Source organism: Streptomyces sp. NPDC093064, assembly GCF_044754605.1.
Lineage (GTDB): Bacteria > Actinomycetota > Actinomycetes > Streptomycetales > Streptomycetaceae > Streptomyces.
This window is the reverse complement of record NZ_JBIVPK010000024.1, coordinates 1-40,754: the sequence shown is the minus strand read 5'-3', so window position 1 is coordinate 40,754 and position 40,754 is coordinate 1. Positions and strand designations below refer to the sequence as shown.

The 40,754-nt window shown below is 68.0% G+C and carries 31 protein-coding genes and 8 pseudogenes; 12 read left to right on the top strand and 27 right to left on the bottom strand.

The window, feature by feature from the left end; genetic code table 11:
• Positions 1–382 precede the first annotated feature (382 nt).
• Entirely contained in the window at positions 383–1,396 is a 1,014-nt protein-coding gene (locus ACIQFZ_RS25930) for a BtrH N-terminal domain-containing protein (protein ID WP_402692254.1), read from the bottom strand.
• Positions 1,397–1,533: 137 nt separating this feature from the next.
• Between ACIQFZ_RS25930 and ACIQFZ_RS25925 the strand changes: the two are divergent.
• Positions 1,534–1,733 (top strand): annotated as a pseudogene (locus tag ACIQFZ_RS25925) (amino acid ABC transporter substrate-binding protein); the annotation flags it as partial.
• 473 nt (positions 1,734–2,206) lie between these two features.
• On the opposite strand, the gene ACIQFZ_RS25920 reads toward ACIQFZ_RS25925, so the two are convergent.
• Positions 2,207–2,794, bottom strand: a complete 588-nt coding sequence (locus ACIQFZ_RS25920; RefSeq protein WP_402692253.1) for a hypothetical protein — start codon at positions 2,792–2,794, stop codon at positions 2,207–2,209.
• Positions 2,795–3,652: 858 nt separating this feature from the next.
• Positions 3,653–4,969 (bottom strand): acyltransferase, encoded by a 1,317-nt coding sequence (locus ACIQFZ_RS25915; RefSeq protein WP_402692252.1) that lies wholly within the window; start codon positions 4,967–4,969, stop codon positions 3,653–3,655.
• Positions 4,970–5,347: 378 nt separating this feature from the next.
• On the opposite strand from ACIQFZ_RS25915, the gene ACIQFZ_RS25910 reads away from it, so the two are divergent.
• Positions 5,348–5,542, top strand: coding sequence for a hypothetical protein (locus ACIQFZ_RS25910; protein ID WP_365428539.1), 195 nt, complete (start codon positions 5,348–5,350; stop codon positions 5,540–5,542).
• A 140-nt stretch (positions 5,543–5,682) separates the two neighbouring features.
• Here ACIQFZ_RS25910 and ACIQFZ_RS25905 read toward each other — a convergent pair whose 3' ends face one another.
• Positions 5,683–6,231, bottom strand: a complete 549-nt coding sequence (locus ACIQFZ_RS25905) for a GNAT family N-acetyltransferase (RefSeq protein WP_402692251.1) — start codon at positions 6,229–6,231, stop codon at positions 5,683–5,685.
• On the opposite strand from ACIQFZ_RS25905, the pseudogene ACIQFZ_RS25900 reads away from it, so the two are divergent.
• Positions 6,134–6,442: pseudogene (locus tag ACIQFZ_RS25900) on the top strand (DUF6228 family protein); the annotation flags it as partial. The gene ACIQFZ_RS25905 and the pseudogene ACIQFZ_RS25900 overlap by 98 nt on opposite strands.
• Positions 6,443–6,493: 51 nt before the next feature.
• Here the strand turns inward: ACIQFZ_RS25900 and ACIQFZ_RS25895 are convergent.
• From ACIQFZ_RS25895 to ACIQFZ_RS25885, 3 genes and pseudogenes are all read right to left on the bottom strand, one after another.
• The gene (locus ACIQFZ_RS25895; RefSeq protein ID WP_365775333.1) at positions 6,494–7,189 is read right to left on the bottom strand and encodes a hypothetical protein; all 696 of its coding nucleotides are present in this window, start codon (positions 7,187–7,189) and stop codon (positions 6,494–6,496) included.
• A gap of 2 nt (positions 7,190–7,191) precedes the next feature.
• Positions 7,192–7,713: a sigma-70 family RNA polymerase sigma factor gene (locus ACIQFZ_RS25890; RefSeq protein WP_365428536.1), complete on the bottom strand. Its 522-nt coding sequence runs from the start codon at positions 7,711–7,713 to the stop codon at positions 7,192–7,194.
• A 300-nt stretch (positions 7,714–8,013) separates the two neighbouring features.
• Positions 8,014–8,250, bottom strand: a pseudogene (locus ACIQFZ_RS25885) (flavoprotein); the annotation flags it as partial.
• Between the two features lie 21 nt (positions 8,251–8,271).
• Here ACIQFZ_RS25885 and ACIQFZ_RS25880 point away from each other — a divergent pair.
• Positions 8,272–9,291 carry a zinc-dependent alcohol dehydrogenase family protein gene (locus ACIQFZ_RS25880; protein WP_365775332.1) on the top strand — a complete coding sequence of 340 codons (1,020 nt, stop codon included), beginning with the start codon at positions 8,272–8,274 and terminating at the stop codon, positions 9,289–9,291.
• Positions 9,292–9,472: 181 nt separating this feature from the next.
• On the opposite strand, the gene ACIQFZ_RS25875 is transcribed toward ACIQFZ_RS25880, so the two are convergent.
• Positions 9,473–10,204, bottom strand: coding sequence for a TioE family transcriptional regulator (locus ACIQFZ_RS25875; protein ID WP_383059277.1), 732 nt, complete (start codon positions 10,202–10,204; stop codon positions 9,473–9,475).
• Between the two features lie 58 nt (positions 10,205–10,262).
• Between ACIQFZ_RS25875 and ACIQFZ_RS25870 the strand changes: the two genes are divergently transcribed.
• Entirely contained in the window at positions 10,263–11,459 is a 1,197-nt protein-coding gene (locus tag ACIQFZ_RS25870; protein ID WP_402692250.1) for an erythromycin esterase family protein, read from the top strand.
• A gap of 350 nt (positions 11,460–11,809) precedes the next feature.
• Here the strand turns inward: ACIQFZ_RS25870 and ACIQFZ_RS25865 are convergent, their stop codons facing one another.
• Genes ACIQFZ_RS25865 through ACIQFZ_RS25855 form a run of 3 tightly spaced genes read right to left on the bottom strand, consistent with a single transcriptional unit; the run spans position 11,810 to position 14,291 of the window.
• Complete coding sequence (locus ACIQFZ_RS25865) at positions 11,810–12,604, bottom strand: amino acid ABC transporter ATP-binding protein (RefSeq protein WP_365428518.1); 795 nt, start codon at positions 12,602–12,604, stop codon at positions 11,810–11,812.
• Entirely contained in the window at positions 12,601–13,446 is an 846-nt protein-coding gene (locus ACIQFZ_RS25860) for an amino acid ABC transporter permease (RefSeq protein ID WP_402692249.1), read from the bottom strand. Before ACIQFZ_RS25860 ends, ACIQFZ_RS25865 begins: the two co-directional genes overlap by 4 nt.
• Positions 13,443–14,291, bottom strand: a complete 849-nt coding sequence (locus ACIQFZ_RS25855; protein ID WP_402692248.1) for a transporter substrate-binding domain-containing protein — start codon at positions 14,289–14,291, stop codon at positions 13,443–13,445. The genes ACIQFZ_RS25860 and ACIQFZ_RS25855 overlap by 4 nt, the downstream gene beginning before the upstream one ends.
• Positions 14,292–15,131: 840 nt before the next feature.
• On the opposite strand from ACIQFZ_RS25855, the gene ACIQFZ_RS25850 reads away from it, so the two are divergent.
• The gene (locus tag ACIQFZ_RS25850; RefSeq protein ID WP_402692247.1) at positions 15,132–16,118 is read left to right on the top strand and encodes an NAD(P)-dependent alcohol dehydrogenase; all 987 of its coding nucleotides are present in this window, start codon (positions 15,132–15,134) and stop codon (positions 16,116–16,118) included.
• Between the two features lie 531 nt (positions 16,119–16,649).
• Here ACIQFZ_RS25850 and ACIQFZ_RS25845 read toward each other — a convergent pair.
• The 4 genes from ACIQFZ_RS25845 to ACIQFZ_RS25830 all read right to left on the bottom strand — a co-directional run bounded on the left by ACIQFZ_RS25845 (position 16,650) and on the right by ACIQFZ_RS25830 (position 19,215).
• A complete protein-coding gene (locus tag ACIQFZ_RS25845; RefSeq protein WP_402692246.1) occupies positions 16,650–17,321 on the bottom strand; it encodes a nuclear transport factor 2 family protein in 672 nt (223 codons plus the stop codon).
• A complete protein-coding gene (locus ACIQFZ_RS25840; protein ID WP_402692245.1) occupies positions 17,318–18,013 on the bottom strand; it encodes an NAD-dependent epimerase/dehydratase family protein in 696 nt (231 codons plus the stop codon). Before ACIQFZ_RS25840 ends, ACIQFZ_RS25845 begins: the two co-directional genes overlap by 4 nt.
• Positions 18,010–18,156 carry a hypothetical protein gene (locus ACIQFZ_RS25835; protein WP_365424589.1) on the bottom strand — a complete coding sequence of 49 codons (147 nt, stop codon included), beginning with the start codon at positions 18,154–18,156 and terminating at the stop codon, positions 18,010–18,012. The genes ACIQFZ_RS25840 and ACIQFZ_RS25835 overlap by 4 nt, the downstream gene beginning before the upstream one ends.
• 75 nt (positions 18,157–18,231) lie before the next feature.
• Positions 18,232–19,215, bottom strand: coding sequence for an aldo/keto reductase (locus tag ACIQFZ_RS25830; RefSeq protein WP_402692244.1), 984 nt, complete (start codon positions 19,213–19,215; stop codon positions 18,232–18,234).
• 98 nt (positions 19,216–19,313) lie between these two features.
• Here ACIQFZ_RS25830 and ACIQFZ_RS25825 point away from each other — a divergent pair, with 98 nt between their 5' ends.
• Positions 19,314–19,901: a TetR family transcriptional regulator gene (locus ACIQFZ_RS25825; protein ID WP_365424585.1), complete on the top strand. Its 588-nt coding sequence runs from the start codon at positions 19,314–19,316 to the stop codon at positions 19,899–19,901.
• 50 nt (positions 19,902–19,951) lie between these two features.
• Here ACIQFZ_RS25825 and ACIQFZ_RS25820 read toward each other — a convergent pair whose 3' ends face one another.
• From ACIQFZ_RS25820 to ACIQFZ_RS25810, 3 genes and pseudogenes are all read right to left on the bottom strand, one after another.
• A complete protein-coding gene (locus tag ACIQFZ_RS25820) occupies positions 19,952–20,893 on the bottom strand; it encodes a hypothetical protein (protein ID WP_383059287.1) in 942 nt (313 codons plus the stop codon).
• A 1-nt stretch (position 20,894) separates the two neighbouring features.
• Entirely contained in the window at positions 20,895–21,035 is a 141-nt protein-coding gene (locus ACIQFZ_RS25815) for a hypothetical protein (protein WP_365775334.1), read from the bottom strand.
• Positions 21,036–21,223: 188 nt separating this feature from the next.
• Positions 21,224–21,340 (bottom strand): annotated as a pseudogene (locus ACIQFZ_RS25810) (TetR family transcriptional regulator); the annotation flags it as partial.
• A gap of 360 nt (positions 21,341–21,700) precedes the next feature.
• Between ACIQFZ_RS25810 and ACIQFZ_RS25805 the strand changes: the two are divergent.
• A complete protein-coding gene (locus ACIQFZ_RS25805) occupies positions 21,701–23,188 on the top strand; it encodes a penicillin-binding protein 2 (RefSeq protein WP_365424579.1) in 1,488 nt (495 codons plus the stop codon).
• Between the two features lie 536 nt (positions 23,189–23,724).
• Here the strand turns inward: ACIQFZ_RS25805 and ligA are convergent.
• The 8 genes and pseudogenes from ligA to ACIQFZ_RS25765 form a co-directional block, all read right to left on the bottom strand.
• Positions 23,725–25,797 carry an NAD-dependent DNA ligase LigA gene (gene ligA, locus ACIQFZ_RS25800; protein WP_402692243.1) on the bottom strand — a complete coding sequence of 691 codons (2,073 nt, stop codon included), beginning with the start codon at positions 25,795–25,797 and terminating at the stop codon, positions 23,725–23,727.
• A gap of 739 nt (positions 25,798–26,536) precedes the next feature.
• Positions 26,537–26,830 (bottom strand): annotated as a pseudogene (locus tag ACIQFZ_RS25795) (tyrosine-type recombinase/integrase); the annotation flags it as partial.
• A 190-nt stretch (positions 26,831–27,020) separates the two neighbouring features.
• On the bottom strand, positions 27,021–29,222 hold the full coding sequence (locus ACIQFZ_RS25790) for a LamG domain-containing protein (RefSeq protein ID WP_402692242.1): 2,202 nt from the start codon (positions 29,220–29,222) through the stop codon (positions 27,021–27,023).
• A 184-nt stretch (positions 29,223–29,406) separates the two neighbouring features.
• Positions 29,407–30,663, bottom strand: coding sequence for an iron uptake transporter deferrochelatase/peroxidase subunit (gene efeB, locus ACIQFZ_RS25785; protein ID WP_365424573.1), 1,257 nt, complete (start codon positions 30,661–30,663; stop codon positions 29,407–29,409).
• Positions 30,660–31,922 carry an imelysin family protein gene (locus ACIQFZ_RS25780; protein ID WP_383059292.1) on the bottom strand — a complete coding sequence of 421 codons (1,263 nt, stop codon included), beginning with the start codon at positions 31,920–31,922 and terminating at the stop codon, positions 30,660–30,662. The genes efeB and ACIQFZ_RS25780 overlap by 4 nt, the downstream gene beginning before the upstream one ends.
• Before the next feature lie 107 nt (positions 31,923–32,029).
• The gene (locus ACIQFZ_RS25775; protein ID WP_402692241.1) at positions 32,030–34,150 is read right to left on the bottom strand and encodes an alkaline phosphatase family protein; all 2,121 of its coding nucleotides are present in this window, start codon (positions 34,148–34,150) and stop codon (positions 32,030–32,032) included.
• A 533-nt stretch (positions 34,151–34,683) separates the two neighbouring features.
• The gene (locus ACIQFZ_RS25770) at positions 34,684–34,917 is read right to left on the bottom strand and encodes a hypothetical protein (RefSeq protein WP_402692240.1); all 234 of its coding nucleotides are present in this window, start codon (positions 34,915–34,917) and stop codon (positions 34,684–34,686) included.
• 535 nt (positions 34,918–35,452) lie between these two features.
• Positions 35,453–35,806, bottom strand: a pseudogene (locus tag ACIQFZ_RS25765) (transposase); the annotation flags it as partial.
• Positions 35,807–36,149: 343 nt separating this feature from the next.
• On the opposite strand from ACIQFZ_RS25765, the gene ACIQFZ_RS25760 reads away from it, so the two are divergent.
• Positions 36,150–36,920 carry an MBL fold metallo-hydrolase gene (locus ACIQFZ_RS25760; RefSeq protein WP_365434429.1) on the top strand — a complete coding sequence of 257 codons (771 nt, stop codon included), beginning with the start codon at positions 36,150–36,152 and terminating at the stop codon, positions 36,918–36,920.
• On the opposite strand, the pseudogene ACIQFZ_RS25755 reads toward ACIQFZ_RS25760, so the two are convergent.
• Positions 36,829–38,163: pseudogene (locus tag ACIQFZ_RS25755) on the bottom strand (IS256 family transposase). The gene ACIQFZ_RS25760 and the pseudogene ACIQFZ_RS25755 overlap by 92 nt on opposite strands.
• A gap of 1,021 nt (positions 38,164–39,184) precedes the next feature.
• On the opposite strand from ACIQFZ_RS25755, the gene ACIQFZ_RS25750 reads away from it, so the two are divergent.
• The 3 genes and pseudogenes from ACIQFZ_RS25750 (at position 39,185) to ACIQFZ_RS25740 (ending at position 40,520) form a co-directional block, all read left to right on the top strand.
• A complete protein-coding gene (locus tag ACIQFZ_RS25750; protein WP_402692239.1) occupies positions 39,185–39,391 on the top strand; it encodes a transposase in 207 nt (68 codons plus the stop codon).
• Positions 39,392–39,561: 170 nt separating this feature from the next.
• Positions 39,562–39,936 (top strand): annotated as a pseudogene (locus ACIQFZ_RS25745) (transposase); the annotation flags it as partial.
• 245 nt (positions 39,937–40,181) lie between these two features.
• A complete protein-coding gene (locus ACIQFZ_RS25740; protein WP_365434424.1) occupies positions 40,182–40,520 on the top strand; it encodes a hypothetical protein in 339 nt (112 codons plus the stop codon).
• Positions 40,521–40,754 lie beyond the last annotated feature (234 nt).

Genomic DNA, 40,754 nt, shown 5'->3' with positions numbered 1-40,754 from the left:
CGCCCAGCCACAGCGGCAGCGACTATCTCGACCAGATGTGTGTGGCGCTGGCGCGGGACATAAGTGTCAGCCAAGACGAGGTTGAGCCTGAACCCGCTGATAGGCCGCCCCCGTGTCGTCGCTCATCGCACCACCTTGACCGGCCTTCAGCAGGGCACGAACAGCGGTAAGGCCAAATGAGTTGACGGCCTGCCGGAACGAGGTCTGTTAGCGACGGTGAGGCGTCTGCCGACCCTGCCGCCAGGCTCGAGGCAGACGTGGCACGCCCTCAGTTCCGGACGTAGTGCGTTCTTGTTGGACTTTTCGAAGGCGGTCACGGCCTGGGACCATGGCAGAAACGGTGGTCCGGAGTTGTTGACTGACCCAGGTTCTTTGAAGCCTGTCAGGGGTGGATCAGGTTTGGGCTTTTGCTCCCCAGGCAGCTCAGCGCCTGCATGGCCTCGTGCTCTATGCGTGAAAGATCGTGGAGGATGGTGCCTGCCTGGACGAGGCACTGGGCATTGCCTGATTCACCGGCTTCTGTGATCAGCGCTGCGACTTCCGTCCAGAGGGTGGCTGCCTCGGTGTACAGCCCCTGGCCCGTGAGCAGGTGGCTGCTGTCGAAGTGTTGGGTGCATTCGGCGAGGAAGTCGCGGTAGAGGTTGCGGAACAGGGCGCCGCCGGTGCCGGCCTTCTCCATCAAGCGGGCAGCCTGCGGTAGGTCCCGTTGAGGGTTGTCGGACCGCTGGAGCCATGTGCGTACCAGCTTGCCGGCCTTTTCGATGCCTCGGTGGCCGAGATTGGCGATGGGCGGGTTGAGGAAGGCGTCGGCGCAGGCGGTGATGGCGGGAATGATCTGGCCCTGTGGGGAGGGCAGGTTCCGTGGGGCGGTGAGGGTGAAAGACCGGTGCTTGGCGGTCATCGGACCGCGTGCGGCCCTGGCCTGGGCGAGGCTGGTCAGGCTGGTGGATACCGTTCCGCCTTGCTGGTCGGTGTCCACCAGGTAGGCGTCGCGGTCGTCGTAGCCGTACATGGCGACAACATGACCGCCGAAGTGCACCTTCGAGGTGAAGTAGTCCAGGTGGTAGCTGTCGAGTTGCAGTCCGACGGGGTGGCCGGCGTCGATGGGGGCCACGACGTTCTCCCAAGCCCTGCGAGGGGAGGTGGTCTCCTGGACCAGGAGTTCCAGCCCGAGTCTGGTGGCCAGGTTTCTGGTGAGGTCGAAAGGCTTGACCCGTCCCCCGAGGAAGGGGAAGCCCATGTTCTTGCTGTCCCAGTAGATGAAGGACAGACCGGAACCGAGGCCGAAGAGCATGGGCTCCGTCAGATCGAGTCCCTGGTGCCGCAGTAGCACCCCCAGAGCTGTCGTCTCGCAGTGCTGCGTACCGCGGGCGTCAATGTCTATCACCGTGGTCATGCCATGCTTTCCTGGATGGAGATGATCAGCCGGGCCATCAGTTCTTCTTGCGGTGCCTCTGCCGGCCCGACGAGATAGGCCTCACGTGCGGGCAGTTCGTCTTGCACACCATGATGGTGGACTCTCCCCACGGTGGGAGCGTCTACTGGGCATCTGGGACCCGCATTCCGCGGGACTACCTCGCTCCACGCGGCGGCACCGTCATCGAACTCGACCTGCGCGCGCTCGCCCCCGCGGCCATGTGCGACGAACTCGCTGGCGATCGCGCGACAGCCCACTTCTGCGCGGCCAGCCGGAGCCGGCAGTGTCGATCGTCAAGTCTGTCCGCCTGGATCGGCATCCTCGCCCCCATCGGGGCCCCAAGGGCCACTCGGAACAGGTCCTGCATGCGGACACCCGAACCAAAACAGCCTGATCAGGGACGTGCGTGCCTTCGGGGAACGGGCTGCCGCCGAGCCCAAGCAGCGTCTGCGAATCCTGCAGGTGGAAAAGATCAACGCTGTTTCGTCACCCGTTTGGGCTCACCCGGTCGCCGTGGGGGAGAACAGTGGCCGTCACTGGGGAACACCGCCAACTGGGGGTGTTTCAGAGGGAATCTGCTTGGGGGTGAACCGGTGGAGGAGGAGGACGTCGGCGCGTGCAGCTGGGCGGCGCCTTCTGGCCGGGTTTAGTGTGGCGTGCGAGGCGCGTGGACCGTGAAGCACTGGTCAGGTGTGGGCGCCACGTGCCGACGCTCGGGGGCTGAGACCAGAATCCCGGCCCGATTGCGGCGGGCCGGGGTTCTAGCTGGTTCGAATGTTGCGTCTGGGCTTAGAAGTCGTCGAAACCGAAGTCGTCGAAGTCGAAGTCGAAGTCGCCCTTGTGGTGACCGACCACCCGGAAGCTGGCCACTACTCCGTCCTTGACGAACACGCCTCCGTGCACCCTCCCGGGCTTGATGCCGTTGGCTTCGCTGCGGGGGCCGACCGTGGCGATGGGGGCGCCGTTGTCGCAGGTCGCGCCACGGAAGACCTCGACGCCCCTGCGGCTGTCGTTGCGGATGTTGAGGCTCCTGGAGCCGAGGCCGCTCACGATCGTGATGCAGCCGTCCGGGGTGGCGGAGTACGTCCGCTCGTTGATGTGGATCCTGCCGATCTCGTGGTGCCGGCGCTTGCCGTGCCCGCCGCCTTCGCCGCGCTCGCCGCCTTCGCCGCCGCGGCCGCCGCCCTCGTTGCCCTTGCCCTGTCCGCCCTCGCCGCCCATCGGGGCGTAGTCCGGAGCGGGCGCCTGCTCGGCGACGGCCGGGACCGTCTCGGGCTGCGATGCGGGAGTGGCGGCGGCGTAGGTGATGCCGGTCGCGGCGAGTGCGGAAGCGGCGGCGATGGCCGCGGTGACGGCGGTGGAACGGGTCATGATCATGATGCCTTGCTCCTCTCTCTGAGGGGCCGGCTGTGACAGCCGACGTGTGATTGAACGTAATGACCACCCCCAGAGCTGTCATTTCGGGCGTATCGGAAGTGCTGGTGTGGGGGAGCCGAACGGGGTACCCAGAGCGCCTGCAGCCCTGGCTTGCGGATGCTGACGAAACGTCAATCTTCTAAATGAATCTGGCAGATTGATGAGGCATTAGGCCTTCAAGGTGATCTCTGACGCCTGCTCACCCGTGCGGCAGCGGGTCGCCTGGAAAGGCCGCCGCGAAGGGCTCAGAGATACCGGGACGGGAGGGCCACGGACCGGACCACGGCAACCCCGCCCCACCAGGGGTTCTGTGCCCAAGCCTGCTGCCACTCGGCGTGGCCCGCGTCACCGTCCCGTGGCCACGCGGATGAGGCTTGAGGCCAGGCCCCATGACGCCCCCTCACCTCGCCGTGCCCACGTCAGCCCCTCACCTCAAGCCCCGTGCCCGCGTACGGCTTGTCACGCCGGGCGAACGGGATTCGCAGCGCACCGTCTGCACGGTCGCATGTTCATGCCGCCGTGCCGGGCTCTTGCCGCGGCTGCCCGTTTCCGGCTGGAACGGCTGTAGAGCGTGCTGATCTGACCTCACCGCACACTCGCTCTGCTCGTCGTACTGCTCCTGACGAGTGCCAGACGGCCCGTCTGGCCGTGGACCCGCTCACCGAACACGGCTTGGACCAGGGTCGGACGGGCGCGAGCACACCCTGACGAGGACGCGCTGCCAGACGACCGAACGCACGCGCCACGCTCGCCGTCGTCGGCAAAGCTCGGGGCAACCACCGGCTGAACCCCCGGATACAGGGGTCCCTGCGGCCCGGCTCAGGCAGCCTCCTCCAGGGCGTCCTCGTGCTGCGCGGGATGATCCGGTGCTGTCCGGCCTGACAGCAGCAACAGACCCATGCCCAGGGCCAGGCCCAGCGAGGGCAGGAACGGGAACCGCCCGTCGTACGCGAAGCCCCGCACGGCGAAGCGGGACAGGGCAGCGACGCTCGTGGCGAGGCCGAGCCACAGCATCCAGGAGCGGCGCCGGTCGGCGTCCGGACGGATCCTTTCGTGCAGTGCGGCCAGTTTCCGCTCCAGCGGTCGCAGCGCCGCCACGAAGCCGGCGAGAACGAGCCCGAGCACCAGCAGCCACGGCACCCGCAGCGCCCACCACCCAGCGGACCCGAAGGCGGGCTCAGGTGCGAGGGCGGTCAGGTAGAACGCGGCGGCCACGACCAGCACCGGCAGCATGTGCCACAGGTACAGCGTCATGCTCGCACCGCCGACCGACTGCACCAGACGCCACACCCACTCGCGGTCCAGAAGCCTCCGCACAGTTGGTGCGACGAGAAGACACAAGCCGACCTGGGCCACTACCCACGCCAGCATCGCCACCGACGGCGGGTTGGTGTTGCTGGGCGCCTGCCCAGTCACAAAGATCAGGCTGACCGGGAACGGCCCGAGAGCGACCAGCGCCGCGAAAGCCGCGCCACCGCCGACCGCCATCGCGGCCGACAGCAGCCGACGACGGGTCAGCAGACCGTCCCGCCAGCAGAAGCCCAACTGATAGGCCACACCCCACACGAGCACGTAGTCAGCCAGACCGACATACGGAACGTGTACCGTCACCACCAGCGCATCAACGGCCGCGGCTCCCGCACCCATGACGACGGCAACGCGTAGACCCCACATTCGGTGCGCCGCGTGCAGCGGCGGCGTCAGGGCGCTGAGCAACAGGTACACCGGAAGGAACCAGAACTGCATGGCCATCGCCCAGCCCACGAGTGCAAGCGTGCCCGGTTCCACACCGACCGCCGTACACATGCCGACGGCGAGCAGTACAAGACCGCTGTAGGCGCTCGCCGGAAGCAACAGCCGCAAGGCGCGCCGCCCCACCCAGCCAGTCGCGGAACCACCTGCCGCGCGGGCTCGCGACCAGGAGCCCCCCGCCGCGTGGCCGCCGGCCAGGAAAAACAGCGGCATGATCTGAAAGCCCAGAGTCAGCCACTGGGTCCAGGGAACTGTCGCCAACAGTTCAGGCGCGGTGATCCGTCCGTCGCTCTCCCTGACCAAGCCGGTGATCAGCCAGTGGCCAAGCACCACCAGGACGATCGCCCACGCGCGCAAGAAGTCGACGTAACGGTCTCTGCCCATGCCTCGTCATGCTGCCGGAACCTCGACGCCCACGCCGCGAGAACTCGGCTCTGCAACCATTCCGTGCTCGATACGAAACTCTCCACCACCGAACGGCGGCTTGGCACGCACCGCGGTCATCTCCCGAACCCCGGCCTCTCGTGGTGGCCGGTCGCCGAGCCGGGGGCCAGATCTCCTTCACTGTTGCGGGACAAGCTGATGTGTCCGACGAAACGGCCGCCAAGTTCAGCGACTCAGGGCCTCCAGTAGGGAAGCGTGCGACAGCCACTCATCAGGCTGGTCGGGCCAATTCACCTGGTAGCCGTCACATCGATGGACTTCCGCGAGGGCCCGCACACTCGGTCGTCTCCTCCTGTCCGGCACTCCAAGCTCGCGCGGATGACATCGACATGGACGAACGAGGCCGCGATCAGGCAGTGGAACGCCTCCACCACGCGCGAGACGATGGAAGCGACGGCGGAGGGAGGAGACTTCGCCAAGCGGCACTTGCTGAACCCGCGGGATGCGGAAACGGGTACGTCAGCCGCATGCTCGCCGAGCGCGGTGGTCGTTTCCGCCGAGGCACCAGCCTGAGTCAACCCCAAGGGCTCTCCCGTCACGAGTAGTTACGGGTGGCGGTACCGGCCAGGTGCAGAAGGCAGTGGCCGACCACGAGGAGGAGCGGTCGGTGGCGCGATCGGTCGTCTCGTGGATCCGCGCGGTCGAGCACGAGCTCAACCGGACGGCGTGACCGAGGACCACACGCCGAACCACTGCTCGGCGCCGAACTCCTCGAAGTGCTCCACTTCGGTGAACCCCAACTTCGCCGCGAGGCGCATCGAGCGGTCGTTCGCGGTCTGGGTGCAGAGAACCACCGGCTCGCTGGGAAGTGTGCCGGCGAACCAGTCGAGTGCCGCTGCGCACGCCTCGACGGCGTACCCGCGTCCCCACGCCTCAGGGAGGAACATGTAGCGGAGTTCGGCCTCCCCGGCGTCCGGACGAACGTGACCCGGACGCTCCGAGTCGCGCCGATCGAGCGTGATCATGCCGATCATCGCTCCGTCGAGATCGATCACGAAAAGACCAGGGCGCCGCCCGGGCACCTCAGGTACCGCGCGTTCGAGCTCATCACGTGGTCGAGGGCCACCGAGGTAGGTGCCCACCTCTGGCGAGGCGAACAGCTCGATGAACGCCGCACGGTCCCGGGCCTCGGGCTCGCGGAGCACGAGCCGCTCGGTCCTGATCGGGGCAGGTGGCCAGGCGACGGGTCCAAGCTCGGTCATGACGGGCAACCTATCGCACGCCCGCCGGACAGGAGCCTCGGACGACCGACATCGGCAGCGGCCTCTGACCCGTCGGCCTGTCGGTATCAGTACACGGCTCGAAACCGTGACCGTGACCGTCTCGGACAACCTGGGCGAGTTCTTCGACGGCCTTGCGCGCGACTTCCGAGGTTGGGAGGGCGAGAGGGGCTGGGCCAACAACCATCTGGTCGTGACGGCGGCGGGGCCGGCGACGAGGTGCTCGTGGGGCAGGTGGCGGCGGTCATCCGGCGCCGCTGCACTCGAGGCCCCGGGCTCCCGGCAGCGCCCGCTCGACGCTCTGGCGTCCTTCCTCGAGGGCATCTCGGGCGGCCCCGGGAGGGCTCTCGCCGTAGGGCGGATCACCCGCGCGATAGGTCTCGGGGCCCTCCCCGGGAATGCTCGACACCAGGACGAGCATGCGCACCCCGGTCTTGTAGTACGCCGGGACGTTCGCGCCTTCGTCGGTGAAGGACAGCCGCCGCTCGCCGCCCGCGGGTTTGTAGGAGCGGTCCACATCCAGCACGATCCGGTACCGGTCGTGCCCGCCCGCCGGCTCGACCCGCTCCACCGTGCCCTCGGCAACGGTGCTGGAGCAGGCGATGATCCCCTCGTAGGTGAGCTTGGCGGCGGACGCGGACTCGCCATTCGTTGTCCCGTTGTGCGCCACGAGGTATGCCGTGCCTGTTCCCAGCAGCGCCACGGCTACGGACGCCACGAGGGCGAACAGCCGTCGGCGACCGCGCTGTCGGCTGCGCGCCGGGGCGGATTCCTCCCGTCCGGGAGCCTTTTGGGCCAGCCCGTCCCCGATCCGGCGCAGTTGCTCCCGGACAGCGGCCATGTCGCGTTCCGCGTCCGCGTAGCGGTCAGCCGAATCCCCGGCCTGCTCAGGTGAGGGTTCGCCCAGCAGGACCGCCATCAGCTCGTCGTTCTTCTCCACCCTCACATCGCCTCTTCCACGTGCAGCCGCTCACGCAGGAGTTTCGCCGCCGCGTACAGCCTGCTCTTCACCGTTCCCAGGGGGATGCCGAGTTGCTCGGCGATCTGCGGCACCGAGAGGTCCGCGTAGTAGCGCAGGACCAGAACCTGCCGATGGGCGGCGGGCAGGGCGTCGAGCCCCTCGGCGACGGCCAGAGCCTGCACGCTGTTCTCCGTGCCGTCCTGGGCCCGGTTGTTTGGTGCGCTCAGCAGGCCGAGCCGCGCGCTGACACGTTCCTGCCGGTGCCGGGTGCGGTGCCAGTCCACTGCGAGGTTCGAGGCCACCACCGCGGCCCAGGCTCCCACGTTCCGCGGCGGGTCCTCGCCCCGGGCCCGGCGCTCCAGCAGGCGCAGCCGCACCTGCTGGAGCCCGTCCTGCAGGTCGTCCTGCGGAACCCCGCCGAGGGCCAGGACGGCGCGGACCCGGTCGGCCTGCGCCGCGTCGAGCGGGTCCGCCTCCGCACCCCGCGGTCTCCTGATCGGCAACGGTGCTCTCCCTCAGTCGTGTTTCTCCTAGGACGCGGGAGCATTGCAGATCGTTCGATCGTCACTCGCAGCCGAGTTCGCGCGCCGCGGGCAGTGCCCGGGCGATCCCGGCCCGTTCGCGGCTGATCGGTGCGTCGGGCGACGACCATGTGATCCGGGGACGCCACGTGCTGCCGAAGAGCGCCAACTCGCCGCACAAATGAGGCGGGTCGCCTGTTCCGGCAACCCGCCCCGGACTTCGTGCTGTCGAACCGTTCAGCAACCGGGCGGCAGCGGTGTCAGGCCCACTCCACGGCCATGGTCGGTGGCGCCGCCGCCGAAGGCGGAGCCGGAGATGCCGCGGCGCGGGATCCACACTGCGTGCGTTCCGGCGCCGTTGTCGGCCTGGCCAGGTCGGCGATGTAGGCGAGCGCGGTGACGGCGGAAGCGCCGGTGCCGATCACGGCGGTGCGCCGGCCGGCGTGACGGGGCCCGTACGGTGGGGTCCTTGAGGCCGGGGATGCGGTAGGTGATCTAGTCGGCAGCCGCGCGTTCGTGTCGTCGAGGTTCGTTCGTAGGATGAGGTGTCCTGATGGGTGCACGGTAGGGAGACTGTTGGTGCTGGCTGCCGTTGCCGGCTCGCCCGGACCGCTTGCCGAGGTCCTGGCCGTGCGTGATGTGGACGGGCCTGCGGCTCCTGGCGCGGGTGAGGTCGTGGTGCGCATGGTCGCGTCGACCGTCAACCCCTCGGACGAGGTCACCGTCTCGGGTGCCTACGGGTCGCGGACTTCGTTTCCGATGGTTCCGGGGTTCGAGGGCGTGGGTGTGATCGACGCCGCCGGTCCGGGCGTGCCTGCTGCGGCGGTGGGCCGGCGTGTCCTGCCACTGGGGTCTGCCGGGGCCTGGCAGCAGTACAAGAGACTCGACTACTCCTGGTGTGTTCCTGTGCCGGACGACCTTCCCGATGAGGTCGCCTGCTTCGCCTACATCAACCCCTTGACGGCCGTCACGATGGTCGAGCGGTTCTGTCGGTCGGGCGTACGGAATGTGGTGGTCACAGCGGCGACATCGGCCATCGGCCGACACCTGGCGGAACTCCTGACCGATCGTGGTGTCGCACCGGTCGGGGTTGTGCGGGGAACGCCGGGGCGGACTGTGGCCGAGCCGTCCCGGTGGCGGGCCGTGATCCGGACGAACGAGCCCGGTTGGCGCGAACAGCTGCGGTCGGTGATCGGCCCCCACGGCGTCGATGTGGCCTTCGACTGCGTCGGTGGCGGCGTGGGCGAAGAGGTGTTCACACTGACGGCCGGCGGTGGCGTGTTCGTCCACTACGGCCTGCTGTCGGGAACGCCGCTCTCGGCGGAGTGCCTCACAGGCCGCAGGGACGTACGCGTGGAGCTCTTCCGCCTGCGCGACATCGTTCAGAAGGACGGCGGGCAGCACCTGTCCGGGCTGTTCGCGCCGGTCTTCGAGAGCCTGCGCCGCGGACGCCTGCGCACGGCCGTCGGGCAACGCATCAGGCTCAGCGAACTCCCCGGCCACCTCAAAGGCCCGGCAGCCGGACCCGCAGGGAAGATCCTTATCGATCCGCAAAGGTGACCACCGCAGCGGACCCGGCCGGCGCCTCACCTACTGCTGGATCACGGTGTCCGGGACGGTGCTGTCGTACGCCGCCGAGGCCGTCGACGCGCATCCCGGGACCGGGGTCCGTTTCACCGGTACTGTGGCGCGCCCGGGTATGTCTGCCTTGGGAGTCTCTCTTCAACTGGCGGCCGTAGTTTCATCCGTGCTTGCGGAGGTATGTCTCCAGCTCGGCGGCCCCGGTCAGCATCGCCCGCCCGCGGGCGGACAGCCGGCCGTGCCAGTCGCTCAGTGCGGCCTCCAGTGGCTCCAGCCCGCCGGCCGTCCGTACCTGGGCGATCAGCGGGGCGATCTGCTCCAGCAGGTAGCCGCCGCGCCTGAGTTGGTGGACCAGCCGGGCGTCCCGTACGTCGGCCTCGTCGTAGACGCGGTACCCGGTCCGCGGGTCGCGGCGTGGCCGCACCAGCCCGGCACGCTCCCAGGCGCGCAGCGTCGCGGGCCGGATGCCGAGCTTCTCCGCCAGCGGTCCGATGAACGTGCCGCCGGGCCCGGACACCATGGCCGGCTCGGATGTCGTGGTGGGCTCCAGGTCACGTAGGGCGCTCTCCACGGCCCGGAGGGTCCACCGGTCGTCGAGGAGCTGGGCGTGGCTCTCGTCGATGAGACGGAACGCCTCGTCGGCCGCGCCCTCGTTCACCGCCCGCATGATCGACGTCGCCGTCCGGTGGCCGTGGCCGGGCACCAGGGCGAGAAACGCGCGCAGGGCCCCCGCGTGCAGCGAGGTATAGGTGCGGTAGCCGTGGGGTGTGCGCCCCGCGGCAGGGAGGATGCCGGCTTCCTCGTAGTTCCTGATCGCCTGCGTGGACAGACTGTGCCCGCGTGCCAGATCAACCGGCCTGAGTCGCTCACCGGTTTGAGAGTTTCTGCCCATGGAGCCGACGATACCGAGGAAAAGTTTCAACCGAGAGTTCAACGATACCGTTGAAGGCATGGCTACTGACATCAAGGACACCGCCCATGCCGTCGAGGCGGCGGCCGTCATGAGGCTGCTCCCGGCCCGGCCGCGGCTGCTCGCCCTGGGCGAGCCCACCCACGGCGAGGACGCTCTGCTCGCCCTGCGCAACGAGCTCTTCCAGGAACTCGTCGAGCAGGAGGGGTACCGGACGATCGCGATCGAGAGCGACTGCCTGAAGGGCCTGGTCGTGGACGACCACGTCACCTCGGGAACGGGCACCCTCGACGAGGCCATGGAACGCGGATTCAGCCACGGCTGGGGCACCTTTGCGGCCAACCGCGAGCTGGTGCGCTGGATGCGCGCCTACAACGACGGCCGGCCCGCGTCCGAGCGGCTCCGCTTCACCGGCTTCGACGGCCCCCTGGAAATCACCGGCGCCGCGAGCCCCCGGCAGGCCCTCACCGCACTCCACAACTACCTCTCAGATCGGGTGGACGCGGACCTGCTCCCCTGTACCGCGGAAACGCTCGACCGCCTGCACGGCGCCGACGACCGGTGGACCGATCCCGCCGCGATGATGGAGCCGGCCCACTCCGTGGGGCAGTCGGCCGAGGCCAAGCAGCTGAGGCTGCTCGCCGACGATCTGGTGGCGCTGCTCGACGCGCAGACACCCCACCTGCTCGCGACCACCTCGCAAGACGACTGGGACCGGGCGCGCCTGTACGGGCGCACTGCCACCGGCCTGCTGCGGTACCACTACTGCATGGCCGACACCTCACCAGTCCGCATGACACGGCTGTGCGCGCTGCGGGATGTGATGATGGCCCACAACCTCCTTGCCGTCGCCGCTCGCGGCCCGGCACTCGTCCACGCCCACAACTCCCACCTCCAGCGGGAGAAGAGCACGATGCAGATGTGGCAGGGGTCGGTGGAGTGGTGGAGCGCCGGTGCGCTGGTGAGCGCCCAACTCGGCGAGGAGTACGCCTTCGTGGCCACGGCTCTCGGCACCATCCGGCACCAGGGCGTGGACGCCCCGCCTGCGGACACCGTCGAAGGGCTCCTGTACGCGCTCCCCGAGGACCGTTGCGTCATCGACGCCCCGCGACTGGCCACCACCCTCGGTGACACGCCGCCCGCGCCCCGCGTATCCCCCTGGTTCGGCTACTCCCCACTCGACCCGGCCCAACTCGCGGACAGCGACGCGATCGTGTTCGTCAAGGACGTCCCCTAGACATAGCGCTACGGCTTCGGCTGCTCGTCAGGGAGATGCGGTGCGAGCAGGAGGCCAAGCCGCCGGAGGGGGCGCGGCCGCTGCGGGTGAGCCGGAAGTCGGCCTACCAGTGGCATGTGCAGAGCCTGTCCGTCCGTCAGCCGGGCGACCAGATGCCGTCCAGGTCATCGCCGAAAGCGTCGAGGAGCCCGTTGAACTGGCTTGACCCGGCCGGGAACTCCACCGCCCAGGCGTCGGATCCGGCCGCCGACCACCCACAGCTCGTCGCGGACCTCCTACGGTCCGACGAGCATCCGTCCCGTCACGTGCAGCACTGCGCGATCGCTCGTGTACCGCACTTTGATCCGGTGCTACCCGCTGTCGCTCGCCCGGTCCGCCTTCTCCTCCTCGACCTGCGCCTTCGCGGGGTCCAGGAGCCGGGACAGAAAGTGCCGGGTGCGTTCGTGCGCGGGGTTCCCGATGACCCGGTCCGGTGTGCCGTCCTCGACGATCACCCCGCCGTCCATGAAGACGACCCGGTCGGCGACCTCCCGCGCGAAGCTCATCTCATGGGTGACGACCATCATCGTCATGCCCTCGTCGGCGAGCATGCGCATCACGGCGAGGACGTCGCCCACCAGCTCGGGGTCGAGCGCGGAGGTCGGCTCGTCGAAGAGCATCACCTCGGGGCCCATGGCGAGCGCGCGGGCGATGGCGACGCGCTGCTGCTGCCCGCCGGAGAGGGAGGAGGGGTAGGCGTCCGCCTTCTCGGACAGGCCCACGCGCTCCAGGTTCTCGGCGGCGATCTCCGCGGCCCGCGCCTTGCCCCGTCGAAGGACCCGGCGCTGCGGCAGTGTGAGGTTCTCGGTCACCGTGAGGTGCGGGAAGAGGTTGAACTGCTGGAACACCATGCCGATACGGCGGCGTACGCCGTCGATGTCCACATCGGGGTCGGTCACCTCGGTGCCGCCGACGAAGACCTGACCCTCGGTGGGCTCCTCGAGGAGGTTCACACAGCGCAGCAGGGTCGACTTGCCGGAGCCGGAGGGGCCGATGACACAGACCACCTCGCCCTGGCCGATCTCCAGATCGATGCCGCGCAGCACCTCGTTGTCCCCGAAGGACTTGTGCAGGCCGCGGACGAGTATCTCGGGGACAGTGCTCACTTGACGGCTCCCTGGGCCTTGGCCTCCATGCGGCGCACCACGAATCCGAGCGGGATCGTGACCAGCAGATAGCACAGGCCCGCGACCAGGATCGGTGTGGAGTTGGCGGTCTGGCTGGCCAGATCCCGGCCGAACTTGGACAGTTCGCGCTCCTCCAGCGTGACGCCGAGGAACAGCACCAGCGAGGAGTCCTTGAAGAGCAGGACCAGTTCGTTGGTGAGCGGCGGAAGGATGATCCGGAACGCTTGCGGAACGATGATGGAGATCATGGCCCGCGCCGGCGAGAAGCCCAGCGAACGGGCCGCCTCCATCTGTCCCTTGGGCACGGCCTGGATGCCCGCGCGGATCGTCTCCGCCATGTACGCGGCCGAGACCAGTCCGAGCGCGAGGGCCACCTTGCCGTACGTTCCCCCGATGATCTCCGTGCCGGGGAAGGCCAGCGGCACGGCCACACCGACGAAGATGAAGATCAGCAGGGCGGGCAGACCGCGGAAGATCTCGATGTAGACCCCGGCGACCCAGCGGTAGGGGCCCACGGACGACAGCCGCATCAGCGCGATGACCATGCCGAGGACCAGGCCGACGACGAAGCCGGTCAGGGTGAACAGCACGGTGTTCTTCAGCGCCAGGGTGATGACGTCCGGGAACATCCGCCGTGCGATGTCCGTCTGCGCGAACTGGTTCTGCAGTCGGCCCCAGTCGGCCGTGGCCGCGAAGGCGATCACGGCGGCGACGAAGACGGCGTACTGGATGCCGCGCGAGAGCGAGCGCCGCCGGCTTCGGGTCAGACGCCTTCTGTGGGGCCGGACTTCGGCGCCGGCGGTGCCGGTGGTGTCGCTCATGAGGCGGACGGCGAGGCGGCGGACGGGGTGTACGGGCCGATCCACTGCTCGTACAGCTTCTGGTAGGTGCCGTCGGCCTTCGCGTCCTTGATCGCCTTGTTGATCGCGGCGAGGAGTTCGGAGTTGCCCTTCTTCACCGTGAAGCCGTACTGCTCTCCGGTGTCGAGGTTGCCGACCACCTTGAAGGCGTCGGCGTTGGCCTTGTCCTTGAGCCAGCCCTGGACCACCGGGTAGTCGATGACGATCCCCTGGACCTGTCCGGTGCGCAGGCCGTTGAGGACGGCGTCGGAGGACTCGAAGGAGACGGGGTCGAAGCCCTGCTTGCGCACATAGTCCTCCCCGGTGGTCTGTGCCTGGGCACCGAGCTTCTTGCCCTTGGCCTTCACATCGTCCAGGGACGTGATCCCGCTCTTCTTGTCGACCAGGACGGCCTGGGTGGCGTCGAAGTACGGGTCGGAGAAGTCGACGTTCTTCTTGCGCTCGGCGGTGATGGTCATGCCCGCGGCGGCCAGATCGCACTCGCCGGAGTTGAGGAACGCGCCGGTCTTGAAGTTCTCGAAGGGCGTGTCGAGGATCTGCTGCTTCACCCCGAGGTCCTTGGCGACCAGGTCGATCAGGGAGACGTCGAAGCCCTGGACCTTGCCGTCGACCTCCGACTGGAAGGGCGGGTACGGCAGATGCGTGCAGGTCGTGAGTCGGCCCGCCTTGACGAGGTCGACCCCGCCGTCGGCCGACTTGCCCGTGCCGCCGCTGCCGCTTGACGTGCAACCCGCCACGAGCACCGCCCCGGCCGTCGCGGTGATGGCGGCCAGGATGCGGACCCGGCGTCCGAGGAGCGTGTTCACGGGGGGACCTCTCTGTGGGGGACGTGCGGATGCAGACTATAAGAAGATCTTTGACCCTCTCAAATAAGCCTGAGGCGTGGGTAATTCCGGGCGCGTACCGTCTTACGGGACGTCACCGGCCGCATGCGGAAAGGATCCCGCCGGTCACCCTTGATTTCGCGCGTAGCGTGAACGAAGAGAGCAGAGCCGTGACCGCCCCCTCCTGGACCTCGCCCCGCTGAACGCGGTCACCGGTGCCGCTCCACACGGCGGTCGCGGCGGAGCAGGTGCGCGCGGCCCTCGCCGAACACCCGGAGACCGACTTTGTGTTGCCGGTGCACGCGGAGGCGGCGACCGACCCGCTGGGCGGTCTCCCGCGACGACAGGCCGCGCACGGACAGTTGGTGGGCGTTGGACCTCGGCTCCTCCTATGCGCTCAACCGGAAGACGCTGCTCTGGGAGGCGGCCGCCGGGCCGTGCTTACCGCATACAGGGACCAGCCGACGGCGAGCAGTGGATCGACATGACGACCGGGCCGGCCCCGACGGGGGCGCGGGAGCCGCTCGTGATCGAGGGGCGTCCCCCGCCGAACTGCGCGAATTGGCACGTCGCTCCGCATCCGCCGCCGCGGACGGCCGGGTCCGGGCGGCGCACGTGGACGGGTACCTGAGTCCGTTCAACACGCAACGGGCGCGAGACCCGTGTGACGCGGCTCGGCGCGCAGCCCCACCCACGGAGCACGGCATCCACTACCCGCCGGTGGCCATTGACGGCCGCACTGCGTACGCCTACCTTGCCCTCACCCGCGCGGCGGACATGTGCCGGTCGTGACGGGGTTACGAGGAGACGGGGGGCAGGGCTATGAAGGCAGTGCTCCAGGAGCGGGTCGGGCCGCCGGACATCCTGCGGCTGCAGGAAGTCGACCGGCCCCGGGCCGGGGTCGGCCAGGTGCTGGTTCGTGTGCACGCCGCCGCGCTCAACCCCTACGACTGGCACATGATGCGCGGTGACCCTTACGCGGCGCGGCTGATGGGAGGCATGGGACTGAGCCGTCCGAAGTGCCGGGTGGCCGGCATCGACGCGGCCGGAGTGGTGGAGGCTGTCGGCGCCGGCGTAGGAGGGCTCCGGCCCGGCACTCCGGTACTGGGCTTCTGCGCGTTCGCCGAATACGCGTGCGCCACGGCGGAGTTGGTGGTGCCCAAGAAGCCCGAGCGTCTGTCCTTCGAGCAGGCCGCTGCCGTGCCGATGGGGGCGGTGACCGCACTGCGCGGCATCCGGACGGTGGGCCGGGTCCGGTCCGGGCAGCGGGTGCTGGTCAACGGGGCGGGCGGCGGCGTGGGCACCTTCGCCGTACAGATCGCGGCCGGCCTGGACGCGGAGGTCACCGGGGTGTGCAGCGCCGGCAGCACCGAACTGGTGCGCTCACTGGGCGCCGCGCACGTCATCGACTACGCCCGCGAGGACTTCACCGACAGACGCGTCCGCTACGACGTGATCCTGGACAACGTGGGAAACTTTCCGCCGGGCCGACTGCGTCGGGCGCTCACCCCGACCGGAGTCCTGGTGGCCAACTGCGGCGGCTCACCCGGCCGGGTGTTCGGGGCGATCGGCTCCATGCTGAAACTGGCCGCGGTCAACGCGGTCACCCGGAACAGCCTGCGCCCGATCGTCCCGGCGACCCCGGGTGGTCCGGCCCACGAGGACCTGCTCGCCGTGATCGCGCTCATCGAGGCCGGTCAGGTCACTCCCGTGGTCGGCCGGACCTACTCCCTGGCCGATACGGCCGAGGCCATGCGCCACGTGGAGGAGGGCCACTCCCGCGGCAAGACCGTGATCACTGTGCGCTGACGTACGGGCTGCCGGTCGTGCTCGGTCCCCGGGGGCTCAGTGCTTCCGAAGCCGGTGACACCACCCCCCGGGCCATGCGTTCGACAGGGGGACCAGTCATGCCGGCTCCAGAGGCCGGGAGCCCCATTGCGGGGCCATGAAGAAGCGGGGTGGTGCCGACCAGACGAAGGGCGGCGATCTCGGTTGGGCCGTGTGGCATGACGCTCTCAGCGCACCAGGCAGACCTCGGCCGATCACTGCTGCCGCACCCCAACCCTCGGTACAGCAGGCCGTACCGCAGCCGGCGGTCAAGCACACCCGCAGCAGGAGGTCCCGGTCGTGACCGGACAACCGGAGCCCCGCCCGGGCGCCCGAGGCTGCGTCCGGCCGCTTTCACGCCAGGCCTCGCCGACTCCGGACCGGCTGAAGCGCCTCCAGGTTGCGTACCCCGTTCCTCCGACGAGTGCCCGTGAGTGTGTCCTCGATCAGCTCGACGGTCGGTCCCTGCCTGCTCCGGTCAGTTCGAAGCTGTGGTGAGAAAGCTCGACCACGTCAGGCGACGGAGGGTCGCGTCTCGGTCCAGTCGACCATCAGCCTGCGTTCGGCGAACAGCCACCCGCCGTCCTGCTTGACGAACTCGTCGAGATAGCGGATAGAGGCGATCATCAGCGACCGCTGCCCGTCCCCGTCCACCGACAGGTGATGCGCCAGGCAATAGCTTTCAGCCGTGGCCCGGTCTCCGTCCAGCGAAACCGTGCTCTGCCCGTTGAAGTGAGTGGTGGTTTCGTACGTGTTCAGATTGTCGAAGACCGGGGCCAGCGAGACGCGGCCGTGCAACTCCTGAGTCGGCTCGGCAGCCGTGGCGTCCATGAAAACGAGGAACCGGGTGTCGGAAGTGAAGAGCGCCATCTGCCCCTTCGCGTCGCGGCGGTCCGCACAGTGGGCATAGGCGTCGATCAGTTCACGGATGGCCAGCCGGTCGGCGGCCTCGTGGGGTGAGATAGCGGAATGGGAAGCCATGTCGTTCTCCCTCGGGGAAATATCTGACGAGTACATAACAACAGTCGCGCCGGCGCGATGTTCTAGACATCGGGAAGGGTGTGGCCGCGCGGCCACACCCACCCGTGGATCACGTGAACGCCCCGGGGCGTGCGAGCCGGTGATCGCGGAGCTCACGTCGTCCGGATCGTGGGTTTGCGGAGCAGTGACGCGGCGGTCGATCACCCTGTCTTCGTGGCGGTGGTTTCGCTCTCGCTGCCCAATCGGTTGATTTCCGGGCTGTACAGGATCCGCTGCTCGCTCGCTCCGGGGCGGGTGACGGCGAGCATGGCGCGGCCGATGTGTTCGGTGGTCGTGGTGTGACGGGGGGCGAGGCGGTGCAGCAGCGGGTAGAGCCAGGAGGTGAGGCCGTAGAGGACGCGATAGATCGGAGTCCTGGAGACTGCTCCGTGCCTGGGGTGGATATAGGCGGGGCGGAACATGTACGCGTCCATCGGCATGGCCAGCAGGGCGTTTTCGGTGCGGCCCTTGACGCGGCCCCACATGGTCCGGCCGCGTTCGCTGCTGTCGGTGCCCTCTCCCGAGACGTAGGTGAAGGTCAGTCCGGGGTTGGACGCGGACACGGCACGCGCGGCAGCGAGGGTGCCGTCGTAGGTGATGCGGGTGTACTCCGCCTCACTGCGACCGGAGGAGGACATGCCGAGACAGTAGAAGCAGGCGTCGTAACCGGCCAGTTGTTCGGAGATGGCGGACAGATCGGTGAAGTCCTGGTGGATGACTTCCCGCAGCTTGGGATGGCTGATGTCCAGCGAGTTGCGGACCACCACCAGCACACGCGTGACGGCGGGGTCGAGGAGACAGGCACGCAGTACGCCCTGTCCGATCATGCCGGACGCGCCGAAGATGACGACTTTCACGGGCAGACTCCAGGTAGTGGGTGGAGGTTCAGGTCCGCAACACCGAGGTAGCGGTCGACGACGGTGGCGCGCCGGCGCTCACGGTCAATGTCGGCGCCCATGGCGGGCGTGAGCGGGGTGTTGCTCAGGGAAAGCACGGGCATGAGGTCACACGGATCCCCAGCGGGTAGTGCATCCTTCCCGCCCGGTGAGAAGTTCGGTGGGGCGTAGGTCGGGTCTCAGCCGTTGAGCGTGCTCATGAACTCGGGTGCGTAGCGGTCGCCGATGACGACGCCGTGCGGGGCCACCGTCTCGATCGCGGCGAGGTCCTCGGCGGAGAGGGTCACATCGGTCGCGGCGATGTTTTCCTCCAGGTAGCGGCGGCGCTTGGTGCCCGGGATGGCGACCGCACCCTGGTGCTGGACCCAGGCGAGGGCCAGTTGGGAGGGCGTGACGTCCTTGGCGGAGGCGATGCGGCGCACCTCGCGGACGACGTCGAGGTTGTGGTCGAAGTTCTCGCCCTGGAAGCGGGGGTCCGTCCGGCGCCAGTCGTCCTCGGCGAAGTCGTCGGGGCTGGTGATGGCGCCGGAGAGGAAGCCGCGCCCCAGCGGGGAGTAGGCGACCAGCCCGATCTCCAGTTCCCGCAGGGTGTCGAGCACGCCGTTGTGTTCGATGTCGCGTTCGAAGAGCGAGTACTCGGTCTGGACAGCGGTGAGCGGGTGCACGGCGTGGGCACGCCGGATCGTCTGGGCGGACGCCTCGCACACGCCGATGTGGCGGACCTTGCCCTCGGCAACCAGATCGGCCAGCGTGCCGACGGTCTCCTCGATGGGCACCTTGGGGTCGATGCGGTGCAGGTAGTACAGGTCGACGTGGTCCGTGCCCAGGTGCCGCAGCGAACGATCGAGTGCCCGGCGCACGTACTCGGGCCGGCCGTTCAGGTCGAGCACGCTGCCGTCGTCGGTGATCTCCACGCCGGTCTTGGTGGCAAGGACGGCGGCATCCCGGCGCCCGGCCAGCGCCTTGCCGAGGAGCTGCTCGTTGGCGAAGGGGCCGTAGCTCTCGGCGGTGTCCAGCAGGGTGACGCCCAGCTCCAGCGCGCGATCGATCGTTGCCAGCGACTCGGTCTCGTCGGTGGCGCCGTAGAAGACGCTCATGCCCATGCAGCCGAGACCCTGCACGCTGACGGTCAGCCCTTGGCTGCCCAGTGCGCGGTGTTCCATAGGGGTTCCTCCTAGGTATCTAACTGGATAGTTACATATCGTAGAGCGGCTGTCCGCGGGTGTCAATAACTAGATAGTTACTTGCTATGGTGGCGGACATGCCACGGGACTCCAGCGCCACCAAGGCCAGGCTGCTCGACGCCGCCTTCACCGAATTCGCCGCCTACGGCATCGCCGGCGCCCGAGTGGACCGGATCGCCGAGGCGGCAGGTGCGAACAAGCGGCTGATCTACGTCTACTTCGGCAACAAGGAGCAGTTGTTCGACGAGGTGCTGCAACGGGCGATGACAGAGGGTGCCGAGTCGGTCCCGTTCGACGTCGAGGACCTGCCCGGATACGCCGGCGCGATCTTCGACCACCTCGTCGCCCGGCCGGACCTGATGCGCCTGCGACTGTGGAAGCTACTGGAACGGCCCTCCACCACCGGACTCGAACCGGACGCCTTCCGGCGCAAAGTCGCGGACGTGGCCGACGCGCAGCAGCGTGGCGATCTCGCCCCGGAGGTACAGCCGGACGATCTCCTGACCATGGTCCTCGCCATGGCCCAGGCGTGGTTCTGGGCCGCCGAGGACGTCGACCCCGGACAGGTCAGCCAGTCCTGGTCGCCGGAGCGACTGGCCCTGCACCGCTCAGCAGTTGTCGAGGCCGCCCGCCGGATCAGCCAGAACACCGCTCAGGGCTCGTAACGCGATCCGGTCGTTCGCCGGCAACGCCGCCCCGTGCTCTTTCCTGCCTTTCAGCCGCGGCGGTGCCTGGCCGCCATCGCGTGAAACACCTTCTTCGGTTTCCAACGGGTCTCGTCGAGCACGCGGACCACGCCGTAGGAGCCGAGATCCGCGTCTCCGGGCCTGCTGTAACCGGCGAAGGTAAACCAGAGTGCGGTGTCTACCCCTTCCTCTTCGAAGGCGTCCAGCAGCTCGATGAGGTAACGAACCTGCTCGTCCTCGTCCGGCACCGCGTCGTGCGGCACCTGCCAGGCCGAGCCGCCGCGCTCGCCCGCGCCCCGGTAGGCGCAGGTTCCGTACTCGGTCACCGCGACGGGCTTGCCGTGTGCGAGGTGTCCCCGCAGTTCGGACCGGAAGGTGTCGGCGTTGTACGCGGCGCGGTAGGCATCGATGCCGACGAGGTCGAACGGACTCCAGTCAACGAACTCCCAGGGAGCCGAGGCGTACGTGATGCGCCCGCCGAAGCGGGCACGTACCGTCTCGGCGGCTTGCGCGAGGAAGACGTTGAGACGTTCCTGCACCGGGCCAAGGCCGTTCCACCACTCCATGTCGGCCTCAGCCATGGCCCGCAGACGGTCGCCGTAGGTGTCACCCGGGATGAAGCCGCCGCAGAACGCGCTCATCTCACAGCCCGCGACGAACACCACTTCGGCGCCGGTCCGTCGTACGGCTTCGGCCCGGCGGGCACAGTCGGCGAAGAACGACAGCAGCCGGTCGGGGGGAAGGTCGACGGGGAACGGGGCGAACCACACCTCGAGGCCGGCGGCCGCCGCATAGCGGGCGGCGGTGCTCAGCCGTTCGGGATCACGGCCGGAGACGCGTACGGCGTCGCAGTGCAGCTCGTCGGATATCACCGCCATGTCATGCCGGACCGTTTCGTGGGTGAAGGTCTTGCGGGAGAGGTCCTGTCCGGGGAGGAACCCGGTGTCGTAGTTGATGCCCCGTGCGCGCACGTCACTGCCCCTTCAGGTGATGGACGCCGTGCTCCAGCAGGGCGAAGGCGAGTTCGGTTTCCTTGGCCAGGGCACGGGCCGCCTCCTGTGGTGATGCGCCGCCGGCCAGGAGCTGGAAGAAGGACTCCCGGAGCGTGAGCACGGTCGCAGCGCTGCCATCTGCCCGTCCGTGAACGCCTCATAGTGGGCCTGAAGCGCCTGAAGCGGGGAGTGCCCTGGTGACCGTCGGGCGACGATCTCGGCCAGGTTCTCCTGTCCCACGCCCTGCAGCGCGAGCAACTCCTTACTGGGGAAGTACGTGAAGAGGGTGGCCTTGGCGACTCCGGCGGCCTCGGCGATTTCACTGACCGTCACGGCATCGAAGCCACGCTCGGCGAACAACTCCAATGCCACAGCGGTGATGCGCCGCTTCGTCTGTTCCTTCTTGCGCTCGCGAAGCCCAGCCATAGGGAGACCATAACCAGACTCGGTTCAGAATTGAACTGGGTACGGAGATGGAGCGGATTGCGAGTGTTTCACAGGGCCGGGGACTTCCGCAGCAGGGCCGTGAGCCTTCCAACCTGCCCCAGGAGCTTGACAGTTGGTCTGGTAGCGTGACGAAGTCCCTGGTAGTCGGGGTATGACGAGTTGCGTACATCAGCCGCTGTCAGCGGCCCGCGGATGGGGCAGGGGGGCCCGAACTCATGTGCGAACGTGAGGCTATGGTGCTTGCATGGCGCTACCCATCCTCATATCCGTCAGGCTCCGCCTGAGATCTGCTCAGTTGACTGCTGCCACGATGCCCGGGCTCGCAGCTGGAGGCCAGCCATGAACCGGCCTTTGCGGGCGGTTGCAGTCTTCTGTGGCCTGCTGATGCTGGCCTTGTTGGTCCGGGCGAACTGGCTGCAATACGTGGACGCTGAGGCGCTGGCGTCGGATACGAATAATCGCCGCGTGCTGATCGAACGGTTCGCCTCTCCGCGGGGTGACATCATCGTCGGTGGCGAGGCGGTGACCGGGTCCGAGGCGGTCGCGGGCAGGGAACTCAAGTACAAGCGCATCTACGTCAATGGGCCGATGTACGCGCCGGTGACCGGCTTCGCGTCGCAGGCGCAGGGCATGTCGCTGCTGGAGAAGACCTATGACGGCATCCTGTCAGGGAAGGACGACCGTCTGGCGTTCCAGCACTTCTTGGACGTGGCGACGGGCAAGGACCGTGGCACTGGGGCCGTGGTGACCACGATCGACCCGCGGGCGCAGAAGGCGGCCTATAAGGGGCTGACCGGTCTGAAGGGTGCGCGGGGGGCTGTGGTCGCTCTGGATCCGAAGACCGGGAAGGTGCTGGCCCTGGCGTCGGCGCCGTCCTACGATCCGTCGGTGTTCGCGGGCAACACCTTCAAGGAGTCCGATAGGTTCGTGGCCCTGGACAAGGACAAGCGCAAGCCGCTGGCGAACCGGCCGCTGCGGGAGACCTATCCGCCCGGATCCACGTTCAAGATCCTCACGGCTGCCGCGGCCCTTGAGCACGGCGTGGTCACGGACATCGACGCCCCGAGCGAGGCGGATTCCCCCTACCAGCTGCCCCAGGCGACGAACCGGATCGGCAGCGAGGCCGGCGACGCGGTCTGCAGCAAGGCTTCCTTGAAGACCGCGATGCAGTACTCCTGTAACAACGTCTTCCTCGACGCCGCCGCCAAGCTGGGGGAGGACCGGATGCGCGAGACGGCGGAGAAATTCGGGTTCAACAAGGACGTTTACTCACCGGACTTCGGAGACCTGCGCGCCACGAAGAGCATCTATCCGCAGGACCTGGACAAGCCAGGAACCGCTCTGACCGGCATGGGCCAAGGGAGCCTCACCAGCACCCCCATGCAGATGGCCCTAGTCACCGCGGCACTGGCCAACGACGGCAAACTCATGCAGCCCTACATCGTCGACGAGATCCGCGGACCGGACCTGAGCACCCTGGAGAAGACTGAGCCGGCCGTCATGAGCCAGGCCGTCTCCGCTCCCACTGCCCAGAAGGTGCAGCAGATGATGGAGCACACTGCCAAAGAAGGCAGCGCCCAGCGCGCGCTGATCGACGGCATCGTTGTCGGCGGCAAGACCGGCACCGCGCAGCGAGGCGTGAACGTCGCGGATGAAGTGCCTTACGGCTGGTTCGTCTCCTACGGCAAAAGGCCTGACGGTGCCTCGGTTGCCGTCGCCGTGTTCATTGACCCCACCGGCATGGACATCTCCCGCCAGGACATCTCGGGCGGCCGACTCGGCGCTCCCATCGCCCGCAGCGTCATGAAGGCAGTGCTGCAGAAGTAGAGAGGCTCGCACCAGGCCGGGCATCCAGGGAGGAGGTGTCCGATCGGCAACGGTCAGACACCTCTCCGCACCAGGCACTACGGTGACGATCCTGCCGCCCGTGTACGCGGCCCGCTTTTTTCTCCATTCAGTGGCTTCGTTCATCTCAAGGAACAGCGGAGATGACTCCGCACTGGTCGAGGAGACGGTCGAGGACGGCGGTGGCCGGTGCTCTGGCTCTTGCAACGCACCGGCTCGCCGGCCTTCGCCGAGCTGGGGACGGCCGGGCTTATTGGGATGTACTCAAGCCGAGACCACCCGTGCCCTGGCGCTGCGGCGCGCCCGTGCCGAGCGCGCTCAGCGCTCCCATGCCGGGACCGACGCGCCGCAGCCACCAGCGGTCCGGCGTATGGGGTGAACCGTCCCGCCCCGAGCGCTGGATCCCACCTGCAGCAGAAGGAGGGCCGCAGCCGGCATTTCGGCGCGACTCGGTGGGCCATCAGTCCCACGCTGGGATGAAGGAGCTTGATGCTGGATGTCGGTCGTTCGTGGCGGTGTCAGGTGAGGTAGTCGGCGACGAGGGCGGCGAACTCGTCCGGTGTGGCGAGGCGGATGCCGAGGTCTTCGGCCTTGGCGCGCTTGGACCCGGCGTTGTCGCCGGCGACCACCAGGGTGGTCTTCTTCGACACGCTGGAGGAGGAGCGGCCTCCGGCCCGTTCGATGAGTTCGTTCATCTGGTTTCGGCTGAGCTGCTCCAGCGGTCCGGTCATCGTGCCCGTTGCCACGACCGTCATCCCCGTGAGCGGGCCGGCGGCCGGGGCACCGACGCTCCCGGTGTTCGCGTTGGTAGCTGACGGGGGAGTGGCGCCGGGCTCGGTCATGTTCACCCCGGCCGTGGCGAGTTTGTCGATCAGAGGGGCGAGCTCGGAAAGTTCGGCGACGATCGACGCTGCCTTCTCGGCACCGATGCCTTCGACCGCCTGCAGCGCGTCGGCGTCGGCAGCCCGGATGCTGTCCATGGTGGCAAAGTGCCGGGCGATCCGCCGAGACATGGAGCGGCCCGTCCCACGGACGCCGAGGGCGCACAAAACCCGCGACAGCGGCTGCGTCTTGGCCGCTGCCAGCGCGGCGAGCAGGTTGTCGCTGCTGGTTTCCCCCATCCGCTCCAGCGACAGGAGCTGGTCGCGCGTGAGGGTGAACAGGTCGGCGAGATCGGTGACCAGACCAGCGTCGACGAGTTGCACGACGCGCGTGGCGCCCAGGCCTTCGACGTCGAGCTGGTCGCGGCCCGCGGCGTAGGAGAGGGAAGCGACCAGGTGGCAGTTGCGGCCCTGCTCGCAGCGCCAGCGTTCCTCGCTGGTATCGATATCGGACCCGCACCGCGGGCACACCCCGGGGAACACGATCGGCTGTTCGGCGCCGGTACGCAGGTGGGCGACGGGGGCCTCGATGCGAGGGATGACGTCGCCGGCCCGGTGGACCATGACGTGGTCGCCCAGGCGCAGATCGCGGCGGGTGATGTCGGCCGGGTTGTGCAGCGTGGCGTAGGTGATGGTGGACCCGTCGATCTCGACCGGTTCCAGGACCCCGCGGGGGGCGATGATGCCCGTGCGGCCCACGTTCCACTCCACTGCGAGCAGCCGGGTGATCTTCTCGACGGCGGGCAGTTTGTAGGCGATCGCCCAGCGCGGGGAGCGCGATCCGGATCCGGCGGCCTGCTGGTCGGCGGCCAGATCGGCCCTGATGACGATGCCATCGATACCGAACGGCAGCTGGGCACGCAGCGCGGCGATCTCCTGCACACGATCCAGGACCTGCTCGACCGTGTCGGCGGTGACGCCGGGCACGGCAGTGGCGGCCGTGGTGTTCACACCGAGCTCGGCAGCCCGCGCCATGAGCTCACTGTGTGCGAGGGGGCCAAGCCGTGTGGCCACGTCGGTGTCGGGCGTCGGCAGCAGGCCGTAGCCGAAGAACGTCATCGGTACGGTGTAGGCACGGTCCTTGGCACGCAGGGTGCCCGCCGCGGCGTTGCGCGGGTTCGCGAACGGCTGCCCGCCATGTGCGGTGCGCACCTCGTTGGCGTGCTCGAACTGGGCGGTGGTCATCAGCACTTCGCCGCGTATCTCCACCGTGACCGGCTCGGGCAGTTCGTCGGGTAGGCCCGCGATGGTGCCGATCGCGTGCGAGACGTCCTCCCCGGCGATCCCGTCGCCCCGGGTGATCAGCCGGGTCAGTCGGCCTTGGGTGTAGCGGGCGGCGACGGCCAGTCCGTCGAGCTTCGGCTCCACGCTGAAGCGTTCCGCCTCATGACCGATGCGGCGGGCCAGCGAGGCCGCCCAGGCAGCGAACTGCTCCGGCGAGAACACGTTGTCCAGACTCAGCATCGCCACCGTGTGGGGAACATCGCCCTCGGCCGCGCCGCCGGCGACCTTCCCGGTCGGCGAGGCGGGCAGCGTCTGGTCGGGATGATCGGCCTCCCAGGCGGCGATGCCCCGCACCAGCCGGTCGTAGGCGTCGTCATCCAGGGGCGAGGTACCGCCCGCGTAGTAGGCGGCAGCGGCCTTCACCGCATCCTCGACCGCCTGCGCGTAGGCGGCGGCATCCACGATCTGCACAACGGGTGTCGTCATGCCCGCCATCCTGCCTGCCACCACTGACAACGCCCCGTACGCGCGGTCGCGCCGACGCAGCGGACGTGGTGCTCCTTCGCCCTGCGGCAGGATGTACCGCTGTCCACTGTCCGCTGGCCGGGGTGGGCTGCCCACCGCGTCCGGTGACTTGGAGCGAGACGCCGGGTTGCGGCATCACCCTTATGGACCAGAGCAGGACGTCCCCATCGAGACCCCCGGCAGGCTTCCCGCGCTCGTAGGCGCGCTCGACCCGTCGGCCGACAACGTCGTGACCGCGGGCGCGTCAGCGCGTTCCGTGGAGGCCGGTGGCCGTCATGCGCATGCACCAGGGCGATGCGACGATCGTTGGTAACCGGCAGTCGACCGCGAACGGGCACGCGCCCGCCGAGGGCCCGGCCCGAGGGCCACTGGTGCGGGGCTCCGGCCGTCGTCGTACACCTGCCCACTGGCCTGCTGAAACGGGCGAATCATGGCTGATTCCTAGGAGCTTGTGGGAACCCCGTGGGAACACTGCGGCTAGCCTCCGGCCATGGCGAGCGTTGTTCCGCGCAAGAACAGTCGCGGGGATATCACCAGTTTTCAGGTGAAGTGGCGAGAGGGGGGCTCGAGAACCGGTGACTGGCAGATCGAGCGCTTCGACGACGAGGACTCGGCCGGGGTCTTCAAGAAGGCCGTTGACGAGGCGGGGCAGCACTGGCCCCCGGGCTGGGTGAAGGGCAAGGGGTTCATCGACGAGGCGTCAGCCGACGAACTGCGGTACCGCGGCGATGGCCCGGTCCCGGTCGCTTGTCATGTACTGATAGATCAGTGCGGCGCGTGAGCTGCTGTGACCCATCCGCGCCATCAGCTCCCGCGTGCTGGCCCCGGCAGTCGAGGCCAGTGTGTTGCCCGTGTGCCGAAGATCGTGGAAGTGCAGCTCGACCGTGACGCCCGCAGCCTTCCGGGCCTTGACCCAGTCGTCCCGGAAGTTGCTCCGCCGCAACTGCCCGCCCTGGGGCCCGACGAAGACGTGACCGTCACGGCCGGGGGCGGCGACCGGGACGGGGGCGATCCATGGGCTGGGCGGGATCGGCAAGAGCACGCTCGCCCTGCACTACGCACACAAAGTCGTCCGGCCGAGCGGGCGTGCCGGCCACGATCCGCGAGAGCCGCCCCAGCCTCAGCGAATTGGCGCAATGGCCACCCGCCAGACGACGGGTGGCCATTGCGCCAATGCAGGCGCGCTAGTTGGCGACGGTGACGGCGACCGAAGCCGTGGTCACGTGGCCCAGGGTGTCGATGACCGTAGCGCTCAGGGTGTGCGCCCCGTTTTTCACCTTGGTGGTGTCGAGGCTGTAGTCCAGCTCGCCGTTCGCCGGGTTGACCGTATTCACGAGGCCCTTGCCGTCCAGGCGGAGCTGGTATGACTTGAGGTTCGCGCCGGCAACCTCGGCCGCGACCTGAGCGGTGCCACTCAGCACAGCACCGGCCGTGGGGGCCGCGAACGCGACGATCGGGGCATCCGTCAGAGTGAAGTGCTGCGTGGTGACGTTGCCCGCGAGGTCCGCGACAGTGATCGTGTTGTCACCGAGGACCGCGTGGTAGGAACCGGGGCGGATGTGGCTGAGCCCCACCACCGGCGCGCTCGGAAGCACAACCGGGAAGCCGTTCACCTTCACCTGGCCGATGTCGCCGGCGTCGCGCATCACAAAGGAGACAGCCTGGTAGGTGCCGTCGAAGCCGACGTTCATCCCCGGGTTGTCGTTGAGCGAGATCGTCGGCGGGGTGCCGTCGAGCCGGAAGGTCAGCGGGGCGATTTCACCGGCGGCGGTGTAGAGCTTCAGCTCGTTGGTGCCCTCGACCGCGCCCAGAACGCCCGGCTTCACGCCGTTGAGGTCGTAGTCGACGACGTTGTTGACGTCAGTCATGACACCGTTGATCGAGAACTTGTCCACCAGCGTGGACGCGTGCAGAGCGAAGTCCACGGAGCTGTACACGCCGGCCGAGCCGATCGAGGTGTCCTTGATCGTGATGGTCGGAGCGTGCTGAACGCCCGGGCTCCCCAGGTAGAGGTCCTTGACCTCGGCAGGGTACAGCGCCCGGTCGAAGAGGAAGAACTCGTCGATGTCGAGGACGTTGCCGATGTTGTAGTGCCCGGTGCCGTCGTTGCCGATCATGGTGCTCAGCGCTGTGAACGGCTGACCGGCGAACTTGGCGATGCTGCCAGAGCCCGACTGCACGCCGTCGATGTACAGGGTGACGGTCCCCGCGGCGCGATCGACCGTGAAGGCCACCTGGTGCCAGGTGCCGTCCGTGATGGGCTTGGCCGTGGTGTAGTCCACGCGGCCCACACCGCCGGCGTTGATGTTGAGCACGATGTTGCTCGTGCGGGTCGAGAACACGAAGCCTGGGTTGGAGCCGCTATTCCAGTCCTTGTTGCCGAAGATCGACGGGTCACTGCCGGTCTGCGTGGACCGGACCCACGTCGCCATGGTGAAGCTGTAGTTCGCCGGGTAGCTCGAGAGGTCGTCCAGACGAACCCATGAGTTGGTCGAGTTGAAGTGCGCGGCCTGACCGAACTTGCCCTGGACGTAGGAGACGTCGTTCGCGGTCGTCGCAGCCCCGGTGGTGCTGTTGGCGTTGCCGTCGAACGGGAGGTAGTAGTGCAGCGAGGTCGAGAGCGCATCGGGGAGGTTCAGCGGGTCCCCGCCCGGCAGACCGGCCTGGTAGTCGGCCTGGATCTGCGCGGCGCTGATGGCCTGGTCGTAGAAGTTCACGTTGTCGAACAGCGCGTCCGTCTGCGGCGCGTAGTTCAGGGCGCCGTTCTGACCGATCGCGAACGGCAGGCCCGAGTCGAGGTTGTCACCGGTGGCGACGGTGGTCGTCGCGCCCGCCTGCTTGCCGTCCACGTACCACTTCGCGGTGCCGGCGGTGCGGTCCACGGCCGCGGCCACGTGGTGCCACGCGCCGACGGTGGGCGCATTGCCCAGGGTCACGTGGACACCCTCGGTGCCGAAGCAGCCGAGCAAGGAGCCGTTGCTGCCCGAGGCGTTGTAGGTGGCGAAAGCGTTGTCGCTGCACGAGCCGCCGTGCTGGTTGGCGAAGAGGTAGGCATCCCCCGTGTACGAGTTCTGCTTGACCCAGAAGTCGTAGGAGAAGCTGCCGCTGGCGTCGGTCTTGCCGGCGATGCGCGGAAGCGTGATCTGGTGGCCGGCGGAGACGTGGGCGGCCTGACCGGACAGTCCGGGCGCGTAGGCGGGGGTGCCGTGCCAGGTGCCGTTGTTGCCGTTGCCACTGGAGTCGGTCGTGGTGGTTCCGGAATCTGAGTCGAAGGTGTACGACACCACCGGCGCAACGAGGCCGGACGCGGATGCCGCATGGGCAGCGACCGCGCCACCCACGGCGAAGGAACTCAGGCCGGTGATGGCCAGAGATGTCGAGAGCACGGTCGTGAGTGCGCGTCTGGCGAATCCGCCGGCGCGGAACCGCGACCTCGCGGGGAGGGCTTTGTGGGACATGGGAGTTCATCTCATTTCGAAAGATTGCCAATGGGGATGTCAAGTCGGTCGAAGGTGCGGCGGAGCTTCGTGCGGCGGTGGGCGGCAGGTTGAGCGGCACCACTGGCGCTCGTCACGAGAACATGCCTCGCCCCAGCCAGTCCTCGCGGTTCCGCACTCCGGGGAGGGCGAAGAAGTAGCCGCCGCCGAACGGGGAGATGTAGTCGACCAGCGGCTCGTCGATCAGGCGCTTCTGCACCGTCACGAACTGGCGCTCGAGATCCTGGTTGAAGCAGACGAAGATCAGCCCCATGTCGAGCTGACCGTTGGGGTCGGTGCCGCCGCTGTAGTTGAACCCGCGACGCAGCATCCGCTGATCGTCTGCCGAGCCGTCGTGCGGGTTGGCCACGCGGATGTGCGCTGTGACCGGGACGACGTTGCCGTATGGGTCGCGTTCGTAGTTCGGCACGTCGAACTCCTTGCTGCCGGCGAGCGGCGCGCCGCTGTCGCGGTCGCGGCCGATCATGCGCTGCTGCTCCGTGATCGAGACCCGGTCCCAGAACTCGACGAACATCCGGATCAGGCGCACGACGTGGTACGAGCCGCCCTCGACCCAGTCGGGCTCCCGGTGGCCGCCGTGCGTCCAGACGAGACGGTCGACGAGCGTGCGATCGCCGGTGAACTCCTGGTTGGCGGTGCCGTCCTTGAAACCGAGCAGGTTCCGCGGCGTGCCACTCGGCCGCGGCGGGCTCACGAAGCCTTCCTTGCGCCACAACACCTGCAGGTCGGCGCGAGTGGCGCGCATGAGGATGCGCAGCGCGTGCAGTGCTGTGTCGCGATTGTTGGCGCAGATCTGCAGGAGCAGGTCTCCGTCGCACATGCTGCGGTCGAGGGCGTCGTTGGGGAACTCGTCCATGGGCCGCAGCAACGCCGGCTTGGCGTTCGCGAGGCCGTACCGCTTGTCGAAGAGACTGGCGCCCACGCTGACCGTGACGGTGAGCCCGTCCGGAACGACCTGGGTGCCGAGCACGCCGTTCTCATAGCTGGTCGATGCCATGCCGTCGTACGGCACGTCCTCACCGCTTGTCAGGTAGCGAATGGTGGACGTGAGCGTCTGCAGCGTCTGCTGAAGCTGAGCCCGGTCGGCTGAGGTGACCGTGAACGAAACGAAGACGGCGGCGCGCTGTGGCGGTTCCAGGATGCCCGCCTGGTGGGCTCCTTCGAAGGGGTAGCTCGCCGACGGCGCCTGCTCGGTGCCGGGCGCGGCGGTCGCCGCGCTCACGGCGTCGTCTCGCACGCCGGCCGAGGCCGTGATCGCGGCAGCGACGGCGCCGGCCGAGCCGACGGCGAGGGCGCCGAGGAGGCCTCGCCGGGTGGTGTGCGGGTTCATTTGCCGTTGCCTCCGGTCGCGCCGCTGCCGTCGTTCCCAATGCCGCGTCCCTCGTCGGGACTGTCGCGAGGCTCGGTGATGGGTGGGATGTGGGAGAGAAGCTCGACGGCCTGCTGGACATGAGCATTGAGTTCGGCTCGTTGCACAGCGGTGAGGGAGGTCAGCGGCACCCAGCCGTTCGCATGGTGATAGCTCTCGACGAGCACCTGGGTCTGGCGCAGCCAGCTCTGCGTCCGGCCGAGCCACGGATCCTGAGCAGTCAGCAGCGGCACCAGCGGCTGAAGCGCGTGAAAGGTGCCGGTGATGTTCGCATCGACGGTGGCGAGCTCGGTGTGGCTGCCGGCATCGCCGATCCCGTTGAGGTCCTTGCCGAGCGTGTCCTCGAGGATCTCATGGGCACGGATGCCCATGTCGAGCGGCGTGATCGAGTTCGGCTTGGCGAGCTCAGCCGGCAGCTTTCCGACATTCGCGATCAATGCGTCGGCGTACGGCGCGATCTCCGCCGGCGGCTCGCCTGCCCAGAGCAGCGCCTCGATCTTGCGGAAGCCGGTGAGGTGAGGTGCGGTGACCGCGGCGACGTCGCTCGGTGGGTCGCCGTTGATCGCGTCACCCAGTTTCCCGAATGCGCCGTATGCGGCGCCGAGCTTCTCGTAGCTGAGATGCGCTGTCAACCAGTCCCGCTTCGCTGCGCCCACGTCGCCGGCGTGCAGATCCGCAGCAAGCTGCGTGACCTGCCTGCTCAGCGTCGGCAGCTGGCTCTGCACCCAAGCCGTGTACTGATTAATGGGTATCCGAAGGTCGAGCGGCGTGACGGGCACGATCCCATTCACGGCTGTTGTTCCGGCGCCGCCGCCACCAGTATTGCCGGTTACGGCGATCGGCTTGCTCGACTTGATGGTGTATGCGGTGATGCAGACCCATTTGTAAGTGCCGGGCGGGATGACCCCGGTGACCTGGCGAGTGGCGTTGATGCCGAAGTTCTCGACCTCGAGATAGATCTTCTTGCTGCGGGTGTCTTGGAGGTAGATCTCCATGTCGTCGCCCTCATCGTTCAGGACGTCAAAGCTGTAGTTGCCGGTGGGGCCGCCGCGCCAGTCGTCGATGCAGCTCGGCGTGCCGGACACGACGTGCACCTCAGTGCCCGCCGCCGTCCGCTTGACCGGGTGCGCCGCCCACGCCGCCGCGGTGGCGTCGACGAAGGGGCCTTTCGCCGGAGAGTGCTGGCCAGCGGGCCACAAGCTGACCGCGACGATCGTCACCGTCGCGACGGCGACCGCCGCTACGCCCGAGGCCCACGGCAGCAACCGCCGCCGTGGCCCCCCGTCAACGTGCGGCGCCTTCTGATCGGGTGCCGTGTGCATATCGCTTAGATCTGGGCGACGCGGCCGGCGTAGCGCTGCTTCCAGCCGTCGACCCCCTTGGCGGTGATGACGATGTCGTAGTAGCCCGACTTGGTCGGCCAGGTGACGACCTTCGACGCGCCCGCAGCCACCGAGATGGCCTGGTCGCGATCGAGGAAGTCGTTGGCGACCAGCTCGAAGGTCAGCGCCTGCGAGCCGTCGCTGTGGAGGGTGAGCTTGACCTGCTGGCTGGCACCCGAGCCGCGGACCAACTCGACCTCGATCCGCGGGATGGCGCCGTCGGTCTGCGCGGCCGGGACGACCTGGCCGGCGAACGTACGAACGAAGCGGTCCGGGCCGTAGATCGAGAACGCGTACTGACCACCGGTCTGTGTCGCGTCCCACGTGTGCGTGCGCGGGTGGGTGTTGCTGACCGTGTACGGCGTGCCGTACGTCTGCTGCGGGAGGTACTTGTCGGGGAAGACCAGCATGCTCGCACCCTTGCCCGGGCGACCGCCGTCGAAGCTCATGGCCGCGGTGACCGTGCCGGCGGTGCGGTCCTCGACCAGCGTGGCGTGCTGGTGGAACGCGAGCGGGCGGACCTTGAGCGGGCCGGTGCTGTCCTGCGTCGGCATGGCCTGCCGGCCGACCGGCGGCTGCGGCACGGGCGGCAGCGTCTTGTCCTTGTCGACGACCGCGGCCAGGCTTGCCGGGGTCGGCAGCGACGGGAACGAGTTGTCGAAGCGGGTGAAGTCGATCGCCGAGAGCATGTCGCCTGCGACCGTACGGCGCCAGGCGCTGATGTGCTTGCAGATGGCCGGCTTGCCGAGAGCGGTGGTCCACTGCTCGAGCAGCATGATCGTCGAGGTGTGGTCGAAGACCTCGGAGCAGACGTAGCCGCCGCGGGTCCACGGAGAGATCATCACGAGCGGGACGCGACCGCCGAAGCCCGGGTTCAGACCCGGCGCACCCTCGCCCGGTGTGCCGTCCTCGGGGATGGCCGGCAGCACGTGGTCGAAGAAACCGCCCTGGCCGATGCGGTTGGCGCCGTTCGGCTCGTCGTAGTTGAGGATGATGAGGGTCGAGTCCCACAGCTCCGGGTTGTCGTGCACGGCCTGGATGACGCGATCGACATAGATCGCGCCGTCATTGGGGGCGTGGTTCGGGTGCTCGCTCCACGAGGCCGGCGAGGTGACCCAAGAGACCTGCGGCAGGGTGCCCGCAGCGCAGTCGGCGATGAAGTCGCGCAGCACGTAATCGAGGTTGGTTCGGTCGTTCTTCTGATCCGCCGGCGGGTTCGTGTAGTCCTTGGTGATCCCGCCACGGGCGAGCAGACCCTTGCCGGGCTCGAAGTCGTCTGCGGAGGCGTTGACTGGGTTGTAACTCGCGAAGTCACGCAGCGTGTTGTCCTCGTAGTCGCCGAACCAGCCGACGTCCTTGTTGTTGTCGACGTACATCTGCCAGGTGACGCCCGCTTTCTGGAGGACCTCCGGGTAGGTCTCCCACTGGAACAGGAACTGGCCGTTCTGGCTGTTGTTGATGCGCGGGCCGCCGCCGAGGATGCCCTGCGGGTCGTTGGTGCCGGTCCACATCATGATGCGGTTCGGGTCGGTGCTGGTGTTGAGGGAGCAGTGGTAGTGGTCGGCCACCGTCCACGCCTTCGCTATGGCGTGGTGGAACGGCACGTCCTGCTCCTCGAAGTAGAACATGCGGCTGCTGGTGTTCTGCGCGTTGTACTTCGTGGTGTCCGCGCGGTACGGCAGGAGATAGCCCTCGGCGCGGCTGTTCGGCTCGTAGAAGTTGGTCTGGCCGTTCTGCCAGGTCAGTGCCTGCTTGTCGTTGAAGCCGCGCGCGCCCGGCAGGTTCAGCGTCCCGAAGATGTGGTCGAAGGACCGGTTCTCCTGGGTGACGATGACGATGTGCTTCAGGTCGGCGATGGTGCCGGTCCGGCCCGTCGGCATCGCCGCAGCGGATGCCTGCAGGCGATCGGCACCCAGCCCGGCGGACACCGCGGCACCGGCCGCGGCCGTCAACCCGACGGCCTTGACGAACTTGCGGCGCGTGAAGTGCCGCCCCGAGGAGGGCGCACTCGCAGCGGGCATGGCGCCCGACTCGGGCTCTACGAAGTTGTCCTCGTTGTTCGACATGGAGATGCCTCGTCTCGTCGTGATGCGAAGTCGTTGGGGAATCCGTGGACCACCCGCGGCCTCAGAGGCTCATTGCCGCGAGTGTCGACGAGGGAACACATGGCGGAACCACAGCCGAACCCCAGCTGTGGACTAGACCCGTTATTGGTTCGTTATCTAGATGGTTCGTGCCCGCCATCGGGCCGGCGGGTCTGGGTGCGCGGGTGCGGTGGGGAGTCCCGGCGGCTGCACGAATGCGGCCACCACTGACTCGCCGTGCGGGAGGTCGGCAGGCCTACAAACTGGCCGTCTCTCACGCTCTGCATGGAGTCGGTAACTGAACTGGCTGCTGCCGTCGACAGCAGCGACCCATCGGCAGGGTTGGCCGGGGTGGCTGCTCTGCGCCGTTTGCTGGACGAACTGGAAGCGTTGCATGTGAGCAACGCCCGTGCCCAGGGCTGGTCGTGGGAAGCCATCGCCTCTGCACTTGGCGTGAAGCGGCAGTCCGCACACAGAAAGCACGCTGGTCACGTCGCGAGTCGGATTTCTGGGGGTCAGAGGTGACCATGCTCACGGGGTTCACTCAGCCCGCGCGCCGGGTTGTCGTGCGGGCGGGGGTTCTGGCCATCGACGCTGGCCGGGATCTCCTCGGCACCGGACATCTCCTGGCGGCCCTCGCTGAGGTCGGTCCCACCTGCTTGCCATCGCAGGCGCTCGACCTCACTCCTTTCGCCGTACTTGCCGAGGTTGAAGAGCGTGGGGAGACCGATCGACGTCTCCGTGCGCATCCTTCACCGCCTCGGCGTCGATCTTCGCCGATTCTGGACGGATCTGGAACGCTGGCACGCAGCAGCCTAAAGACGTCACGCGGATGCGCGTGGGGCTACAAGACCGACAGGCCCCGGGCGGTACGCGGTAAGACTTTCCCTACTTCATCAAGGGCTCGCTTCGCTCGCCGTCGCTCCCGGCCTCCTGAACTGCAAGCAGTCCGATCAGGGATCGAAGGTGCCGCGCACAGCGCGGCGGCGCCGGTCGGTCGCCGCCGCGCCGCCCCTCCTTGCCTACGTCACCGGGGCCGCGCGCCGTCGCCCGCCCGCGCCCACAAGGGGGCGAAGACCAGGCCGGGGGCGGAACTGAAACGGCACAGCCAAGGTCAGAACAGTGCCTCCGGCGGGGGATCGGCCGGCACCGGGATGGAGGGGGCGCCGTACCCGACTGCGAGTCCGTTGTGGTGTGCGTGGGGTGCTCCCATCCCGTACGCCATCGACCCAGGCAGAGCCGAGCAGACGCGGCCCAGGGCGTCCAGGATGCTCCTATAGATCGTCAAGCGGCGTGTAGGAGGTTTGGCTGTGGGATATTCGTGCTGGTCAGGTGCTTGTAGACCTCTCGTGCGATGAAGCGTTTGAGGCAGCGGAAGATGTCCTTCTTGGACATCCCTTCGGTAGTGCGTCGCGCGACGTAGAGCCGGGTGCGGGGGTCGTAGCGCATCCGCACGAGGGCGATCGTGTGGAGGGCGTGGTTGGCCTGGCGGTCGCCGCCGCGGTTGAGGCGGTGGCGGTTGGTCCGGTCGGAACTGGCGGAGATGGGGGCTGCCCCGCAGAGGTGGGCGGAGGAAGCTTCGGACTTCAGCCGGTCGGGATTGTCACCTGCGGTGATCAGGAGTTGGGCAGCTGTCTCGGTGCCACACCGGGAGGCCGTGCAGCAGGGTGGACACCGCCACACCGGACAGCAGCGCGATGGCGAAAGCGCAGGCTCTGGTCTGCGTCCAGGCGAAATCGAACAGCTGGCGAACCGATGAGGTCAGGGGACCGGTGATGTATGCGCTGAAGCTGAACATGTTGCACTGGAGGACGAGCGTGCATGGAGGGAAGGTTCCAGTGAACCCACGGCGGCGCCGAGCAATGCAGCCAGTCCAGCGTCCGTAATCCGATTCTGCCGATGCCAAGGCCTGGGTTGGTAGGCACCCTTGGGCGGCGCGTAATCGTCAAGACTTGTGGATCGTGTGTTCTAGGATCCTGGGATGAGCGACGAGCTTCTTCACCTCACGGTCCTGGGCTGCGCGACGCCCTACCCGAGCGTGGACAATCCGTGCTCCGGCTATCTGGTGTCGAGCGGGGGCACCCGTATTTGGGTGGACGCGGGCAGCGGGACGCTCGGCCCGCTCCAGCGTCATGTGCGGCTGGATGAGCTCGATGCGATCTGGATCTCGCATCTGCACGCCGATCACAGCGCGGACCTGCTCACCGCGTACTACGGCGCCCTGTACGCGGACATTCACCTCGCAGCGCCGATCCCTCTCTACGGTCCGCCTGGAATCGCCGACCGGCTGGCCAATTTTCTCACCAATACTCCGGCTCGCAGCCCGATCGAATCCGCCTTCGCGGTAACCGAGTTGCATGACGGGCATCAGGCGGCCGTTGGCTCCCTCCGGCTGACCAGCCGGGCGGTGTCGCACGGCATTCCGGCCTTCGCCGTGCGCATCGAGGCGGCGGGCAAGTCGCTGGTGTACTCCGGAGACACGGCACCGTGCCCGAGCCTCACGGAGCTGGCCGAGGGATGCGACGTGCTGTTGTGCGAGGCCGAGAGCGCACAGGCACCAGTCGAGGGCAAACAGGTGCACCACACGCCCGAGGACACCGGCGAAACAGCCAGCACGGCCGGGGCGGGCCGACTGATCGTCACGCACGTCGGCCGCTTCCTCACACCGCGGCAAGCGGTGGCACGTGCCGCGGCGCGGTTCGATGGTCCCGTCGACTACGCCGCCCCCGATGCCACCTTCTCAATCGGCTAGCCGCGGCCGCCGTGGGGCGTTCGACAAGGCAGCCACGTTCGAAGCGGGCTCCGGCGCGGACGAGGGCGACGAGGTGGGGCGCGTTCACGGCCCGCCACCGCTGCTGGGCGGACTCGACGAGCTTGAAACCCATGGCCAAGGCGGCGGTGCGGGAGCCGGCACCGCGGGTGACCTTGGTCCGCAGCCGGACCGTGGAGAAGGTCGACTCAATGGGGTTCGTGGTCCGCAGATGGATCCAGTGCTCGGCCGGAAAGTCGTAGAACGCCAGCAGTTCCTCCTCGTCGGTGATCTTCTTGACCGCCTTGGGGAACTTCGCGCCGTACAGCTGGGCGAACGTCCTGACCGCCGCCTCGGCGCGGTCGCGGTCTTCGGCGTTGTAGATGTCCCGGATGGCCTTCTTCGCGCCGGGCTGCGCCGACTTCGGCATGGAGTCAAGGGCATTGGCCGTTTTGTGAACCCAGCATCTTTGCTCGCGGGTGTCGGGGAACACCTCGGCCAGGGCCTTCCAGAAGCCCAGGGCGCCGTCGCCGACCGCGAGGATCGGGGCGCGCATGCCGCGGCAGGCGCAGTCGCGCATCAGGTCGGCCCACGACTCGGCGGACTCGCGGTAGCCGGCCTTGAGCGCGACCAGCTCCTTGGAGCCGTCGGCGCGGACCCCGATGAGCACCAGGACGCACGCCTTGGCCTCCTCCAGGCGGACGTTGAGGTGGATGCCGTCGGCCCACACGTACACGTAGTCGACCTCGGACAGGTCGCGGTCCATGAAGACAGTGTGGTCGGCCTGCCACTGCGTCGTCAGCCGGGTGACCGTCGCCGCCGAGAGCCCGGCAGAGGAGCCGAGGAACTGCTCCAGGGCAGGCACGAAGTCGCCGGAGGACAGGCCGTGGAGGTAGAGCAGCGGCAGTACCTCGCTGATCTTCGGGGACTTGGGGCACCACGGCGGCAGGATCGCGGAGGAGAACCGCTTGCGCTCGCCCGTGGCCTCGTCGATGCGCTTGTCGTTCACCCGTGGGGCCTTCACTTCGACCGCGCCAGCCGCGGTGGTGACCTGCCGGGGCTGGTGTTAGCCGTTGCGGACCACCAGGCGGTGTCCACATTCGTCGCGCTCATCGGCCAACTCGGCTGCATAAGCATTGACTTCGGCCTCCAGTGCGGCGGCCAGCATCCGCCGTGCGCCCTCCCGGACGATCCCATCCCGACGCGGCAACGTCGGTCTTGCTCGATGACCTATCGATCGATCCATCGGGAAGGTACGCCTCCCCACGGTGACATCGCTGCCACGACGGTTTTCAAGATTCCTCACAGCTTGACGGAGACGCCCCGGCCGTGGAGGTGAAAGGATCCCCCCCGTGCCCAACGCCGCCCAGGAGGGTTCGTATGAATGTCGCGATAGCCGTGGGGGCTCCCAAGGGGCATCTGGACTATCTGGCCGTCGACGGCGCGCGGTTCTGTGTGGAGATGGCACGCCAGAGTTTCGGTGGCCCGCCCGCCGGGTTCTGGGTGTTTCAACGGAAGTCGGTCCGGGTTCCGGTGCCCGCGGAAGACATGGCGCGATGGGTCGACGAGTGGTTCGCCAAGGGCGACCCGGTCGACGCCCTGCGGGGTGAGCGGCAGAGCAACGCGGCCGAGCGTCTGTGGCCACGTCGTGTTCGCCAAGTACGCCAGGCATCCCGGGACCAGGCCGAACCCGTTTCTGCAGAGGGCTCTGCGGATGGGGCGCTGAGCAGGCATTTCACGCACAAGCGGGGGTCTCTACAAGAGACTTCGGTGTCTGTGGACGTCAGGTCACGTCGTGTGCGCAGCCGAGCCGGACCGGTGGTTGTCCCGCCGCTCCTGCCGGGCGACCATCAGGATCCAACCGGCGGCCATCAGGGTGCCTGCTGTGCCTGCCACCACGATTAGACCTTCGGTGGGAAGCATGTCGTCGCCGCTCGGATACCTTTGGCCGCACAGCCGCACCGTCTCTGGGGGCTCGGTCTTGGCTTCGAGGCACACGGCCGAGGCATCGATGCGCCGGGCGTCCGCTATCTCGCCAGCCAGCGAACAGCCTCCCGCCAGTGCCACCCCCAGGGACCCCGCCGCAATCGCAAGTGGCAACCTCGTCCCGCGCCCGAACACGCCCCACCGCATGCCGACAGTGTCACACGTGTACCCCTGCCCTGACTGTCCTGCGGCGCCTACTGAGGTTGAACTTGTCCACAGGGGCGGCGATCGATCAGGGTTGCGCTTCTAGGGTCTGTTTCAGAAGTGGATCAAGCTCTGTGATGATCACCCGTGTGGGACGTGGGGATCTGACGAGTGCGCAGTGGACCAGGCTGGAGCCGTTGTTGCCGGTTGGAAAGAAGCCGGGACGCCCTCCGGTCTGGTCCAAGCGACAGTTGATGGACGGCATACGGTGGCGGACCCGGACGGGTGCGCCATGGCGGGATGTTCCGCTCAGGTACGGCGAGTGGGAGACCGTCTACGGGTGAGCTTGTTCCGCTTTGACCCGCGGCCGGCCAGTAGCGGCCCGCGGTATCAGGGGAGCGAGTAACTCCCACTCCTGATCGGTGAGTTCATGGCGGCGTATCAAAGGTTCGCCGGTTTGGTGATCGTGACGGTTGGATGGGCGGCGACGTCCGATCCGACCGCTGGAGGCGCGGTGGCCGAGCCTGTCCGTGTGCGCAGACTGACCGACCAGGAGGGGCATAAGCTGCAGCAGATCGTGCGTCGGGGCAGCACCAGCTCGGTGCGCTACCGGCGCGCGATGATGCTGCTGGCCGCGGCCGGCGGGAACCGGGTGCCGGTGATTGCCCAGCTGGTGCAGGCCGACGAGGACACCGTCCGGGACGTGATCCACCGCTTCAACGAGATCGGTCTGGCTTGTCTGGACCCTCGCTGGGCGGGAGGCCGTCCCCGCCGACTCAGCCCTGACGACGAGGAATTCGTCATCCAGACGACCACCACCCGCCCCACCAAACTGGGCCAGCCCTTCACTCACTGGTCCCTGCGCAAACTCATCGCCTACCTGCGGAAACGCCAGAAGGGCCCCGGATACGCGGCCTAACTTTCGCGTGTGGAAAGCCAGTTGAGGCACGTTGGGTGAGGAGAGCTGGTCGCGGGGGCGCGGCGTGCAGGGCGGAGTCGATTCGGATCTGTCAAGGAAGTCGTCGTCGAGATCGTCGACCATGGCGGTGGCGGTCGCGAGGGTGGTGCGGACGTGGTCGAGCTTTCGTGCAAGAGATGGTCAACTTGCGTTGATCCTATGGAACGATCACCGCCATGGAGATTCTTCGGTACGTGTTCCTCGTCTTCCACCTCTTCGGGTTCGCTGCGATCATGGGTGGCCTCTTCTACCAGCTGAGAGGGAAGGACCCGGTGACCGGCAGCTACATGCCGATCAGCGCGGTCGTTCAGCTGGTCACCGGTGCGGGACTCATATGGACCCGGACGTCCCTGGACCTTCCAGTGGACAACGCGAAGATGGGGGTGAAACTGGCCCTGGACGTCCTGGTAGCGGTGGTGGCGCTGGTGGGCATGCGCAACAAGCAGGCGTGGGCCTTCTACGCCGTTGGGACGTTCACGGCGGCCGCAGTCGTCGTGGCCGTCGCATGGAAGTAGTTCCACAGCGGGCCTGGGCGCGCATTCGGAGCACGAACACGCCTCAGATTGGCCGATTCGTGAGGACGGACAGCGCCTTGATCACGCGCTTCAACGTGCCGCCACTGTAGGCCGCGGGTCGGATAGGTTCTTGATCTGTCACGGCAGCTGTAGTTCTGGTCATGGCTGGTCCTGAAGAGCGTGTCGGCGCTGGTGGCAGGCTCGTGCGATGGCTTGATGGCGGCGGCGCCAGGC

Excerpts from the sequence above, each read along its gene's own strand:
- ACIQFZ_RS25910 (WP_365428539.1), top strand. The coding sequence starts at position 5,348 with ATGACATCGACATGGACGAACGAGGCCGCGATCAGGCAGTGGAACGCC.
- ACIQFZ_RS25850 (WP_402692247.1), top strand. The coding sequence starts at position 15,132 with ATGAAGGCAGTGCTCCAGGAGCGGGTCGGGCCGCCGGACATCCTGCGG.
- ACIQFZ_RS25825 (WP_365424585.1), top strand. The coding sequence starts at position 19,314 with ATGCCACGGGACTCCAGCGCCACCAAGGCCAGGCTGCTCGACGCCGCC.
- ACIQFZ_RS25740 (WP_365434424.1), top strand. The coding sequence starts at position 40,182 with ATGGAGATTCTTCGGTACGTGTTCCTCGTCTTCCACCTCTTCGGGTTC.
- ACIQFZ_RS25920 (WP_402692253.1), bottom strand. The coding sequence starts at position 2,794 with ATGATCATGACCCGTTCCACCGCCGTCACCGCGGCCATCGCCGCCGCT.
- ACIQFZ_RS25750 (WP_402692239.1), top strand. The coding sequence starts at position 39,185 with ATGATCACCCGTGTGGGACGTGGGGATCTGACGAGTGCGCAGTGGACC.
- ACIQFZ_RS25905 (WP_402692251.1), bottom strand. The coding sequence starts at position 6,231 with ATGACCGAGCTTGGACCCGTCGCCTGGCCACCTGCCCCGATCAGGACC.
- ACIQFZ_RS25880 (WP_365775332.1), top strand. The coding sequence starts at position 8,272 with ATGAGGTGTCCTGATGGGTGCACGGTAGGGAGACTGTTGGTGCTGGCT.
- ACIQFZ_RS25770 (WP_402692240.1), bottom strand. The coding sequence starts at position 34,917 with ATGCGCACGGAGACGTCGATCGGTCTCCCCACGCTCTTCAACCTCGGC.
- ligA (WP_402692243.1), bottom strand. The coding sequence starts at position 25,797 with ATGACGACACCCGTTGTGCAGATCGTGGATGCCGCCGCCTACGCGCAG.
- ACIQFZ_RS25875 (WP_383059277.1), bottom strand. The coding sequence starts at position 10,204 with ATGGGCAGAAACTCTCAAACCGGTGAGCGACTCAGGCCGGTTGATCTG.
- ACIQFZ_RS25830 (WP_402692244.1), bottom strand. The coding sequence starts at position 19,215 with ATGGAACACCGCGCACTGGGCAGCCAAGGGCTGACCGTCAGCGTGCAG.
- ACIQFZ_RS25775 (WP_402692241.1), bottom strand. The coding sequence starts at position 34,150 with ATGTCGAACAACGAGGACAACTTCGTAGAGCCCGAGTCGGGCGCCATG.
- ACIQFZ_RS25930 (WP_402692254.1), bottom strand. The coding sequence starts at position 1,396 with ATGACCACGGTGATAGACATTGACGCCCGCGGTACGCAGCACTGCGAG.
- ACIQFZ_RS25860 (WP_402692249.1), bottom strand. The coding sequence starts at position 13,446 with ATGAGCGACACCACCGGCACCGCCGGCGCCGAAGTCCGGCCCCACAGA.
- ACIQFZ_RS25835 (WP_365424589.1), bottom strand. The coding sequence starts at position 18,156 with ATGCCCGTGCTTTCCCTGAGCAACACCCCGCTCACGCCCGCCATGGGC.
- ACIQFZ_RS25915 (WP_402692252.1), bottom strand. The coding sequence starts at position 4,969 with ATGGGCAGAGACCGTTACGTCGACTTCTTGCGCGCGTGGGCGATCGTC.
- ACIQFZ_RS25870 (WP_402692250.1), top strand. The coding sequence starts at position 10,263 with ATGGCTACTGACATCAAGGACACCGCCCATGCCGTCGAGGCGGCGGCC.
- efeB (WP_365424573.1), bottom strand. The coding sequence starts at position 30,663 with ATGAACCCGCACACCACCCGGCGAGGCCTCCTCGGCGCCCTCGCCGTC.
- ACIQFZ_RS25805 (WP_365424579.1), top strand. The coding sequence starts at position 21,701 with ATGAACCGGCCTTTGCGGGCGGTTGCAGTCTTCTGTGGCCTGCTGATG.
- ACIQFZ_RS25760 (WP_365434429.1), top strand. The coding sequence starts at position 36,150 with ATGAGCGACGAGCTTCTTCACCTCACGGTCCTGGGCTGCGCGACGCCC.